Origin of the sequence: Stenotrophomonas maltophilia, from assembly GCF_006974125.1 — a bacterium.
Classification (GTDB): Bacteria; Pseudomonadota; Gammaproteobacteria; order Xanthomonadales; family Xanthomonadaceae; genus Stenotrophomonas; species Stenotrophomonas maltophilia_O.
Map to the genome: position 1 here is coordinate 57,672 of NZ_CP037858.1, position 56,976 is coordinate 114,647.

53 protein-coding genes (2 of these 53 running past the window's edge) are annotated in these 56,976 nt (G+C 67.5%); 2 read left to right on the forward strand and 51 right to left on the reverse strand.

Going from position 1 to position 56,976, the window contains the following annotated elements; genetic code table 11:
* A protein-coding gene (gene acnB, locus EZ304_RS00230; RefSeq protein WP_142805901.1) for a bifunctional aconitate hydratase 2/2-methylisocitrate dehydratase crosses the window boundary here: on the forward strand, nt 1–45 show its end. 2,547 nt of this gene lie to the left of the window's left edge; 45 of the gene's 2,592 nt are visible here — the last part of the coding sequence; the start codon falls outside the window, past its left edge; its stop codon occupies nt 43–45.
* Nucleotides 46–217: 172 nt separating this feature from the next.
* On the opposite strand, the gene EZ304_RS00235 is transcribed toward acnB, so the two are convergent.
* The 27 genes from EZ304_RS00235 to flhB all read right to left on the reverse strand — a co-directional run bounded on the left by EZ304_RS00235 (nt 218) and on the right by flhB (nt 33,936).
* Nucleotides 218–1,675: a hypothetical protein gene (locus tag EZ304_RS00235; RefSeq protein ID WP_142805902.1), complete on the reverse strand. Its 1,458-nt coding sequence runs from the start codon at nt 1,673–1,675 to the stop codon at nt 218–220.
* A gap of 255 nt (nt 1,676–1,930) precedes the next feature.
* Nucleotides 1,931–2,875 (reverse strand): hypothetical protein, encoded by a 945-nt coding sequence (locus EZ304_RS00240; RefSeq protein ID WP_142805903.1) that lies wholly within the window; start codon nt 2,873–2,875, stop codon nt 1,931–1,933.
* 90 nt (nt 2,876–2,965) lie between these two features.
* A complete protein-coding gene (locus tag EZ304_RS00245; protein ID WP_142805904.1) occupies nt 2,966–4,552 on the reverse strand; it encodes a hypothetical protein in 1,587 nt (528 codons plus the stop codon).
* A gap of 93 nt (nt 4,553–4,645) precedes the next feature.
* Nucleotides 4,646–5,719, reverse strand: a complete 1,074-nt coding sequence (locus EZ304_RS00250; RefSeq protein WP_142805905.1) for a protein-glutamate methylesterase/protein-glutamine glutaminase — start codon at nt 5,717–5,719, stop codon at nt 4,646–4,648.
* Nucleotides 5,716–6,312, reverse strand: coding sequence for a chemoreceptor glutamine deamidase CheD (gene cheD / locus EZ304_RS00255; RefSeq protein WP_014037083.1), 597 nt, complete (start codon nt 6,310–6,312; stop codon nt 5,716–5,718). Before cheD ends, EZ304_RS00250 begins: the two co-directional genes overlap by 4 nt.
* Nucleotides 6,309–7,178, reverse strand: coding sequence for a CheR family methyltransferase (locus EZ304_RS00260; RefSeq protein WP_142805906.1), 870 nt, complete (start codon nt 7,176–7,178; stop codon nt 6,309–6,311). The genes cheD and EZ304_RS00260 overlap by 4 nt, the downstream gene beginning before the upstream one ends.
* 37 nt (nt 7,179–7,215) lie before the next feature.
* Nucleotides 7,216–9,486 carry a methyl-accepting chemotaxis protein gene (locus tag EZ304_RS00265; RefSeq protein WP_142805907.1) on the reverse strand — a complete coding sequence of 757 codons (2,271 nt, stop codon included), beginning with the start codon at nt 9,484–9,486 and terminating at the stop codon, nt 7,216–7,218.
* Nucleotides 9,487–10,271: 785 nt separating this feature from the next.
* Nucleotides 10,272–12,650 (reverse strand): methyl-accepting chemotaxis protein, encoded by a 2,379-nt coding sequence (locus EZ304_RS00275; RefSeq protein WP_099552081.1) that lies wholly within the window; start codon nt 12,648–12,650, stop codon nt 10,272–10,274.
* Nucleotides 12,651–12,751: 101 nt separating this feature from the next.
* Complete coding sequence (locus tag EZ304_RS00280) at nt 12,752–13,135, reverse strand: hypothetical protein (protein ID WP_005409515.1); 384 nt, start codon at nt 13,133–13,135, stop codon at nt 12,752–12,754.
* Nucleotides 13,136–13,271: 136 nt separating this feature from the next.
* Nucleotides 13,272–13,763 (reverse strand): chemotaxis protein CheW, encoded by a 492-nt coding sequence (locus EZ304_RS00285; RefSeq protein ID WP_142805909.1) that lies wholly within the window; start codon nt 13,761–13,763, stop codon nt 13,272–13,274.
* A gap of 231 nt (nt 13,764–13,994) precedes the next feature.
* Nucleotides 13,995–14,768, reverse strand: coding sequence for a flagellar brake protein (locus tag EZ304_RS00290; protein ID WP_099552078.1), 774 nt, complete (start codon nt 14,766–14,768; stop codon nt 13,995–13,997).
* Nucleotides 14,769–14,925: 157 nt separating this feature from the next.
* A complete protein-coding gene (locus EZ304_RS00295) occupies nt 14,926–17,175 on the reverse strand; it encodes a methyl-accepting chemotaxis protein (RefSeq protein ID WP_142805910.1) in 2,250 nt (749 codons plus the stop codon).
* A gap of 381 nt (nt 17,176–17,556) precedes the next feature.
* Nucleotides 17,557–19,548: a chemotaxis protein CheA gene (locus EZ304_RS00300; RefSeq protein WP_142805911.1), complete on the reverse strand. Its 1,992-nt coding sequence runs from the start codon at nt 19,546–19,548 to the stop codon at nt 17,557–17,559.
* Nucleotides 19,549–19,593: 45 nt separating this feature from the next.
* Nucleotides 19,594–19,959 (reverse strand): response regulator, encoded by a 366-nt coding sequence (locus tag EZ304_RS00305; protein WP_005409521.1) that lies wholly within the window; start codon nt 19,957–19,959, stop codon nt 19,594–19,596.
* The gene (locus tag EZ304_RS00310; RefSeq protein WP_005409522.1) at nt 19,956–20,264 is read right to left on the reverse strand and encodes an STAS domain-containing protein; all 309 of its coding nucleotides are present in this window, start codon (nt 20,262–20,264) and stop codon (nt 19,956–19,958) included. The genes EZ304_RS00305 and EZ304_RS00310 overlap by 4 nt, the downstream gene beginning before the upstream one ends.
* A gap of 287 nt (nt 20,265–20,551) precedes the next feature.
* Entirely contained in the window at nt 20,552–21,787 is a 1,236-nt protein-coding gene (locus EZ304_RS00315; protein WP_142805912.1) for a chemotaxis protein CheW, read from the reverse strand.
* Nucleotides 21,784–22,566, reverse strand: a complete 783-nt coding sequence (locus EZ304_RS00320; RefSeq protein ID WP_126930403.1) for a ParA family protein — start codon at nt 22,564–22,566, stop codon at nt 21,784–21,786. Before EZ304_RS00320 ends, EZ304_RS00315 begins: the two co-directional genes overlap by 4 nt.
* 4 nt (nt 22,567–22,570) lie before the next feature.
* Nucleotides 22,571–23,587: a flagellar motor protein MotD gene (gene motD, locus EZ304_RS00325; protein WP_099552072.1), complete on the reverse strand. Its 1,017-nt coding sequence runs from the start codon at nt 23,585–23,587 to the stop codon at nt 22,571–22,573.
* Nucleotide 23,588: 1 nt separating this feature from the next.
* Complete coding sequence (locus EZ304_RS00330; RefSeq protein ID WP_005409527.1) at nt 23,589–24,329, reverse strand: flagellar motor protein; 741 nt, start codon at nt 24,327–24,329, stop codon at nt 23,589–23,591.
* A 102-nt stretch (nt 24,330–24,431) separates the two neighbouring features.
* Nucleotides 24,432–26,261, reverse strand: coding sequence for a chemotaxis protein CheA (locus EZ304_RS00335; protein ID WP_142805913.1), 1,830 nt, complete (start codon nt 26,259–26,261; stop codon nt 24,432–24,434).
* 2 nt (nt 26,262–26,263) lie between these two features.
* On the reverse strand, nt 26,264–26,869 hold the full coding sequence (locus tag EZ304_RS00340; RefSeq protein WP_099552070.1) for a protein phosphatase CheZ: 606 nt from the start codon (nt 26,867–26,869) through the stop codon (nt 26,264–26,266).
* Nucleotides 26,869–27,261 (reverse strand): chemotaxis response regulator CheY, encoded by a 393-nt coding sequence (gene cheY, locus EZ304_RS00345; protein ID WP_005413247.1) that lies wholly within the window; start codon nt 27,259–27,261, stop codon nt 26,869–26,871. Before cheY ends, EZ304_RS00340 begins: the two co-directional genes overlap by 1 nt.
* Nucleotides 27,262–27,318: 57 nt before the next feature.
* Nucleotides 27,319–28,062: an RNA polymerase sigma factor FliA gene (locus tag EZ304_RS00350; RefSeq protein ID WP_005413248.1), complete on the reverse strand. Its 744-nt coding sequence runs from the start codon at nt 28,060–28,062 to the stop codon at nt 27,319–27,321.
* Nucleotides 28,059–28,946: a MinD/ParA family ATP-binding protein gene (locus EZ304_RS00355; protein ID WP_005409532.1), complete on the reverse strand. Its 888-nt coding sequence runs from the start codon at nt 28,944–28,946 to the stop codon at nt 28,059–28,061. The genes EZ304_RS00350 and EZ304_RS00355 overlap by 4 nt, the downstream gene beginning before the upstream one ends.
* Nucleotides 28,933–30,555, reverse strand: coding sequence for a flagellar biosynthesis protein FlhF (gene flhF / locus EZ304_RS00360; protein ID WP_142805914.1), 1,623 nt, complete (start codon nt 30,553–30,555; stop codon nt 28,933–28,935). Before flhF ends, EZ304_RS00355 begins: the two co-directional genes overlap by 14 nt.
* A 145-nt stretch (nt 30,556–30,700) precedes the next feature.
* Entirely contained in the window at nt 30,701–32,761 is a 2,061-nt protein-coding gene (gene flhA / locus EZ304_RS00365) for a flagellar biosynthesis protein FlhA (protein ID WP_180853118.1), read from the reverse strand.
* A gap of 44 nt (nt 32,762–32,805) precedes the next feature.
* Complete coding sequence (gene flhB / locus EZ304_RS00370; protein WP_142805915.1) at nt 32,806–33,936, reverse strand: flagellar biosynthesis protein FlhB; 1,131 nt, start codon at nt 33,934–33,936, stop codon at nt 32,806–32,808.
* A 208-nt stretch (nt 33,937–34,144) separates the two neighbouring features.
* Between flhB and EZ304_RS00375 the strand changes: the two genes are divergently transcribed.
* Entirely contained in the window at nt 34,145–34,570 is a 426-nt protein-coding gene (locus EZ304_RS00375; protein WP_260678166.1) for a hypothetical protein, read from the forward strand.
* A 182-nt stretch (nt 34,571–34,752) separates the two neighbouring features.
* Here EZ304_RS00375 and EZ304_RS00380 read toward each other — a convergent pair whose 3' ends face one another.
* From EZ304_RS00380 to fliS, 24 genes are all read right to left on the reverse strand, one after another.
* Nucleotides 34,753–36,999 (reverse strand): CocE/NonD family hydrolase, encoded by a 2,247-nt coding sequence (locus EZ304_RS00380; RefSeq protein ID WP_142805916.1) that lies wholly within the window; start codon nt 36,997–36,999, stop codon nt 34,753–34,755.
* 113 nt (nt 37,000–37,112) lie between these two features.
* Nucleotides 37,113–39,245 (reverse strand): putative bifunctional diguanylate cyclase/phosphodiesterase, encoded by a 2,133-nt coding sequence (locus tag EZ304_RS00385; RefSeq protein ID WP_099552065.1) that lies wholly within the window; start codon nt 39,243–39,245, stop codon nt 37,113–37,115.
* 164 nt (nt 39,246–39,409) lie between these two features.
* Entirely contained in the window at nt 39,410–40,201 is a 792-nt protein-coding gene (gene fliR, locus EZ304_RS00390) for a flagellar biosynthetic protein FliR (protein WP_142805917.1), read from the reverse strand.
* A gap of 13 nt (nt 40,202–40,214) precedes the next feature.
* Complete coding sequence (locus tag EZ304_RS00395; RefSeq protein ID WP_005413254.1) at nt 40,215–40,484, reverse strand: flagellar biosynthetic protein FliQ; 270 nt, start codon at nt 40,482–40,484, stop codon at nt 40,215–40,217.
* An 84-nt stretch (nt 40,485–40,568) separates the two neighbouring features.
* Entirely contained in the window at nt 40,569–41,348 is a 780-nt protein-coding gene (gene fliP / locus EZ304_RS00400; protein WP_099552063.1) for a flagellar type III secretion system pore protein FliP, read from the reverse strand.
* 1 nt (nt 41,349) lies between these two features.
* Nucleotides 41,350–41,748 carry a flagellar biosynthetic protein FliO gene (gene fliO, locus EZ304_RS00405; RefSeq protein ID WP_180848852.1) on the reverse strand — a complete coding sequence of 133 codons (399 nt, stop codon included), beginning with the start codon at nt 41,746–41,748 and terminating at the stop codon, nt 41,350–41,352.
* Between the two features lie 17 nt (nt 41,749–41,765).
* Nucleotides 41,766–42,101 (reverse strand): flagellar motor switch protein FliN, encoded by a 336-nt coding sequence (gene fliN, locus EZ304_RS00410; protein WP_005409543.1) that lies wholly within the window; start codon nt 42,099–42,101, stop codon nt 41,766–41,768.
* On the reverse strand, nt 42,098–43,102 hold the full coding sequence (gene fliM / locus EZ304_RS00415) for a flagellar motor switch protein FliM (RefSeq protein WP_099552062.1): 1,005 nt from the start codon (nt 43,100–43,102) through the stop codon (nt 42,098–42,100). Before fliM ends, fliN begins: the two co-directional genes overlap by 4 nt.
* 10 nt (nt 43,103–43,112) lie before the next feature.
* Complete coding sequence (locus EZ304_RS00420) at nt 43,113–43,628, reverse strand: flagellar basal body-associated FliL family protein (protein ID WP_142805918.1); 516 nt, start codon at nt 43,626–43,628, stop codon at nt 43,113–43,115.
* A 186-nt stretch (nt 43,629–43,814) separates the two neighbouring features.
* Complete coding sequence (locus tag EZ304_RS00425) at nt 43,815–44,978, reverse strand: flagellar hook-length control protein FliK (RefSeq protein WP_142805919.1); 1,164 nt, start codon at nt 44,976–44,978, stop codon at nt 43,815–43,817.
* Nucleotides 44,978–45,445 carry a flagellar export protein FliJ gene (gene fliJ, locus EZ304_RS00430; RefSeq protein WP_005413256.1) on the reverse strand — a complete coding sequence of 156 codons (468 nt, stop codon included), beginning with the start codon at nt 45,443–45,445 and terminating at the stop codon, nt 44,978–44,980. The genes EZ304_RS00425 and fliJ overlap by 1 nt, the downstream gene beginning before the upstream one ends.
* Nucleotides 45,446–45,448: 3 nt before the next feature.
* The gene (locus EZ304_RS00435; RefSeq protein ID WP_142805920.1) at nt 45,449–46,834 is read right to left on the reverse strand and encodes a FliI/YscN family ATPase; all 1,386 of its coding nucleotides are present in this window, start codon (nt 46,832–46,834) and stop codon (nt 45,449–45,451) included.
* Complete coding sequence (locus tag EZ304_RS00440) at nt 46,831–47,472, reverse strand: FliH/SctL family protein (protein ID WP_111202945.1); 642 nt, start codon at nt 47,470–47,472, stop codon at nt 46,831–46,833. Before EZ304_RS00440 ends, EZ304_RS00435 begins: the two co-directional genes overlap by 4 nt.
* Nucleotides 47,469–48,455, reverse strand: coding sequence for a flagellar motor switch protein FliG (fliG, locus tag EZ304_RS00445; protein ID WP_024958226.1), 987 nt, complete (start codon nt 48,453–48,455; stop codon nt 47,469–47,471). The genes EZ304_RS00440 and fliG overlap by 4 nt, the downstream gene beginning before the upstream one ends.
* A gap of 7 nt (nt 48,456–48,462) precedes the next feature.
* The gene (fliF, locus tag EZ304_RS00450; protein ID WP_099552057.1) at nt 48,463–50,109 is read right to left on the reverse strand and encodes a flagellar basal-body MS-ring/collar protein FliF; all 1,647 of its coding nucleotides are present in this window, start codon (nt 50,107–50,109) and stop codon (nt 48,463–48,465) included.
* A 13-nt stretch (nt 50,110–50,122) separates the two neighbouring features.
* Complete coding sequence (fliE, locus tag EZ304_RS00455) at nt 50,123–50,488, reverse strand: flagellar hook-basal body complex protein FliE (RefSeq protein WP_005409552.1); 366 nt, start codon at nt 50,486–50,488, stop codon at nt 50,123–50,125.
* A gap of 386 nt (nt 50,489–50,874) precedes the next feature.
* Nucleotides 50,875–51,291, reverse strand: coding sequence for a hypothetical protein (locus tag EZ304_RS00460; RefSeq protein WP_142805921.1), 417 nt, complete (start codon nt 51,289–51,291; stop codon nt 50,875–50,877).
* A 199-nt stretch (nt 51,292–51,490) separates the two neighbouring features.
* Entirely contained in the window at nt 51,491–52,996 is a 1,506-nt protein-coding gene (locus EZ304_RS00465; protein ID WP_142805922.1) for a sigma-54 dependent transcriptional regulator, read from the reverse strand.
* A complete protein-coding gene (locus EZ304_RS00470; RefSeq protein WP_005409556.1) occupies nt 52,993–53,370 on the reverse strand; it encodes a response regulator in 378 nt (125 codons plus the stop codon). The genes EZ304_RS00465 and EZ304_RS00470 overlap by 4 nt, the downstream gene beginning before the upstream one ends.
* Before the next feature lie 14 nt (nt 53,371–53,384).
* Nucleotides 53,385–54,794, reverse strand: coding sequence for an RNA polymerase factor sigma-54 (rpoN, locus tag EZ304_RS00475; RefSeq protein WP_099552282.1), 1,410 nt, complete (start codon nt 54,792–54,794; stop codon nt 53,385–53,387).
* A 285-nt stretch (nt 54,795–55,079) separates the two neighbouring features.
* Nucleotides 55,080–55,712 (reverse strand): response regulator, encoded by a 633-nt coding sequence (locus EZ304_RS00480; protein ID WP_005413261.1) that lies wholly within the window; start codon nt 55,710–55,712, stop codon nt 55,080–55,082.
* 92 nt (nt 55,713–55,804) lie between these two features.
* Nucleotides 55,805–56,383, reverse strand: a complete 579-nt coding sequence (locus tag EZ304_RS00485) for a PilZ domain-containing protein (protein ID WP_106549941.1) — start codon at nt 56,381–56,383, stop codon at nt 55,805–55,807.
* Nucleotides 56,380–56,673 (reverse strand): hypothetical protein, encoded by a 294-nt coding sequence (locus EZ304_RS00490; RefSeq protein WP_099552280.1) that lies wholly within the window; start codon nt 56,671–56,673, stop codon nt 56,380–56,382. The genes EZ304_RS00485 and EZ304_RS00490 overlap by 4 nt, the downstream gene beginning before the upstream one ends.
* On the reverse strand, nt 56,670–56,976 hold the 3' portion of the coding sequence (gene fliS / locus EZ304_RS00495) for a flagellar export chaperone FliS (protein WP_049448908.1). 110 nt of this gene lie beyond the right edge of the window; 307 of the gene's 417 nt are visible here — the last part of the coding sequence; the start codon falls outside the window, past its right edge — the gene reads right to left on this strand; the stop codon is at nt 56,670–56,672. Before fliS ends, EZ304_RS00490 begins: the two co-directional genes overlap by 4 nt.

Genomic DNA, 56,976 nt, shown 5'->3' on the forward strand with positions numbered 1-56,976 from the left:
CAGATCGAGGAATACCAGGACGTGGCCAAGACGGTCGCTGCCTGATGCGGTAGTGCCGGCCGCTGGCCGGCACTTCGATGAAGCCAAACGCCGCGATCCCGGGAGGGGTCGCGGCGTTTCTGCATGGGTGCCGGATTGCGCGGCGATACCGCGCTGTGCTCGCCGGGCATGGCCCGGCGCTACCGCACCTCGTGTTCCGGCATCGGCAGACGATGCGTCACTGCACTCGGAAGTTCAAGCGGCCCAGCGCTTGGCAGTGCTGTACGGCGGCCTGCAGATCGATCGGCGCTGCCGGGACCGCCCGGCGCGCCTGATTGACCGTCGCGGCGGTCTCCCACAGACCAGGCAATGCCGAACCGTGTTCCAGCACGTAGTCGCGCAGCAGCGTGTTCAATGGGCTGGCATGATCGTGTTCAGGCACGATCACGCAGGCGCGGGTTCCCGGCTCTGCCAGCATCTGTTGCAGCAGCATCTCCAGTCGCGCAGCGCCGGCAGGAGCGTCGGCCAGCTGCAGCGGTGCGCTGTCCCGGTCCGCGGGCTGTACCTGCAACCCACTGTCGGTGAACAGAAACACGCCCATGGCGTCCAGTGGTTCGCGTGGCGTCTTCGCTGTGAGCGTCGTGTAGTCCACGTCTGGACGCGTGCACGTCTCTGGCGCGCGCCTGGCCGGCACGGCGAGGCGGACACCTTCGCGATCGACACTATGGACGTTCAGTCTGCAGACCTGACCCACGGTATCAAACTTCACTTCGTAGTCCACACCAGTGACCGGAATGATCTGTACAGCCAGCGTGCCGCTGCAGAACGCGCCCCGGTAGCGGACGTCCGCGTCGAAGATCAACGGCTGCCCTGCCTGCACGGCATATTCGCGATACTTCGGCGACTTCAGGCTGCGCATGGTTTCCGTTTCGGCGATGCCGAGGCTGACGTTGCCCGCCTCGCTGTCCTGCGCGGCGACGTCTCTGGAGGCCGGCCAGCGCGGATCATCGAAGCGCCGGCTGCCGTCGGCCAGGCAGTAGGCATCGCTGAGCATGGTGACCCGTTCCGTTGCCGAGTTGAAGACCCGCACGCGCGCCGTACCGTCACCGCTGCCGGCTGTTGGCAGCGGCTCCGGGAAGAACTGTGGCAGCTTGCTGGTAAGGCGCTGCACACAGGAGGCGGCCAGTTCCCTGGCGCTGGCGCGAAGGCGCGCGTAGTCATTGGCCTGCCATTGCTCGAGCGTGGCGTCGCGCCCGGGATCATTGCAATACGCTGCATCCACCGTGCTGCCGTCGGGTTGTTGCAGGCGCAGGCGGGTAAAGTGATTGAGCTGATAGAGCTGTTGCCCCGCCTTGGGCTTCTGGTAGACCAGCGCCCACTGATTTGCCTCCACCCTCAACAGCGTTCGACCCTGGGGGATAGCGCTCGGGAACACGGTGAAGTACCGCTCCAACCAGTCATTGAGCAAGCCGGGCATGAGCTCCATGGCAGGGCTGGGTACTGCATGTACACTCGTTCCGCGCAGATACCTGGGGTCAAGGCGCGTTGTGGAGCTGGCACCGAAGACCTGGCGTACGAACTGCCCGGTCTTCGCTGCGCCAGTGATGCGCTCGCCATCTTCCGGGGTGACGATGCGCAGTACCACATCGGGATGGTGGTCATGGATGTGCTGGCCGGCGCCGGCGCTGATCGCCACGTGTTCGCTCCAGCGCGCAGGGGGGCGCCGTGGGTGCCGATGGAGCGCCATCGGTTCGACCGGCACCGCTGGCGAGCGTGGGCAACAGACAGGCCGCGGCAAGCATGCTGCGTGGTGAAATCAGGCGTAATGCCATGATGAAACTCCTTGAAAAGTGGAATAGCACGGGCGGCCCTGGGCGGGCCCCCTGCTGAAAGGCGGCAGCGGGCATTCCCCAGACCACGTTGTGCGCCAGCGGTCGGCACTACCGGGGCGTCAGGCCTGGGTAATGGCGGCCGCTTCCTCGGTTGCGGCCGGCGCTTCTGCCGGGAGCTCGGCTTCCACCGCAGGCTGTGGCAACACGCCATGGTCGGGGAACAGGCGGGGCAGCTCAGCCACGAAACGCGCGATGCAGGCCTCTGCAAAGTCACGCGAGGCGGCCTTGGCCTTCGCATAGTCGTCTGCCTGCCATTCCTGCAACGGGGCAACCCGTGCTTCGTCCCGGCAGTGCACGCCCTGGCCGCCACTGGCGCTGCGGAACAGCTTGCGCACCACCGGGAAACCGATGGTTACATCGTGGCGCAGCTCGTAGGGAGTCTCTGCGTCGCTGAGCTTCTGGTAAACCAGCGACCACTGACCGGCGCTGGCTTCCACGGTGCGCTCGTCGCTGGGAATGGCGCCGGGATGGGCCGCGAAATAGAGTGCCAGCTGCTCGCGGATCATGCCGGGCAATGCGCCGAAGGCCGGGCTGGGCACCGAGTGGATGTCCTCGCCACGAACGTTGTTCTTGCTGAAGCTGTTGCTGGTGCCGATGTCACCTACGCCGGTGACGAACGCCAGAGCAGACAGACCGACCTTGGCGGCGGTGACGGCAGCGGTGTCGGCGCGCATCACCAGGCGCAGCACCTGATCGCCCAGGCGATTGCCGTTGGGGCCGGCACCCAGCCCTGAGGTGACCTTGATGTGCTGCAGGCTGCTGTAGTCGAGATGGGGCGCCGCGGCGGCTGTGACATTCCCGATGGCCGGATCGGCCGGCGGGGTGGCGTGCGCCGCGTCTGGCGCGGTCGCCGCATCCGTTGCTGGATCGAGCGTTGACCCGCTGGTGACTGCGGAAGCCACGACAGGCGTGGCTGCGGGGACTTCGTCGTTGGCGTAGGCCGGCGGCGCCAGCAGCAGGATGGCCGCGATCGCGGCGGTGAGGCAGGTTGGGCGTAATGCCACGGTAGTACTCCTTGGGAAAACGAAAATGAGGCTCTGTGCGCGCTCTGGCGGTTGATGCCCGGAGAGGGCCGAAGGCAGGGGAGCAATTGCTCAGCGAGGCGCGAATTCCCTGATCGGGAACGCATTGCAATGGGCGATCGCAGCAGCGATGTCGACCGGAGCATCGGCGGCGGCACTGCGGCGCCTGTTCACCGTGGCCACCTCTTCCCACAGGCTGGGCAATACCTGCGGTGCGTCCAGTACGCGTTCGCGCACGGCATCGTGAAGGGCGCTGCTGTAATCGGTAGTCGGTACCACCACGCACAGGCGTGTGCCGGGATTGCTGCTGGCCTGCTGCAGCATCTTCCGCAGCGCCTCGGTGCTGCCCGCGTCGTCGGTCAACCGTTCCGGTGCGCTGCCTTGGGTGGCATCCTGGATCTGCAGCTGGCCTGGGCTGAACAGCAGGACCTGCATGTCCTGCCGCGGTTCAACGCGGACCGGCGCACGCGTGCCCTCACAGATGCTGGGGGTCTTGCGTGCGACCTGTGGCGTCGTGGTGCCATCGGCGTGTACCTGGCGCAGATGCAGGCGGCACATCTTGTCGGCCACTTCCATTTCCACTTCGTAGTCCTGTCCGGGCCTGGCCACGAACTGACCCGACAACTGGCCCTCGCAGTACATGCGGCTTGATGCGTCGAAGCGCGCTTCGACGATTAGCGGCTTGCCGCCGGCGACTTCGTACTCCTGGTAGCTGAGCATGGAGAACCGCTCGTTCGCCTTGCTGCGCAGGGTTTCCGTGGCGGGGATGCCGAGCACGCCCTTGTCACCGGCGTTGTTGTACTTGACGTCGATCTTGTCGCGGTAGTCCTCGCGGCAGGCGGCGTCGGTGTACAGGGTGGTGGTCCGCCCCAGGCTGGCATAGATGCGCACCCGTGCCGGCGGCACGGCACCGCCTGCGTAGGCCGTGAGATCTTCAGCAGCAAGCGGGCGAGGGTACATCGCCGGTATTCGCTTGATGAGCTGCTCGGTGCACTTCATCGTGATCACCTGGGCGGCAATCTTGAGCCTGGCGTAGTCATTGGCCTGCCACTCGCCCAGGGTCGCCCGGTCGTCGCTGTCACTGCATCTGATGATTTCAGCCAGGGTGCCATCGGCACGGCGTTGCTCGATGGTGCTGACGTGGTTGAGGCGGTAAAGGGGATCCTTCCGCGTGTTGCCCTGGTGCACCAGCGCCCAGGTGTCTGCACTGAAGCGCAGGGTGCTGCTCTGGTTGGGCAGCGCGTCGGGCGCATAGCTGAAGTAGCCACCCACCAGCGCCCTGGCTACGTTGGGCATCAGCGTGGTGGCGGGGCTGGCCTGGCTCTCGACGATGCTGCCGGGCAGGGCGTTGCGGCGGAAGTAGTCCGGCTCATTGCCGCTGAAGAGCAGTGCGAGCCCCTTTGGCGTGAGCGACTCGCTGTCATCGGGGGTGACGATGCGCAACGCCACGTCGGGTGCGTGGAGGCGCTTCGATGCGGTATCCGGACCACTCTGGATCTGGACGCGATCGGTCCATGCGGCGCCCTTCGTGACGGGGGCGGGGGGAGCGCCCGGAGCGGCCTGCGGCGGTGCTGGCACGCCGGCAGCGGTTGCCGCCAGCGGGGCCAGCAGAGCGGCCGCCAGCAGCGACGGTTGGTTACGGAAGAGACGCAGGGCCATGGTCAAACTCCTTGGAAAAACACGACAGCCGTGCCGGCCCTTCCGGGGCCGGCATTTGAAAGAGGGAATGAGACGGTGCGATGCCGCGGACGATCAGCCGCGGGCGAGCGCCAACAGTCGTTCGGCAATACGTTCCAGCGGAACCTGTTCGTCGGCCGCCCCAAGCTTGAACGCGGCACCGGGCATGCCCCAGACCACGCTGGTGGCTTCATCCTGGACCAGCGTCGGCGCGCCGGCCTGGCGCATTTCCAGCAGGCCGCGCGCGCCGTCGTCACCCATGCCGGTGAGGATGGCGCCGATGGCGTTGCCGCCCGCGCTCTGCGCGACCGAACGGAACAGCACGTCGACCGCGGGCTTGTGACGGTTCACCGCCGGGCCATCGTCGACGCGGCAGCGCCAGCGCGCACCGTCGCGGATGATGCGCAGGTGCTTGCCGCCAGGAGGCAGGTAGGCATGGCCGGGCAGTACCGCCTCGCCGTCGCTGGCCTCGCGCACGGCCATCGCCGAGTGCCGATCCAGTCGTTCGGCAAAGGCGCTGCTGAAGCTGGCGGGCAGGTGCTGGGTCATCACCACGGCGGGAGCATCCGCAGGCATGCCTTCCAGCACCACGCGCAGTGCTTCGGTGCCGCCGGCCGAAGAACCAATCGCGATCAGGCGGTCGGTGGTGCGGAACTGTGGTGAGGCAGGGCGCATCGAGGGGGCTGTGTCCAGCGTGAGCTTCGGGACTGCAGTCCGCACCAGCGGACGTACCCGTGAGCGCGCCGCCATCTTGACCTTGGCGATGATCTCATCGGCGTAGCCCTGCAGGCCGCGCGCGACGTCCAGCTTGGGCTTGGAGACGAAGTCCACTGCGCCCAATGCCAACGCCTGCAGCGTGGTGTCGGCGCCGCGTTCGGTCAGCGACGAGATCATCACCACTGGCAGCGGGTGCAGCCGCATCAGGTTTTCCAGGAAGGCCAGGCCGTCCATGCGTGGCATTTCCACGTCCAGCGTGATCACGTCCGGGGCCAGGCGCTTGATCTTCTCGCGCGCCAGCAGCGGGTCGGCGGCGGTGCCAACCACGTCGATGGTCGGGTCGCTGGACGGGATCTCGGTGAGCATCTGGCGCACGACGGCGGAGTCGTCGACGATCAGGACCCGGCAGGGGGCGTTGCCGGTCAGGGTCATTCGAACAGCTCCACGCCACCGGTGACCGGGGCCTTGGACAGGCGCGCACGCACCGCCGATTCGGTGGCAGCCACCTCGGCCTCGTGGGCGTGCGGCAGGCGCTGCACCACCACGCGGCCGGTATCGGCGAAGAACCAGATCTTGCGCGGATGGATGCCGCAGAGGTCCTCGGCGATGATCGGAATATGCTCGGCCTGCAGGTATTGGCGCACGAACTCGGCGTTGCGGGTGCCGACCGGATTGCTGGTGAAGCCCTTCAGTACGTTGGCGCCGCCGAACACCTTTGCCTCGATGCGCTTGCGGTGCGCGCCGCGCTTGAGCATGTCGTTGATCAGCAGCTCCATCGCATAGCTGCCGTAGCGTGCGGGCGCACCGTCGCCAGCGTTGCCTTCCGGCAGCAGGAAGTGGTTCATGCCGCCGATCTTCAGCACCGGGTCGCGCAGGCAGGCCGCCACGCACGAACCCAGGGTGGTGGTCAGCGCGGTGGTGTCATCGACCACCAGGTACTGGGTCGGCAGCAGCTTGGCGGCAATGGTCTGGAAGCGCGCATCCTGGTAGCGCATCACATCGTCAGTACGCAGCGAGGCGTTCATGCGCCGGCCTTTGCCGCGCGGCGGTACAGGGTGCGCCCGCAGGGCTGGATCAGGTCGGCGGCGTGCAGGTAGTTCTCCGAGTGTCCGGTGTAGAGCAGGCCATCGTCGGCAAGGTGCTGCACAAGGCGGCCGAGGATGGCGCGCTGGGTCGGCTTGTCGAAGTAGATCATCACATTGCGGCAGAACAGGGCATCGAACGGGCCGCCGACGTCGTAGCGTGGGGCGAGCAGGTTCAGCGGACGGAACTCGATCAGCTCGCGCAGCGCCGGCAGCACGCGGCACTGGCCCTCGTTGGGACCGCTGCCACGCTGGAAGTAGCGGCGGCGCAGGTCCGGGTCGAGATTGGCGACACGGTCGATGTTGTAGACGCCACGGCCGGCGGTGGCCAGTACCTGGGTATCGACGTCGGTAGCAACGATGCGCACCGGCGGCTTCAGCGTACCGAAGGCCTCGCAGGCGGTAATCGCCATCGAATAGGGCTCTTCACCGGTGGATGCCGCGCACGACCACAGCAGCAGCGGCGTGTGGCCGGAGCGCTGCTGCAGCTCTTCGCGCAGCTTGTCGAAGTGGTGTGGCTCGCGGAAGAACGAGGTCAGGTTGGTGGTCAGGGCGTTGGTGAACGCCTGCCATTCGTCACCATCTTCCTGCTCCAGATGGTCCAGGTACTGCTGGAAGCTGCGCATGCCCAGCGTGCGCAGGCGGCGCGACAGGCGGCCATAGACCATGTCGCGTTTTGCCGGGGCAAGGGCGATGCCCACGCGCTGGTAGATCAGGTCGCAGACGCGGCGGAAATCACGGTCGGCGAACTCGAATTCGCGCGGACCGGTGACGATGGGAGTAGGACTTTGCACGGGGGACGTGTCCATCGGCGAGGGCGGTGGCCGAAGCCACCGCAGGTGGGTCTCAGAATTCCTGCCAGTCGCTGTCGCTGGCGACGAAGGTGCTGGCGTTGCTGCTGCGGCGGACCGGCGCGGGCGCGCGGGTCGGCTGCGGACGTGCCATGGTGGTGATGCGTGCCGGTTCCACGCGTTCCGTCGCAGCCTTCACTGCAGCGGAGACCTGGTTGTCGAGGCGGAAGATCGCCACGGCGTCGGCGAGCTGCGCTGCCTGGTCTTCCATCGCGCGTGCGGCAGCAGTGGCTTCCTCCACCAGCGCAGCGTTCTGCTGGGTGGTCTCGTCCATCTGCACCACGGTCTGGTTGACCTGCTCGATGCCGGCCGACTGCTCCTGCGAAGCCGCAGAGATCTCGGCCATGATGTCGGTCACGCGCTGCACCGAGGCGACGATCTCGCCCATGGTGCTGCCGGCCTGGTGGACCAGGCTGGAGCCTTCGGCGACCTTGCCGACCGAATCGTCGATCAGGCCCTTGATCTCCTTGGCGGCGGCAGCCGAGCGCTGGGCCAGGGTGCGCACTTCACTGGCGACCACGGCAAAGCCACGGCCCTGTTCCCCGGCGCGCGCAGCTTCCACCGCAGCATTCAGCGCCAGGATGTTGGTCTGGAAGGCGATGCCGTCGATGACCGAGATGATCTCGGCGATCTTCTTCGAGGAGGCTTCGATGGCCGACATGGTGGTGACCACCTGGCCGACCACATCACCGCCCTGCGAGGCGACACCGTGCGCGCCGATGGCGAGCTGGTTGGCCTGGCGGGCGTGCTCGGCGTTCTGGCGCACGGTGGAGGTCAGTTCCTCCATCGAGGCGGCGGTTTCTTCCAGGTTGGCGGCCTGCTGCTCGGTACGGCGCGACAGATCACTGTTGCCCGAAGCAATCTCGCCGGCGGCCAGGGTGATGCTGCTGGCGCTGGCCTGGATCTGGCCGACGATCTGGGTCAGCTGCGCGACCGTGGTGTTGGCGTCGTCGCGCATGCGCGCGAACACGCCCTGGTAGTCGCCGTGCATGCGCGCGGTCAGGTCACCTTCGGCGATGGCCGACAGCAGCTGCGAGAGCTTGCCGAGGTTGTCATCGCTGACCGCCATCATCGCGTTGAGGTTTTCCAGCATCAGGCGGAAATCGTGATCGAAGCGCTGTGCATCGCCACGACGGCTGAAGTCGCCGGCAGCGGCGGCACTGGCCAGTTGCTTGATTTCGGCGTTGATGCGGCCGAGGTTGGCCTTGACGGTGTCGACAGTGGTGGTCATCGCTGCCTTTTCGCCAGGGTAGCGGGCGATGTCGCGGCTCAGATCGCCGACTGCATACTGCTGTACCACGTCCAGCACGTCATGCAGGGTCTGCACGTGGCTGCCGACCAGGGTATTGGTCTCCTGCACCATCAGCCCGTACTCGCCAGGGAAGGCGCTGGCGTCGATGCGGTAGCTCAGTTCGCCGGCATCGTGACGGCGGGCCATTTCGCGCTGGCCGCCGATCACCGCGTGCAGCTGCTGCTGCATGCCGGACATGGCCTCCAGCAGGCGGCCCGGTTCGTCATGCGCCTGCGGACCGATATGGCTGTCCAGCTTGCCATTGGCGATGCCTTCGGCGACGGCGGTGGCCTGCTTCAGCGGGCGCGCGATGCGATTGCCGATGACCCAGCTCAGGGCCAGGACGATCAGCACCAGCACGCCACCGGAGACCGCCATGATGGCGGTGAACACCAGCGCCTGCTGCTGGACGTCGTCCATGTAGACGCCGCTGCTGACCACCCAGTTCCAGGGCGCGAACAGGCCGGCGTAGGCGACCTTCTCGACCTCGCCCTTGCTGCCGGGCTTGGCCCAGCGGTAGTTGACGAAACCGCCGCCGGCCTTGGCCGCTTCGACCTGGTCGTAATAGATGCGCACGCCGTCGTCGGTACGGAAGTCCTTCATGTCCTTGCCGACCAGGTCCTTGCGGAACGGGTGCATCAGCAGGCGGTAGCCGGTGTCGTAGATGTTGAAGTAGTACGCATCGTTCTCGGCACGCATCACCTCCAGGGCCTGCAGCGCGGCGCTCTTCGCGGCGTCCTCGCTGAGCTCGCCGGTGCCGGCCAGGCGATGGTAGTGCTGGAGGATGCCGTAGCTGAGTTCGACCTGGGTCTTCAGCGCGGTCTTGCGGGTCTCGGTGAGGTCCAGGTACTGCATGCGGGCGGCGATCACCGAGAGCGCGATCACGCCGAGCGCGATGAGCAGCGTCAGCAGGTTGAGCTTGCGCCGGACGGAGAGATTGCTGAAGTAGTGTTGCCAGCGATGCAGGAGATTCATCGAGCAGGACCAGGTCGAAGCGGGCGGGCGGCGCCGAGCCGGTCAGCGGCGGGACAAGCCGTGACAACCCCGTTATCGGCCGCTGGGGCGGGGGATTGAGGTGTCGTGTCCGAACGTATTCAGGTTTCCTTGCAGCGGCGGCTGCGGCGCTGCCTGCGGCAGGCTTTTGAAGCAACGGCAACGGCAACGGCAACGGCAACGGCAACGGCAACGGCAACGGCAACGGCAACCGCAACGGCAGCAGCAACGGCGGTTGGTCGGCGGTCACGGGTTGCGAAAAGGGCCAGGCCAGGGTGGGTTGGCGGGGGACGCCGTAAACCCGTCCCTGGGGGCTTGGCCGCGGCATCCATGCCGCGGACACCCCCGCCAACCCACCCTGGCCCGGCCCATTCGATATCCCGGTGTCGGACGGCAAGAGTGTTGGGTTTCCAAGTGGAAAGAGGGGTCAGATCCGTTTTCCTGCGGAAAACGGATCTGACCCCGTGAGCAATGCAGGTGCTGCTTTTGCTTTTCTTTCTTCAATCCGGGGTGGACGCGCGGGAAACTGTCCGGGGCCGGGTGGGTGGGTTGCGCGGGGGCGCAGGCGCCATGGATGGCGCCTACGAGCTTACAGGGACGTACTTGCAGCGTCCCCCGCGCGGCCCACCCGCCCGGCCAACCTCAATAGCCCACGCCTTTCGCGACCACCCCGAGGGGCTCTGCCGTTGGCTGGAACCCGGAACCCCCGTAAACGAAAACGCCCCGGCACGGGGCCAGGGCGTCTTCAAAGCGTGCAGCCGCAGGACTCAGAACTCCTGCCAGTCTCCGTCGGCCAGCTCGGTGGCCATCGGGCGACCACCCGCAGTGCGGCGGGCGGGCGGGGCAGCCGGAGCCGGTGCTGCCGGTGCAGCAGTACGCGGGGCCGGGGCAGCGGCGCGCGGCGGGGCGACCACGGCTTCGGCTTCGTCGACCACGAAGATCGACACGGCCTCGCTGAGGTGGCCGGCCTGTTCTTCCATCGCACGTGCGGCGGCGGTGGCTTCTTCCACCAGCGCAGCGTTCTGCTGGGTGGTCTCGTCCATCTGCACCACGGTCTGGTTGACCTGCTCGATGCCGGCCGACTGTTCCTGCGAAGCGGCGGAGATCTCGGCCATGATGTCGGTCACGCGCTGCACCGAGGCGACGATCTCGCCCATGGTGGCGCCTGCCTTGTGCACCAGTGCCGAGCCGTCGTTGACCTTGCCGACCGAATCGTCGATCAGGCCCTTGATCTCCTTGGCGGCGGCAGCCGAGCGCTGGGCCAGGGTGCGCACTTCACTGGCGACCACGGCAAAGCCACGGCCCTGTTCACCGGCACGCGCGGCTTCCACCGCAGCATTCAGCGCCAGGATGTTGGTCTGGAAGGCGATGCCGTCGATGACCGAGATGATCTCGGCGATCTTCTTCGAGGAGGCTTCGATGGCCGACATGGTGGTGACAACCTGGCCGACCACATCACCGCCCTGCGAGGCGACACCATGCGCGCCGATGGCGAGCTGGTTGGCCTGGCGGGCGTGCTCGGCGTTCTGGCGCACGGTGGAGGTCAGTTCCTCCATCGAGGCAGCGGTCTCTTCCAGGTTGGCGGCCTGCTGCTCGGTACGGCGCGACAGGTCGCTGTTGCCGGAGGCGATTTCGCCGGCGGCCGAACTGATCGCGCGGCTGGACTGCTTGATGCGGGTGACGATCTCGCTCAGCTGCGCGGCAGTGGCGTTGGCGTCGTCGCGCATGCGGGCGAACACACCCTGGTAATCGCCGTGCATGCGCACGGTCAGGTCACCCTGCGACAGCGCGGCGAGCAGGCCGGAGATCTGTTCGATGCTGCCGGCGTTGGCGTCGAGCAGGCCGTTGATCTGCTGTGCCAGCTGCAGGAAGAAGCCTTCCTTGTCGCTGGCATCGATGCGGCCGGACAGGTCGCCGGCAGCCGCCTGGGCGATGACGCGCGCCACTTCGGCTTCGACCAGGGCTTCCTGGGTGCGGTCGCGCCATTCCACCACGTAGCCAACGGTGTCGCCGCCTTCATTGCGGATGGTCGACACCACCTGTGCGAACTGGGCATCGCCGTACTGCATCGGGCGACGGGCAACGCCGTGCGCCTTCAGGTTGCCCAGCAGGGTCTGGTCCATCTCGCCGCGGTGTTCCAGCACGGTGACCGGCTTGCCGATCAGCGAGGCCTGGGCGTCGAAGTCCGGCAGGTCGCGGCGCACTTCATCCTGGTACTGGCTCAGGGTCTGCTGCAGGGCGCGGTTGCTGTAGACGATGGTGTTGCTGGTATCGGTCAGGTAGACGCCGGTCGAACTGTAGTCCAGCGCGGTGCGGATGCGCAGGTTCTCGCGGGCAACGGCCTGGTCGGTTTCGATGCGCTCGCGCAGGTCGCGCTGCATGCGCTGCATGGCCTGCATCAGCTCGCCTACTTCGTCCTGGCGGCTGACGTCGATGTGGCCATCGAGCTTGCCGCCGGCGACGTCGTTGGCGACCGAAACGGCGCCACGTACGCTGCCGACCAGGGCGCGGGCGAACAGCCAGACCAGGACCAGGCCGAGTGCGGCGCCGCCCAGCAGGGCGATCACGGTCAGCACGGCGGAGGCGGAATAGGTGGACGCGGCCTCTTCGCGCGAGGCGCGGGCGAGGCGGTTGTCTTCGGCGATCAGCGCTTCCAGCGCCGAAGCAGCCTTGCGGTGCTTGGTGCGGGTCTCGCCCACGAAGGTATCGATGGCATCGTCCGGCAGGTCCAGCTCCAGCATCTCGGTGACGCTGTCGTAGGAGGCCAGGGCGTCCTTCCACTCCTTGGCGAAGGTATCGAACAGCTTCTTCTGCTGCGCGTTGTCGACCAGCTTCGGGTAGTCCTTGATCGACGTGTCCATGCTGGTGCGCAGGTCGACGGCCTGCTTGCGCGCGTCGGACTTGACGTCATCGCTGGCGCGGATCAGCTGCTGGTAGGCGGCATTGCGGTACTCGCCCAGCATGCCGCGCATCTCGCCGGCCATGCGGATGCTTTCCATGCGCGAACCGGCCAGCTCGGTGGTGACGTTGTTCAGCGAATGCAGTCCGCGATAGGCGACGATGCCCTGCAGCAGCATCACCAGCAGGAGGACACCGAAGGTCAACAGCAGCTTCGGCATCAGTTTCAGGTTGTTGATCCACGGCATGGGCGTTGCGATCTCCTAAGGCAGACGCGTCCGGGCATCGGGCCCGGTTGCAGCAGAAACCACGCCGGCACAAGCTCCGGCGTGGTTCGACGGACAGCGGATTACTTGATGTTGGCCAGCTTCAGGCCCGCCGGCGAGCTGACTTCGATTTCCGCGCGCGAGGCGTCGCGCTGGATCTTGCCGATCACGCACACGGTCTTGCCTTCCAGGGTTTCCAGCGGGAAGGAGAACTTGCCGCGGTTCTCGCCGGCGATGCGGGCCGAGAAGGTGTGGCGCGGGAAGGCGCCGCCCATGTACAGGAAGGTCGGCTGGCCTTCGGAACCTTCTGCGTAGCGGGCCTTTTCGACCTTGCCACAGACCATGCCGTCCTTGCCGACCGAACGCGGGGCCAGTTCCGGCGGGATCATGTCGGCCGCCTGGGCGAACGCGGAGGAAGCGGTGGTGGCCAGGACAGCGGCCGAAACGAACGCAAGCAGGGACTTCATCGAGGTGTATCTCCGGGGATGGTGATGGTCGTTCCGGTTCCGCGCGCTCCTGCGCGACCGGCTTCTGTCCCCCTATCGGCACTGCCGGGGGGAACTGAAGGGTTTTGTGACCAGAACGTGAAGCAGGTCCGCTGGGTCAGGCGGCAGCGTCTTCGGCGAGGGTGGTCTGGCCCATGTCGGCGCTGTCGAGCAGGGTCTCGATGTCCAGCAGGATCAGCATGCGGTCGTCGTGGGTGCTGATGCCGGAGATGAAGCGGGTATCGACCGCAGCGCCGAACTCCGGGGTCGGGCGGATCTGCTCGGCCGACAGCGGGATCACGTCCGACACGCTGTCGACCACGATGCCGACCACGCGGTCTTCGACGTTGAGCACGATCATCACGGTGAAGGCGTCGTAGCGGGCGTTGTCCAGGCGCAGCTTCAGGCGCAGGTCGATGACCGGGACGATGGTGCCGCGCAGGTTGATCACGCCCTTGATGTAGTCCGGGGCATCCGGCACGCGGGTGACCGCATCGTAGCCACGGATTTCCTGCACCTTGAGGATGTCCACGCCGTAGTGTTCGGCGCCGAGGGTGAAGCTGAGGAATTCGCCACCGGCGCTGGCGGCGGAGCTGGTCTTGTCGTTCATCGAGGGGTCCTGGTTCTGCCGGAAGTCCCGGTGTCAGGCTCGATATCGGCCCCGCGTGGGGGGACTTTAGGTGTGGCGCCTGGGGCATCCACGCAGGGCGTGGATCTGCCGGGGCGGGGTGGGCATCCGCAAATGGCGTGGATCCGCCGAAGATCGGTAGTGCCGGCCGCTGGCCGGCAACGGCAATGTGCAGGTTGCCGGCCAGCGGCCGGCACTGCCGGTCGGGCGGTCCTACAGTTCGCCGTTGCGGCGGGCCTTGCGCTGGCGGTCGATGCGGAAGATGTAGCGCTGGATGGCGCTGTCGCCACCGCGCGGCAGGCTGTCAAAGCGCATGCCCACGCGCTTGACCTCGATGCCGTTGGGCTGTCGCTGCGGCAGCAGGTTGCAGACCACCAGTTCGATGTCCAGGTCCGGGCCATCGGGCAGCGACAGCTGCGCCGTGTAGCGCTTCTGCAGGCCGAACACGGCGCAGTCGTTGGGCACCACCACGGCCAGGCCACCACCGCTGATGTCCACCACCCGCATTGAAAGTGCTTCGGCGCGGGCTTCGCCGGGTGGCAGCAGCAGCTGTGGCGAGTCGGTGACGGGGGTCTCCAGCCGGTACAGCTCGCGGCGCTGCAGGTGCACCAGTTCGTCCGGCAACGGGGCGCGGAAGGCGACGTGGCCATCGTTGTCCACGCGCTGCAGCGCGTGCAGGCGGAACCGCACAAGGACACGTTCAAGCTGGGCGAAGCAGAGCAGATGGTCGGCCTGCTCGGCGGCACGGTTCGATGCCTCCTGCGGGCTGCCGTCGAGCAGCAGGTAGTCTTCGTCCTCGTCGAGATCAAGCAGGGCGGTCGGGAACGAACGGTCCCGGCCGTCGATATGCGCATTGATCAGTGATCGCTGGTCGATCAGCGAGCGCAGCAGCTGCCGCAGCTGGCGGGGGTTGCGGACCAGGAAGCGTTCGTCCGCGGCGTCGGCCGCGTGGACATCGTGCAGTTCAGTGTCGTGGCCGTCGGACATGGAATCTGTGATCAGGGGCGGGCGCCAGCACGCGTTGGCGCGAGGCTCGATGGGGATATCGGCCTCTGCATTGGATTATGAAGTGAGATTTGCATCACTTTCCATGCGTAGGGGGTCAGATCCCTTCCCGTGGGAAGGGGATCTGACCCCGGGTACATCAGAACTCCTGCCAATCACCCTCGGCAGCCAGCGCCGGCTGGGCGGCCGATGCGCGCAACGGTCGTGTCGGTGCTGCCTTGGTGGCGGGCAGAGCGGCCGCGACCTGGCGTGGCTGCGGCGCATTTGCCAGCCGTGCCGGTGCAGCGGCGACGCCCTGCGATGCCAACCGGAAGCGCGCCACTGCCTCGCCCAGCTGCACGGCCTGGTCTTCCATCGCGCGTGCGGCCGCCGTGGCTTCCTCCACCAGCGCAGCGTTCTGCTGGGTGGTCTCGTCCATCTGCACCACGGTCTGGTTGACCTGCTCGATGCCGGCCGATTGTTCCTGCGAAGCCGCAGAGATCTCGGCCATGATGTCGGTCACGCGCTGCACCGAGGCGACGATCTCGCCCATGGTGCTGCCGGCCTGGTGCACCAGGCTGGAGCCTTCAGCGACCTTGCCGACCGAATCATCGATCAGGCCCTTGATCTCCTTGGCGGCAGCGGCCGAGCGCTGGGCCAGGGTACGCACTTCGCTGGCGACCACGGCGAAGCCGCGGCCCTGTTCACCGGCACGCGCGGCTTCCACTGCAGCATTCAGCGCCAGGATGTTGGTCTGGAAGGCGATGCCGTCGATGACCGAGATGATCTCGGCGATCTTCTTCGACGAGGCTTCGATGGCCGACATCGTGCTGACCACCTGGCCGACCACTTCACCGCCCTGCGAGGCGACGCCATGCGCGCCGATGGCGAGCTGGTTGGCCTGGCGGGCGTGCTCGGCGTTCTGGCGCACGGTGGAGGTCAGTTCCTCCATCGAGGCGGCGGTTTCTTCCAGATTGGCGGCCTGCTGCTCGGTACGGCGCGACAGATCACTGTTGCCCGAAGCAATCTCGCCGGCGGCCAGGGTGATGCTGCTGGCGCTGGCCTGGATCTGGCCGACGATCTGGGTCAGCTGTGCAACGGTGGTGTTGGCGTCGTCACGCATGCGTGCGAACACGCCGTTGAACTGGCCGTCCATGCGTGCGGTCAGGTCGCCGGCGGCGATCGACTGCAGCAGCTGCGAGAGCTGGCCGAGGTTGCCGTCGGCCACCTGCATCATGCTGTTGAGCTGCTCGATCATCACGCGGAAATCGTGATCGAAACGCTGCGCATCACCGCGCTGGCTGAAGTCGCCGGCGGCGGCGGCCGAGGCCAGCTGCTGGATCTGCGTGTTGATGGCCAGCAGGCTGGCCTTGGCCGCATCCATCGACTCGTGCAGGATCGCGCGGCTGCCCGGCAGGCGGCGTGCGTCCGGGGCAAGGTTGCCGGTGGCGTACTGGTTGAGCACGTCGATGGCATCGCGGATCGAGTCGAGATGCTCGAAGATGACCGTGTTGATGCCGCTGGCCAGCTGCCCGTAGACGCCCGGGAAGTCTTCCGGAATGCGGTGGCTGATGTCCGGGCCGGCGTGCATCTGCGCCATCAGCTGGGTCTGCTCGGAGAAGCGGCGCAGCATCGCGGTCATTTCGGTGGTGGCCGCCAGCATGCGGCCAGCCTCGTCCTTGCCGGTGCTCTGGGTGGTGACGCTGAGGTCGCCGCGTGCGACGGCCTGGATGGCGTTCACGGCCTTGCCGAGCGGGCCGACCACGGCGCGTGAGATGACCACCGCCAGGGTTGCGGCGACCACAACCAGCAATACGACGGCGGCAATGATAGCCAGCATGCTGTTGCGGTGGGTGGCATTGGCGTTGTCGATCTTGCCCTGCATCAGCGAGCTGCTGTACGCGCCCAGTGCCTTGAGGTCTTCAAAGGCTTTGCGGCGCAGTGGGCGCGACTGGTCGTCGGAGATCTGCCGTGCGACGACGCCATCGCCGGCGGTGGCCGCTTCGCGCAGCTTGGCATTGGCTGCGAAGTAGCCATCGACGTCGGCCTGCACGGCGCGGTAGAGCTCGCGCTCCTTGGCGCCGGCCGGCAGCTTGGCGTACGCGGCCAGCTGTTCGCGCACGACGGCGGCGGTGTCGTCCATGCGCTTGTTGTAGTCGGCCACCTTCTCGGGCTGGTCCAGCATGCTCAGCTGGGCCAGCTCATAGGTACGGAACTCACCCAGCTGCGAGCGCACTTCGCCGAGGTACTGCACGGACGGAATATCGTTGGAGGCCATGGCGCTCAGCTGCGCGTTGGCCTCGGACAGGCGGACCAGGGCGAAGGCACCCAGTACGACGGTCATCAGGGTGGTGAGGGTGAACCCCACGGCCAGCTTGCGGGCGATGGGCAGATCGTGGAACCACTTCATGCAGGATGCTCCAGGTGGGCAGGGCGCCGGCGCTGTTGCGTCGGCTGGGGGTGGTTGCAGAGCGAACGGTGGTGCCCGGTGGGGGTTCGGTGACGGCCGTCATTGCGGAATAACGGCGTGACCTGCGCGGACTTTATGGACGCAGGTCACATTCGGATGCGTAGGGATGAAGGCGCGAAAGTCGCGTAGTGACGGGGCTTTCGCTTGCGTGACGTGGTTGTATGCGCAAGCGCGGCACCGACAGAGTTCACAGAAGGGATGAGGTCAGATCCCTTTCCCTTGAAAAGGAATCTGACCCCGGGTGGGACCCCTTGCCATAGCGTGCACAAACAAAAACCGCCGCCCCGAGGGGCGGCGGTTCTGGACAGCCTGCAAGGGAAATCAGGCGGCCTGCGGCATCCGCAGCGAGCGTACCAGGCCGCCGATGTCGACGATCAGAGCCACGCGGCCATCGCCGAGGATGGTGGCGCCGGACACCCCGCCGATGCGGCGGTAGTTGTTCTCGATGTTCTTCACCACCACCTGCTGCTGGCCGACCAGCTCGTCCACTTCCAGTGCGATCTTCTGGCCATCGCCTTCGACCACAACCACCAGCGATTCGCTGCCCGGTGCACGGTTGCCGTAGCCGTAGTACTCGCTCAGCGAGAGGATGGGCAGGTACTCGCCACGTACGCGCAGCACGCGGCCTTCGCCGGCCATGCTGCGGATGTCCTCGGCCTGCGGCTGCAGGGCCTCCAGAACGTAGGCCAGTGGCAGGATCAGCGTCTCGCCCGCCACCGCTACGGTCATGCCATCGAGGATGGCCAGGGTGAGTGGCAGGCGGATCAGCGTGCGGGTGCCGGCGCCGAGGCTGCTTTCGATCTGCACCTCGCCACCCAGCGCCTGGATGTTGCGGCGGACCACGTCCATGCCGACGCCGCGCCCGGACAGATCGGTGACCGCATCGGCGGTGGAGAAGCCGGGTTGGAAGATCAGGTCCCAGACCTGCGAATCGGTCGGGTTGTCCGGCACCGCCAGGCCGCGTTCGTGGGCCTTGGCCAGGATCTTGGCCCGATCCAGGCCGCGGCCGTCGTCGCTCACTTCGATGACGATGTGCCCGCCCTGGTGCGATGCGGCCAGGGTGATCGTGCCGGTCTCGTCCTTGCCGGCGCCGCGACGCACGTCGGGCATTTCCAGGCCGTGGTCGATCGAATTGCGCACCAGGTGCACCAGCGGATCGGCGATCTTCTCGATCAGGCCCTTGTCCAGCTCGGTGCCTTCGCCGACGGTGCGCAGGCGCACCTGCTTGCCCAGGCGGCTGGACAGGTCGCGGACCAGGCGCGGGAAGCGGCGGAACACCGCATCGACCGGCAGCATGCGCACGCCGATCACCGCTTCCTGCAGGTCGCGGGTATTGCGTTCCAGCTGGTCCAGGCCGGCGAACAGGCTCTCGGCGTGGACCGGGTCCAGCGCGTGCGAGACCTGCTTGAGCATGGCCTGGGTGATGACCAGTTCGCCGACCAGGTTGATCAGCGCATCGACCTTGTCGACGCTGACGCGGATCGAGGTCTCGGCTTCCTGGCTGGCCGTGCCGCTGGCAGCGGGTGCAGCAGGCGCTGCCGGTGCGACGGCAGCAGGTGTGGAAGGGGCTGCTGCAACGGGTGCCTGGGTAGCCAGGCTCGGCGGCGCTGCCGGACGGATGTCCAGCTCGCAGTCGTCCAGTACCCAGGCGAAGGTGTCTTCGATTTTGCTGCGCGGCACCTTGCCGACCAGGCCGAGGTCCCATGCCAGGTGGGCCTCGAGCGGGTCGAGCTGGGCAAAGCCGGGCAGGCGCTCCATGCGCGCGGCCACCTGCAGCGAACCGAGGTGTTCCAGTTCGCGGATGATGCGCAACGGGTCGTTGCCGCTCATGAACAACGACGGTGCCGGGGTGAAGCCGATCTGCCAGGCTTCCGGCGTATCGTCCACTTTGGCTGCGACAGCGGCCGGCGCGCTCGCTGCGGCCTGGCCGGAGAGAACGGCTTCCAGGCGTGCCTTCACCGCGGCAACAGCGGCGGGGTCGGCGGCCTGTCCGTGTTCGGCTTCGCGCAGCAGGGCGCGCAGCACGTCCACCGATGACAGCATGGCATCGACGGCGTGGCCTTCCAGGGCCCGCTTGCCGGCACGCAGCTCATCGAGCAGCGTTTCCAGCACGTGGGTCAGGCCGGCGATGGCATCGAAGCCGAACGTGCCTGCGCCGCCCTTGATGGAGTGGGCGGCGCGGAACACCGAATTGATGATCTCCGCGTCCTGCTGCCCCGATTCCAGGGCCAGCAGGCCAGCCTCCATCGCGTCGAGGCCTTCGCGGCTCTCCTCGAAGAAGGTGGCGTGGAAGCGTTGCAGGTCCATGCTCATGGCAGTGGTGGTCCGGAAGCGAAGAGGGGGAGCGGTGCGGGGCGATCAGCCCAGCACTTTCTGCACGGTGGCGACCAGCTGTTCCGGATTGAACGGCTTGACCAGCCAGCCGGTGGCGCCGGCGGCCTTGCCTTCGGACTTCTTGTCGGCGGCCGATTCAGTGGTCAGCATCAGCAGCGGGGTGAACTTGTAGTCCGGCAACTGGCGCAGTTCGCGGATCAGCGCGATGCCGTCCATGTTCGGCATGTTGACGTCGGTGACCACCGCATTGAAGCGCTGGCCCTTGGCGCGACCGAGCGCGACCGCGCCGTCTTCGGCTTCTTCGACGGCAAAACCGGCCGAGGTGAGGGCGAAGGAAACCATCTGGCGCATCGACGCCGAATCGTCCACCACCAAGATACGTGCGCTCATGCAGCGTTCTCCACAGATTTCAGGTTGTCATGGGTTACGTCCAGGCCCAGGGCCTGGGTGACGCCCAGCAGGCGTGCGGCGTCACGGAAGGTTGCGGTGCAACCGTGGAAGCCGGTGCCCAGGCCTGCCTCGCGGCGGGCCTGCACGAATGCACACAGCACCTGCACGGCGGCCGTGTGGATGCGGGCGACCTGGCTTGCATCCAGGGTCAGCTCGCCTGCCTGCGCCACCAGCGGGGCGAGGCGGTTCTTGAGCTCGGTGCTGCTCTCGATGCCGAGATCCTCACCCAGTTCGACAGTGCTCATCGTTGCTCCGGACAAACGGTTCCGTGATCCATAACGGCACCCCGGCAGGGTTCTTTAGAAGAATCGACGCGGTGCGTCGTTGCGGTCGCTGCTGAAAAGGGGACGGAGGGGATTAAGTCGCAAATTCCCGCGTCCCTCTGCGACTGCCAGTAGCAACGGCGACCGCGCAGTGGGGACGTAAGGTGTTGATCCAACGGATCAACTCCTTGCGTCCCCGACAGACACCGCGTCGGCGCAAAGCGCCGAGCCAGTTGCGACTTAATCCCCTCCGTCCCCTTTTTTTCCGCTCAACTCAACAGCCGTGTGGCGTCCAGCAGGATCATCGGGCGCTGGCTGACCCGGGCGACGCCGCGGAACAGATCATTGGAGATCTGGCAGATGCGGGCGGTATCCGGGGGTTCGATCTGCGAATCGGTGAGGTTGGCGACATCTTCCACGGCCGACACACGCAGGCCGATGGTCTCGCCATCCTCTTCCAGCACCACGATGCGGGTCTGGGCATCGTCTTCCGCCGCCGCGGCGCCGAGGTGCAGGCCGAGGTCCATTACCGGTACCACCTGGCCACGCAGGTTCATGATCCCGAGCATCGCCGGTGCGGTGCCGCGCAGCGGCAGCAGCGGCACCGGCAGCACGACCTCCTGCACCTTCAGCAGTTCCAGTGCATAGGCCTGGGTGCCGCAGCGCAGGCGCAGCCAGCGCGAAGTACGCTCGCCGGCGCGACGGTTCTGCGGATGCGGACTGCTGGCGGGCTGGTGCGCCTGTGCCTGCAGCTCCTGCCAGGTGCCGGGACGGCTGGTGGCCGGAGCATCCACGGCAACGCGCGGGGGCGGCGCGGCGGCGGCGCGTGCTGCTGGGACAGCCGGAGCGGGTGCAGGGCGCGGTGCCGGGGGGGCGACCACGGCCGGTGGCGGCGTGGGGACATCCTCGCCACCGGCGGCGGCTTCGAATGCTGCCTGCAGGCCAGGGCTGTCAGTGTGGGCGAGGTGATGGCTGTCGGCCGCGTCGGTCTCGTAGATCACTTCGTCGGGCAGGTCGTCCCAGGTGGGCTCTGGGCCACTCGTTGCCGCCGGAGCTGCTACGGGCTCCGTTTCGTGGATTACCTCATCGGGCAGGTCGTCCCAGGTCGGTTCGCGCTCGGGAGCGGCGACCGGCATTGCGGCGGCCTCGAATGCGGCTTCCAGTGCTGCGTTGTCCTCTGCCGGGGCAGCGGCAACAGTCTCCGTTTCGTAGATCACCTCGTCCGGCAGATCGTCCCAGGTCGGCTCGCGTTCGGGTGCAACAGTGGCGGCCTCGAATGCGGCTTCCAGTGCTGCGTCGTCCTCTGCCGGGGCGGCAGCAACAGTCCCCGTCTCGTAGATCACTTCGGCCGGCAGATCTTCCCATGTCGGCTCGCGTTCGGCGTCCGCTGCAATCGCCGGGCACGCTTCGTCGCTGGCCGGCGGCGGTGCAGCCGGTGGCGCCACGGCAATCGCTTCGCCCAGCAGTTCGTCCAGGTAGTCGTCCAGTACACCGGTGCTATTCATGCGGCCTGCTCCAGCGCGCGGGCATCCTCGCCGAGGATCCAGTTCAGGGCGCGGCGGTAGGCGGCCAGGCCACGGCCCGGGTAATCTTCGCCGACGCTGGGCAGGGTGAGGCCTGCGGCATTGCTGATGCGGGTGTCGATCGGAATCGCGTCTTCCCACACCCGGGTGCCGTGACGATCCTGCATGGTGCGCAGCGATTCGTTGCCGGCGCGGGTGCGGCGGTCGAACAGGGTCGGCAGGATCGAGATCGGCAGGGGGCGGCGGCGCGAGCGCTCGACCATCTCGCCGGTGCGGACCATGCCGTCCAGGCCATGCAGGGCCAGCGGCTCGGCCTGGGTGGGGATGATCAGGCGGTCGGCGGCGGCCAGCGCGTTGATCATCAACAGGCCAAGGGTGGGGGCACAGTCCAGCAGGATGTAGTCGTGCTGGCCCTGGTGACGCGCCAGTGCGTTCTGCAGGGCCAGGCCGAGGCCGGGTTGGTTGGCGCTGCGGCGCTCCAGCGTGGCCAGCGCCGACTGCGCGCAGACATAGTCCAGGCCGTGGATGTTGCTGGCATGGCACAGGCTGGAAAGATCCGCCGGCGGGGCGCCGAACAGTTCCAGTACGCCGGCCGGCGGCGGATCCACCGGCACGCCGAAAGCGCGGCTGAGCGAGGCATGCGGATCAAGGTCGATCAGCAGCACGCGATGGCCAAGCGCGGCCAGGCCACGGCCGAGGGCGAGGGTGGTGGTGGTCTTGCCGACTCCGCCCTTCTGGTTGGCGACTGCCCAGATGCGCATCGGTTTACTCCTTCATTGCCGGGGGAACGGCGGCGCCGACACGGCTGCCAGCCGGCACCGGCGGCAACTTCACCGGTGCGATGGGGGAGGTGGGGGCGGCAGCCGGAGTTGCGGCGGCTTGTTCGGTGGCGCTGTTGTCGGCGGCGCCGGTGGCCGCATTGAGGCGCTGGCCAAGTGGATCCACCGAATGCGAGGTGTCGGCCAGGATGATGACCATCACCCGGCGGTTGCGGTTGCGCCCCTGCGCGCTGTCGTTCTCTTCGCGCGGACGGAACTGGCCATAGCCGACCATTGCCAGTCGCGACGGCTGCACGCCCTGGTCGGCGAACAGGTGCACCACGCTGGCTGCGCGTCCAGCCGACAGCTCCCAGTTCGACGGGAAGGTGGCGGTGGCGATCGGCACGTTGTCGGTATGGCCTTCCACGCGCACGCTGTTGGGCACGTCACGCAGCACCTCGGCCAGGCTGGCCAGCGTCTGCCGTGCATGCACGTCCAGCGCGGCCGAGCCGGTGGGGAACAGGATGTCGCTGTTGATCTCCACTTCGATCCACAGTTCGGTGCGGCGCACGCTGATCATGCCGCGGTCGATCAGTGGCGCCAGCGCGGCGGTGAGGCGGTCGGCGATGCTGTTGAGCTGGCGCTCGGCACGGGCGATCTGTTCCTGGTTGTGCACCGAAACAGGCATGCGCATCTGCGAGGCCATCGACGGCAGCAGGGTCGGGTCGTGCGAGGGTGCCGGCGCGGACGGGCCGACCTTGGTGCCGGACTTGATCACCGACGGGCTGTCCCAGCCGCCGCCCTGCACCTGCTTGTTGCCGACCTGCACCGGGTTGATCGTGCGCGGCGCACCACCAAAGGCATCGGTGAGCGCGTCGGCCATGATCCGGTACTTGCCCTCGTTGACCGAGGAGATCGCGTACATGACCACGAAGAAGGCGAGCAGCAGCGTCATCAGGTCGGCATAGGGGATCGCCCATGCTTCATGGTTGGCGTGCTCTTCGTGGTGCTTGCGGCGGGCCATGTCAGTGCAGGAAGCCGGAGAGGTTGGTTTCGATGTTGCGCGGGTTCTCGCCCTGGGCGATCGAGATCAGGCCTTCGATGACCATCTCGCGATCGCGGGTGTTGTGCGAGATCACACTCTTGAGCTTGGCCGCGATCGGCAGGAACAACAGGTTGGCCGAGGCGATGCCGTAGATGGTGGCGGTGAACGCAGCGGCGATGCCGTGGCCCAGCTTGCTCGGGTCGGCCAGGTTCTTCATCACGGCAATGAGGCCGAGGACCGCACCGATGATGCCCAGCGTGGGTGCGTAGATGCCCATCGCTTCGAAGACCTTGGCGCCGGCCTGGTCCTGGTGTTCCTGGCTGCCCAGTTCGATCTCCAGCATGTGACGCATCGATTCGGGTTCAACGCCGTCCACCAGCAGCTGCAGGCCCTTGCGCAGGAACGGGTCCTGCTGCGCTTCCACCTGCGATTCCAGGCCCAGCAGGCCCTGGCGACGGGCGATGTTGCTCCACTCGACGATCTGCTGGATCAGTTCGCGGCGATCACTGTGTGGCGGGCGCACGACCCAGCGCACGATCTTGAAGGCATGCTTGAACACCGCCGGCGAGGTATGCAGCAGGATCGCGGCGACGGTGCCGACGATGACGATCACGAACGCCGCAGGCGACCACAACGACGCCAGGCCGGCGCCCTTGAGGATGCTGCCACCGACCAGCGAGGCCAGGGCGAGAAAGAGTCCAATGAGGCTGAGTCTATCCATGGTTCCGGTATCGGCTTGTATGAATGGGACTTGAGACACCGGGAGAGCGCGTACAGACGGTAGTCACAGTTTTCGGGTCGCCGGGCCATGCCCGGCGGGGTTTCAGCGTATGCCGTCCACGTCCAGGATCAGTGCCATGCGACCATCGCCGATCAAGGTTGCACCGGCATAACCGCGCAGGCCGCGCAGGGCTTTGGGCAGTGGCTTGATGACCACTTCCTCGCGCCCGCGCACCTGGTCCACGACCAGTCCGAAGCGCGCTTCACCGGCCTGCAGCACCACGATGGTCAGCAGGGTCGACGCGGCGGGCGTCACATCCAGCCACTGGCGCAGGTCGACCAGCGGCAGGGTGTGCGAGCGGCGATCGAGCACGGCGCGGCCATCGAACCAGCCCAGCGAGGTGCGCGGCGCGTGAAGCACTTCCATCACGCGTGCCAGCGGTAGCGCGTAGACGTCCTCGCCGGCCTGCACCAGCAGGGTCGGCAGGATCGCGAGGGTGAGCGGCACGCGGATCAGGAAGCGGCTGCCACGGCCCAGCTCCGACTGGATCTGGATCTGGCCGCTCAGTTCGCGGATGCGTGACTGCACCACGTCCATGCCCACGCCGCGGCCGGAGATGTCGGTGACCTGCTGCTTGGTCGAGAAGCCGGGCAGGAACACGAGATGCAGGCATTCCTCGCTGCTCAGGCGGGCAGCGGCCTCCGGGTCGATCAGGCCCTTCTCGCGCGCCTTGGCACGCAGCTTCTCGGGGTCGATGCCGGCGCCATCGTCCTGCACCTCGATGCTGACGTAGTCACCTTCCTGCTGGGCGGACAGGCGCACATGGCCCATCCGCGGCTTGCCCTGTGCTTCACGCAGGTCGGGCATTTCCACGCCGTGGTCGATGGCGTTGCGGACCAGGTGCACCAGCGGGTCGGCCAGCGCTTCGACCAGGTTGCGGTCGAGCTCGGTCTCGGCACCGACCAGCTCAAGGTCCACTTCCTTCTTCAGCGAGCGGGCGACGTCGCGGGCGACCTTGGGGAAGCGCGAGAACACTTTGCCCACCGGCTGCATGCGGGTACGCATCACCGCCGACTGCAGGCGCGCAGTGGCGATGTCCAGCGTCGATACGGCGCGATCCAGCTCCTCGTCGCGCAGGCGTGCACGGAGGGTCTTCAGGCGGTTGCGGGAAAGCACCAGTTCGCCGATCAGGTTGACGATCGCATCCAGGCGCTTGGTGTCCACGCGCACGGTGTGCTCGGCCTCGGCCATCGGCTTGGCCGCTGGCTTGGCTGCGGGCGCCGGGACAGGTGCCGGGCGCGGTGCGGCGGCGGGTGCCGCCGCGATGGCGGCAGCAGGCTTCGCGCCTGGCGCAGCACCGCCGTGCAGCTGGTCCAGCAGGGCTTCGAACTCGTCTTCGCTGATCAGGCCGTCGTCGGCCTTCTTCGCTGGCGCGACCGCGGTCGGCGCGTTGCCGCCGTGCAGCTGATCGAGCAGGGCCTCGAATTCGTCGTCGGTGATCAGGTCGCTGCCGCCTGCCGCAGGCGCGGCCGCAGCGACCGGCGCGGCAGTGCCACCGTGCATGTCGAACTGCGCGATCAGGTCCGGCGGCGCATAGCCCGGCTCGGTACCGGAGGACACGGCGTCCAGCATCGACTGCAGGTAGTCCAGCGACTGCTGGGCGGCGTCGAAGTGGTGGGCCTGCAGTACCGCCTGCCCGGCACGCGCGATGCCCAGGGCTTCTTCAGCGGCGTGGCACAGCTCGACCATGGCGGTGACGCCAAGGAAGCCGGCGCCGCCCTTGAGCGTGTGGTAGCCGCGGAACACCGCGTTGAGTTGCTCGGTGTCCTGCGGTGCCTGCTCCAGCGACACCAGCTGTTCGCCCAGGCGATCCAGGATTTCCTGGGCCTCGATGATGAAATCGGCAGTGATGTCGTCGGATACCGCGCTCATGCTTACAGCCCCAGATCCGACAACAGGTCGTCGGCGTCGTTCTGCGAGACCGCGTGGCGGTCCAGTCCCTTCAGTGCCGGCCCGGCCAGTTCCGGATCGGTGCGATGCTGTTCCGGCGGCAGGCCGAGTGCGCCAAAGCCCTCGTGCACGCGGCGGACGATGCCGACCACGCGACGGATGATCTGCCCGGTCAGGTCCTGGTAGCTCTGGGTCAGGGCGATCTCGGTCAGGTTGTGGCGGATGCGCTCGAGCTGCGTGTCCTGGCCCGGCTGCAGGCCTTCGGCGCGCAGTTGTTCGGTCAGGCTGCGGCATTCCTCGGCCAGGTCCAGGGTGCGGTGCGTGGCCTGTTCGGTCATCGCCACCACGTGGTCAAGGCGTGCGCAGGCGTCGTCCAGTTCACCGGCCTCGCTGGGTACGGTCGGCAGTTCACCCAGTGCCTGTCCCAGCTCGCGGGCCAGCCGCGAGAGGCCGCTCATCATCGGCTGCGTACGCAGCGCGACCAGTCCGTCGATGCGTTGCCGCCAGGCGGCTTCGTCACCGGACTCCAGGGCGTCCAGGGCTTCCTGCAGGCGCAGGGCGAGGGCGTTCTTGTCGACCGTGGTATCCATCAGGCGCTGGCCGCCAGGCGTTCGAAGATCTTGCCGAGCTTCTCTTCCAGCGTCTGCGCGGTGAACGGCTTGATGATGTAGCCGTTCACGCCGTTCTGGGCGGCTTCGATGATCTGCTCGCGCTTGGCTTCGGCGGTGACCATCAGTACCGGCAGGGTCTTCAGCTTGGCATCGGCGCGGATCGCCTTCAGCAGTTCGATGCCGGTCATCACCGGCATGTTCCAGTCGGTGACCACGAAATCGAACGGCTGGCTCTGCAGCAGCGACAGCGCGGCATGCCCGTCCTCGGCTTCGGCGGTGTTGGTGAAGCCCAGATCGCCCAGCAGGTTCTTGACGATTCGACGCATGGTCGAGAAGTCGTCGACGATCAGGATGCGCATGTTCTTGTTCAAAGCAGAGTTCCTTTGTTGTTCATTCCGGGCGGCCGGGGGCAGCCGCCTCGGGCATGTTCATTCTTCCAGGCCGGCGTCGGCGGCCTCGAAGATTTTCAATCGGCCACGCAGGCGCAGTACCGCCTGGCCATGGATCTGGCAGACCCGCGACTCGCTCACGCCGAGCACCGCGCCGATCTCCTTCAGGTTCAGTTCCTGCTCGTAATAGAGCGAGAGCACCAGCTGTTCGCGCTCGGGCAGGTGGCCGATGGCCTTGCCCAGCTCGCGGCCGAACTCGCCGCGCTCCAGCACCTGCTGCGGGGTCGGGCCGCCCTGGGCGACGGTGTCCAGCTCGCCCTGGTCCTCGATGCGCGACTCCAGGCTCAGCACCTGGCCGCGTGCGGCGTCTTCCATCAACCGCAGGTATTCGGGCAGCGGCATCTCCATCGCGGCGGCCACTTCGGTGGCGCTGGCGGCGCGGCCACTGCTCTGTTCCAGGCGGCGGATGGTGGCGGCGGCATCGCGGGCACGCCGGTGCACCGAGCGCGGCACCCAGTCGCCACGGCGGATCTCGTCGATCATCGAACCGCGGATGCGGATCGAGGCATAGGTTTCGAACGAGGCGCCCTGGTCGGCGTCGTAGCTGCGCGAGGCTTCGATCAGGCCCATCATGCCGGCCTGGATCAGGTCGTCCACTTCAACGCTGGCCGGCAACCGCGCAGCCAGGTGGTGGGCGATGCGCCGCACCAGGTCCGAGTGCTGGGCGATGACCTCGTTGGCCGCCGAGCGCTGGACCTCCCGGTACTGGGCTGCGCCTTTCATGCGGCCACCCCGCGCTGCTTGAGGATGCGCTCGAGGAAGAACTCGACGCCGCCACGCGGTTCGGTCGGCGCCTGCCAGCGTGCGGTGCGGCGCGCGATCTCGGTGATCGCCAGCGCGGCCGGGCTGGACGGATAGGCCTTCACCACCGGCTGCTGGCGCTGCACCGACAGGCGCAGCCAGTCATCCTGCGGCACGCAGCCCAGGTAGTTCAGCGAGACATCGGCGAGGAACTTCTCGCAGACGCGGGTCAGCTTTTCGTACAGCACGCGGCCCTCGTTCGGGTCGCGCACCATGTTGGCCACCACCTGGATGCGGTCCACGCCGCGCTCGCGCGAGAGCACCTTGATCAGCGCATAGGCGTCGGTGATCGAAGCCGGTTCGTCACAGACCACCACCACGGTGTCCTGCGCGGCCTGGCAGAAGGTCAGTACGCCGTCGGTGATGCCCGCGGCGGTGTCGACCACCATGATGTCCAGTTCACGTTCCAGCTCAGAGAACACGTTGACCAGGCCGACGTGCTCGGCCGGGGCCAGCTCGGCCATGTGCCGGCGGCCGGATGCGGCCGGCACCACCAGCACGCCGTTCGGGCCTTCGACGATGACGTCGTCCAGCGAGCAGCGACCGGCGACCAGGTCGGCCAGCGTAAAGGTGGGGTTCAGCCCCAGGATCACGTCGATGTTGGCCAGGCCAAGGTCGGCGTCCAGCAGCAGCGTGCGCTTGCCCATGCCGGCCAGTGCCACGGCCAGGTTCGCGGACACATTCGTCTTGCCCACGCCGCCCTTGCCGCCGGTCACGGCAATGGTGCGCACAGGGCCGAGCGGCTCGCTGCGGGTCGCCGACAGCGGGAAGGTCTTGGTCAGCTTGGCGTACTCACGCGACGGCATGGTTCAACTCCGGGTTGCAGGGCATATCGGCCGCTCGGCGCAAATCTTCAAGGCGAAGTACAAGATTGGCTGCACTGGCCCGGTGCAGGTCGTCCGGAACGTCCTGGCCATCGGTCACCCAGGTGATCGGCAGGGCGTGGTCCACGGCCACCGACAGGGCGTTGCCGAAGCGGCCGGTCTCGTCCAGCTTGCTCAGCACCAGGCCCTGCAGGTTGGCGGCGCCGAAGCGGCGGACCACCTCGTCCATGTCGCCGAAGCTGGTGTTGGCCGGCAGCACCAGCAGGGTGCGCACCTGGCGGGCGGCGCGCAGCCACTGCAGCTGGGCGGCCAGTGCGCGGTCGCGCGGGCCCAGCCCGGCGGTGTCGATCAGCACCAGCTTGTAGTCCTTCAGGCGTTCCAGCAGCTGGTCCAGGTCGGTGCCGCTGTTGGCTTCGTGCACGGCGATGCCGAGCTGGCGGCCGTAGCCGTACAGCTGCTCGCGGGCGCCGATGCGGGTGGTGTCGGTGGTCACCAGGGCGACGTCACGCGGCGCGTGTTTCTCGGCGAAGCGCGAGGCCAGCTTGGCGATGGTGGTGGTCTTGCCGGCGCCAGTCGGGCCGACCAGGGCGATCACGCCGCCTTCTTCCAGCGGGTCGACCGGGGCGATCGGCAGCTTGCGCGAGATCAGCCCCAGCATCAGGCCGCGACCACGGTGGGCTTCGGTCTCCAGCGGAATCTGCATGGCCACGTCGCGGGCCAGGCCGGCATCAAAGCCGTACTCGTCCATCAGGTCCAGCGCGGTGGCGCGTACCGGGCAGCCTCGCAGGCGCTCGTCGGTGAAGCGGTTCATCTCGCGCTCGATCACCTGGCGCATGCCGGCCACTTCCTGGCGCAGCTGGCGGATCTCGGCGTCGTCCTGGGCGACCACGGTCAGCGTCGGTGCCGGGGCCAGCACGGGGGCCGGACTGGCTTCGGCGACGGCTTCGAGCGCTGCCGGTTCGCTGGCGGCGATGTCAGGCTGGACATCGGCCATGGCAGCGCCCGGCAGCGGCGGCGGCTGCACGGCGGGGGGCACGCTTTCGTGATGCGTGTCGTGCGGCGGGTCGATCTGGAAGCGGGCGCGGTTGGCCGGCGCGGTGACGGCCGGGCCCGGTGCGACGATGGCCTCGGCGAACGGGGCGAAGATCTGTTCGGGCAGCGCCGGTTCGTTGACGGCGGCGCGCGCCAGGGTGGCTGCGAAGCCGGTGCTGCCGCGGGTCGGCACGATCTCGTCGGCGCTGTCCAGGGTGCGGCCGGTGGCACCCACGGCCGCACGGGCGAGGGCGGCCACGGCCGAGGTGGTGGCGGCCACCGGCTCCGGCGCCGGGGCAGCGCTGCGGCGGCGGGTCACCGCAGCGATCACAGCATCGGCGGCGGTACGCGGCTTGGGTGCCGGCGGAGGAGCGACGTCACGACGCGAGGCTTCCAGTGCGCGCTGCACGGCGCTCTCGTCGTAGTTGGCGGCGGCGACGATCTCGATGCCTTCCTCGATCCGGCGGTTGGACAGGATCACGGCGTCAGGACCATGTTCCTTGCGCACCAGGTTCATGGCCGAGCGCATGTCGGCGGCGACGAATCGTTTGATTTTCATGCTGTGGTCACGGGACGAAGACGGCGGGGTGGCGGTCGGAGAACTCGGGTGGTCGGTGGTCTGCACGGTGCGGGTTCCCCTTGGTATCTGTCTGTTGCGTTGGTTCGAAAGTGGTGTCTGTTTTCTGGCGCATCGGCGGGCGGCGTCAGCTGATCGTTCCGACCAGCTTCAGGCGCTTGTCCTCCGGCACCTCGCTGTAGGCCAGGACCGACAGCGACGGAACGCTGTGGCGGACCAGACGCGCCAGCGCGGCGCGCACCGGGCCCGGTACCAGCACGACCGCCGGCTCGTTTCGCGCTTCCTGCTTGCTGACACATTCGGCCAGGCTCTGGTGCAGTCGCTCCGCGAGTCCGGGTTCCAGCGCGGCGCCGTTGCCCTGCGTGGACTCCTGCAAGACACGTTCCAATTGCGGGTTGAGGGTGAACACCGGCAGCTCCGCCGACATTCCGGCGATCTCCTGCACGATGAAGCGGCCCAGTGCGGTGCGCACGGCAGCGGTCAGCACTGCCGGGTCCTGGCTGCTGGGCGCGTGTTCGACCAGTGCCTCGGCGATCTTGCGCAGCTGGCGGATCGGAATGCGCTCCACCAGCAGGTTCTGCAGCACGCGCACCACCGCCGACAGCGGCAGCGCCTTCGGTGTCAGATCTTCGACGAGCTTGGGCGCGCTCTTGGCCAGGTTGGCCAGCAGGTGCTGCACTTCCTCGTGGCCGAGCAGTTCCGGCGCGTGTTCGCGGATCAGGTGCGAGAGGTGGGTAGCGACCACCGTGGCCGGGTCGACCACGGTGTAGCCCAGCGTCTCGGCCTGGGCACGCTGGTGCGGCTGGATCCAGGTGGCATCCAGGCCGAACGCGGGGTCCTTGCCGGCGATGCCTTCCAGCGCGCCGAGGGCACTGCCGGGGTCCAGCGCCAGTTCGCGGTCCGGGTGGATCTCGGCGGTGGCCACTGGCACGCCATGCACCAGCACGCGGTAGCCGTTGGCCGGCAGTTCCAGGTTGTCGCGGATGTGCACCGAGGGAATCAGGAAGCCAACGTCCTGGGTCAGCTTGCGGCGCACGCCCTTGATGCGCGCCATCAGTTCGCCCCCCTGGTTGCTGTCCACCAGCGGGATCAGCCGGTAGCCGACCTCCAGGCCCAGCGGATCGACCGGGCGCAGCTCGTCCCAGCTCAGTTCGGCGGTCGGTGCCGGCGCGGCCGGGCGGCCCAGCGCATTGAGTGCGGCGGCATCGGTGCCGCCGGCCGCGGCGTCGGCAGCCGGAGCCTTGCCCTTGCGATAGACCTTCCAGGCGATGAAGCCGAGGATCGCGGACAGCGTCAGGAAAGCGACGTTGGGCATGCCCGGCACCAGGCCGACCACGCCGATGATGCCGGCGGTGATCGCCAGCGCCCGGTACTGGCCGAACACCTGGCCGGTCATGGCCTGGGCCATGTCCTGCGAACGCGAGGCGCGGGTGACCAGCATGGCCACGGCGCTGGAGACCAGCAGGGCCGGCAGCTGCGCCACCAGGCCGTCACCGATCGACAGCAGGGTGTAGGTGGCAGCGGCCTCGCCGAACGGCATGCCATGCTGCAGCACGCCCACCGCCAGGCCGCCGAGCATGTTGATGAACAGGATCAGGATGCCGGCGATGGCGTCGCCGCGGATGAATTTGCTGGCACCGTCCATCGCGCCGTAGAAGTCGGCTTCCTCGCGGACTTCCTCGCGGCGCAGCTTGGCTTCTTCACGCGTCAGCAAACCGGCGTTGAGGTCGGCGTCGATCGCCATCTGCTTGCCGGGCATGGCGTCCAGGATGAAGCGCGCGGTCACTTCAGAGACGCGGCCGGCGCCCTTGGTGATCACCACGAAGTTGATGATGGTCAGGATCGCGAACACCACGATGCCGACCGCGTAGTTGCCGCCGATCACGAATTCGCCGAAGGCGGCGATGACCTTGCCCGCGGCGTCGTGGCCGTTCTGGCCGTTGAGCAGGATCACGCGGGTGGAGGCGACGTTCAGCGCCAGCCGCAGCATGGTGGTGATCAGCAGCACGATCGGGAAGATGGTGAAATCCAGCGGGCGCTTCACGTAGACCACCGCCAGCAGCACCATCAGCGAGATGGCGATGTTGAAGGTGAACAGCGCGTCGAGCACCGGCGCGGCCAGCGGCACCACGACCATGGCCAGCAGGGCCAGCACGATCAGCGGCGCGCCAAGGCCCTGGCGGATCATTTCCAGGGCGCGGCGGGTGTTGAATCCGGTGGAGGGCTGGGCGCTCACGGGCGGCCTCCCTTGCCGAATTCATCCACCTGGATGTGCGGGGCGTCCGGCATCGGGCCAGTGCGCCAGGCGCGCAGCTGGTAGACGTAGGACAGGACCTGGGCGACGGCCGAATACAGTCTCACGGGGATTTCCTTTCCGAGTTGGCCTTCCCGATACAAGGCGCGTGCCAAAGGCGGGGCAGAGACAATCGCGACCTTGTTGCCGTCGGCCACTTCACGGATGCGCAGGGCGGTCTCGTCCACGCCCAGGGCGACCACGGTCGGGGCGTTCATGGCCCCGCCTTCGTACTTCAGGGCCACCGCGTAGTGGGTGGGGTTGACCACCACCACGTCGGCGGTGGGCACTGCTTCCATCATCCGGCGGTTGGCCAACTGCTGCTGCAGCTGGCGGATGCGGCCCTTCACCTCCGGGCTGCCTTCGCTTTCCTTCATTTCCCGGCGCAGCTCTTCACGGGTCATCTTCAGCTTGCGCATCCAGTTCCAGCGCTGGTAGGGCGCGTCGATGGCGGCCAGTACCAGCATGGCGCCGGCAGTGGCCAGCAGCAGCCGCAGGGTGAAGCCGAGGCCGTCGGTGATGGCCGTTTCCAGCGGGTGGTGGATCAGCCCGCGCAGGGTGTCGAAGCCGGTCCAGACCACCAGCCCGGCGGCGACGCCGACGAAGGCTACGCGCAGCAGCGACTTGGTGAACTCGGCGATGGCCTCCGGGCCGTACAGGCGCTTGAGCCCGCTCATCGGGTTCATGCGGTTGAAGTCCGGCAGCATCGCTTTCTGCGACCAGCGCAGGCCACCCATCACCAGCGGTGCGACGAAGCTGGCCAGCAGGCAGACCAGCACCAGCGGCGCGATCACCAGCATGAACTGCAGCAGCAGGTCGCCGAAGTGGCCGAACAGTTCCTTCGGGTTCTGCCGCAGGCTCTGTTCCGGGCTCAGCGCCTGCTTCATCCAGGTCGCGGCACCACGGCCGATCGAGCCGCTCATCGCCATCACCGCCAGCACGCCGGCGCCGAACACGGCGGCCGTGCCGAGCTCGCGCGAGCGCGGCAGGTTGCCCTGTTCACGGGCGTCGCGCAGGCGTTTTTCGGTAGGTTGTTCGGTCTTTTCGCCGGCGGATTCGTTCTCGGACATCACGGGGCACTACGGCAGGGGATGCCGGGGTGCCTGCAAGAACCGTTCCGCTAGCCGTCAGTCGCGAACGGCAGCACTGTGTGTCTGCTCCTGCTCACTCTGGCGTTCGCAGTGCCCTATGCGCTGCCGCGCTATCGCATTTAGCGGGCGGGGAAGATCGTTCAACTGCTGCTGTAGAAGGGGGCAGCTAGCAGCTACATGAGGCATGATGGCAAGACACGCAGAAGAGAAGGGCGATGCTGAATGGATTGCAGGATGGGATATCGCAGCAATGAGCTTTGACATAGTCGTTTTGAAGCTGGAAGACCTCGGTGAAAAAGACCTGTCCAATGTTGAGGCTGTGCAGGATATCGGGTGTCCCCAGGCCGTAATCGCATCATTGGAGTTGGTGTTCCCCGGATGTGTCCAAGGTGCATTCTCGGATGGTGAGCGCTACTCGCTCGAGTCCGCTCTAAATGGAGACCCGGTGAGCTCCATACACCTTACTCTTGGATTCGGTCGAGCATGGTCTGAGGCAGCCAATGCTGAGTTCATGGCCCTGCTTTCAACACTTTGCCAGAGGTTGCAGTCAGTCGCTTTTGCGGTCTCCGACAACTCGAGGCTCGCTCCTCCCTACCCGGTCACGCTGGATTGATTTGCTCACGCCGGGCTGGCCCAGGCGCGCGGCCGTGTGGGTTCATCACCCCCCACCTTCGGGCGCTTTGAAGCCAGTGGCCAGCTCCATCCACGGCCGCAGCAGGTCATGCGGCCGCGCCGGCAATACGGCTGGGGTTGCCGGGTGCACAAGAACTGTTCCGTGATGGCGGGGCGGCGGTGTCACCCGGTCGGCGTTACCGCCTGCAGCGGAATCGTCAGAACACTGTCGCTGTGCCAGTCCACCTGCAGCGGGGCGCCTGCATCGGCAGCCGATTCGTCGCTGACATCGCGCCCGGTGCCGTGGTTCACCTGGTGCATGGCGTCCTTCAGTACATCCACCTTCACCAGCAGGCGGCTGCCGGCGGCCAGTCGGCGCGCCACCATGCGCGTGCGGTCGAAGGGCAGGCGGGTCCATTGCCCGGGTTGCAGCAGCTGGCGCGTTGTCGGGTCGCGTACATGGCTGGCCCGGCCCATGTAGTAGGACAGCTGCATCCGACGTCCATCGGCGAGCAACTCGTACAGGGTGACGGTGAAATCGAAATCCCGCTTGTTGATCCGGACCGTCAGGTCGCCGGAGAAGCTGCCAACCATGTCCATGGGACGGGTGAACGGGTCGGAGACGAAGGACAGCGCGGTATCCACCTCGTCCCGCGCGGCGATGATCGGAAACGGGTAATAGCCATGCCGCATTTCATTGCGGTCGGCCAGGTCCACGGTCTGCCTCAGCTGGCCCGGTACGGGTGGCTGTTCCTGCAGCCGGTGGTAACCATCGGACGATGCCTGGTCGGCGGAGAGATGGTAGCGGCGGTGATCGCCGGCCGCGGCCTCCAGCGTTGCCGCATGACCCCACGTGTTGGCGCCCATCAGCTGATAGTTCACACGGTTGGGCACCAGCGCCGGTCGCGGGGCACCGCGCAGTACATGGTCCAGCCATTGGAAGGTCAGTGCGGGCGTGTCGAACTGCGCGACAGGGTCCAGCTCATATCCACGCAGCTGCATCGGCTTGAGCGCCGACTGCGCGCCGCCATGGTCGTAGGGGCCGATCAGCAGGGCATGGTCGGCGTCGGGACGGTGCTGCAGGTGGTCCTTGAAGTACTGCAGTGCCGAGATCTGGCCATCGTCGTAGTAGCCGGTGATGGTCAGCACCGGTATGCGGATGTCGTTGAACTGGTTGCCATGCGGGACCATCGCCTGCCAGTAGGCATCGTAGGACGGGTGGGCCAGCCAGCGCTGCAACCATGGGTTGGGTGTGCCATCGACCTGGTCGATCTGCCGGTAGGGGCGGCCGGAGGCATACCAGCGTCGGCCGAGTTGGGACCAGCGGCGGTTCTGCGCGTAGGTAGCCTTGTCCAGCATCGGGCCATTGGCCACGTAGAACGCCCAGCCATAGTTGGCGCTCAGGAAGACGTTGTTCTCCATCGGCAGGCCCTGGCCGGGGATGGCGGCAACGTAGGGCACGATGGTCTTCAACGCAGGATGGTGGTGGCGCGCCGCAGCCCAGGCGGTGAAGCCCTCGTAGCTACCGCCGTACATCGCCACGCGGCCATCGCTCCACGGCTGGCGGCTGATCCAGTCGATCGCCGCGGTGGCATCGTTGCCGTCGTGCTCGTAGGGGGCGATGGTGCCGATACCCTGGCCCTTGCCACGGGCGTCCACCACGATGCCCGCATAGCCATGCGCGGCAGCCAGCAGCATCTTCAGCCGGTTCTTCGGTGGATCGGTGTAGATGGTGAACAGCATGGCTGTCGGCAGAGCTGCCGATGCGGCGCGAGGACGGGCCAGCTGCGCCGACAGCACGACGCCATCGCCGGCGGGGATGCGCAACGCATCGTCGATGGCGAAGCGGCGCTGTTCTTCCGCCGCAACCAGCGGAGGGGCCAGTGTGGCGGCCAGCGTCTGTGCGCGCAGTACCGCCCGCAGGCGCAGCAGGTCCAGTGCGATGGCCTCGCCGATGGTCGCGGCACCCGCCTGCGCCGCGATGGCCTGCTCCAGCTGGGCGCGCACCGGGGCTGGCTCGACCGAGAGCGCGGCATCGGCCTGCACCGCGGCAACGTCGTCGAGTGCAGCGAAGGCGCCGTGGAAGGCACGCGCATAGGCGGCTGTGTCCCGCTCGCCGGCGGTGGCGAGCAGCAGCATCGGCACCCAGCGCTGCACCGCCGCGGTGTCACCGTCGCTTGCCAGCGATGCGCGTGCCTGCTGGATCGATTGCCGCGCTTCGGCCGTCTGGCCCACCGCCAGCAGCGCGTGGCCGCGCTGTGCATCGGTCAGGCTGGGGGACTTCAACACGCCCTTGCCGAGGGCCTGCAGGGCGGCGTCGACCTGGGCCGGGGAAGCATCGGCTGGCAATGACCAGGGCAGATCAGCGGCGGCGGCGTGGCCAACAGCAAGGGCCAGCAACAGGCCAGCAAGGGTGGTGCGTAGGGCCACGGACGCTTCCTTGGATGACGGAGGAACGGCTCATCCACGCATGGCGTGGATCTACCGGGGATCGACACTCAATGGTAGCGCCGGGCCATGCCCGGCGGGTGCGCGCCCCGATGTCAGCCGGGCGGGTGTTGCCGCGGCGGGCTCTGCGCCAGTTCCACACGCGGCCGCGGCAGGTCGTGCAACTGCATGAAGCGCGCCGCATCGACCGGGCGGCCGAGCAGGTAGCCCTGCAGGTAGTCGCAGCCCAGGCGCTCCAGGTAGGCGCGCTGGGCGGCGGTCTCCACGCCTTCGGCGACGATGTCCATGTCCAGCGCGTGGCCCAGCGCCACGATCGCCGAGACGATCACCACATCCTCGGCGCTGTGTTCCAGATCGCGCACGAAGGCGTGGTCGATCTTGATCTCGGTGGCCGGCAGCCGCTTCAGGTACAGCAGGCTGGAATAGCCGGTGCCGAAGTCGTCGATGGAAATGCCTACGCCCAGTGCCGACAGTGCCTGCAGCAGGCGCAGGCTGGTGTCGGTATCGCGCATCACCGTGCTTTCGGTGATCTCCAGCACCAGGTGCCGTGGCGCGATGTTGTGGCGCTCGATCACCGTGCGCACGTCCTGCAGCAGGTGTGGCGAGCTGAACTGCACCGGCGACAGGTTCACCGACATCGACCAGCCTTCATGCCCGGCGTCGTGCCAACGCCGCAGCTGCTGGCAGGCCTGGTCCAGCGCCCAGCGCCCGATCTCGTTGATCGCACCGCTGCGCTCGGCCAGGCGGATGAATCGATCGGGCGGAATCAGGCCATGTTCCGGATGCCGCCAGCGGATCAGCGCCTCGGCGCCGGCCACCTTCTGTGTCGCCACGCGGATCTTGGGCTGGAAGTTCAGGAACAACTGGTCGCTGCCGATCGCCCGGCGCAGGTCGGCCAGCAGCCGGAACTGCTGCTCGGCACTGTCGTTCATCCAGTCGGCGAACAGCACGAAGGCGTTGCGTCCGGATTCCTTGGCCTGGTACATCGCCGCGTCGGCAAACGCCATCAGCTGCCGCTCGCTGGCGGCGTGGTCGGGGCAGATCGCCACACCGATGCTGGCGGTGACCTGCAGTTCGTTGTCCGGCAGCAGCGGTCCACTGCCGACCGCCTGCAGGATGCGCCGGGCGAGGGTAGGCAGATCCTCGTCGTGCTCGATGCGTACCACCAGCACGAACTCATCGCCGCCCAGGCGGGCCAGCATGTCGTGGGGGCGCAGCAGCTGGCGGGTGCGCTCGGCCACCGCCACCAGCAGCGCGTCGCCGGCCTGGTGGCCATAGGCATCGTTGACCTGCTTGAAGCCGTCAAGATCCATGAACATCACTGCGAAACGGCTGCCGCCCTGTTCGGCCTCGGCCAGCGCCTGCACGATGCGCCGCTGCAGCAGCAGGCGGTTCGGCAGGCGGGTGAGCGGATCATGCAGTGCAGCCTGGGTCAGCTCCTGCTGCGCGTCGGTCAGCGACGTGCTCAACATCGAGTTGCGCAGGCGGAGCAGCTGGGCCTCGACCCGCTGGTCCAGCCACGACACCACCAGCACCACGGCCAGGATTGCGACGGTCAGCATCACCACCAGCATGGCCAGCCATTCGCTCTGCAGGCCATCGCCGACCGCCGCGCCACAGATGCTGCCTTCCGGAAAGCGTGCGGCGGCCATGCCGGTGTAGTGCATGCCGACGATGGCCAGCCCGAGCAGGCCGGCGGCCGCGAGCCGGTCGCCGACACGGGTGCGCTGCGCGCGCAGGCGGAATGCCACATACAGTGCAGTCCACGAGGCGGCGACCGCTACCATCAGCGAAAACAGCAGCCAGCCCGGGTCATAGTCGATGCCGGGTTGCATGCGCATCGCGGCCATGCCGACGTAATGCATGCCGGCGATGCCGGTACCCATCAGCAATGCCCCGCCGGCCAGGCGTGGATGCGGCAGGGTGCGCAGTGAAACCAGCCACAGCGCGAACACCGACGAGGCGATGGCCAGGGCCAGCGAGAGCAGGGTGATGGGCAGGTCGTAGCCCAGTGGAATGGGCAGGTCGAAGGCGAGCATGCCGATGAAGTGCATCGACCAGATGCCCAGGCCCATGGCGAAGCCACCCCCCAGGCGCCACCACCACGCCGCGCCCTTGCCTGGCGCGGTGACGGTGCGTCCGGCCATCGCCAGCGCGGTGTAGGAAGCCATCACGGCGACCAGCAACGAAATCGCCACCAGCCACGGATTGTACGTGCCTACCAGCATTCGTCAGTCTCCCGGACCTGCCTGTCGACGGAAACCACGGTGGGGCATGCATGAGGCAGGCCGACGCAGGGCGGCGGCCACGTGCGGCATCCCCCCGGTTGCCGCGCATTCACTCTAGCGCGCAGACCCGGGGGAAGGGCAAGCAGTAAAACGTGATGATCGGGTCAGTGTGTGACCGCGTCCGCAGCCTGGAAGGCGGCGTTGAACAGGTGCTGCACCGGCGGGCCCATTTCGCCGGCCAGCAGGGCCAGCAGGAACAGGCCCAGCAGCAACGAGACCGGCAGGCCCAGCTGGATCGGGTTCAGTGCCGGCGCGGCGCGGGCCAGTACGCCGAACGCCAGATTGACCGCCAGCATCGCCACCGTCAGCGGTATTGCCAGGGTCAGTGCGCCGCGCAGGACCGTCAGCAGGAAGGTCGGGGCAATGCTGAAGAACGCGTGCGGGTCGGGCAGCGGGGCGCCGATCGGCAGTGCCCGGTAGCTGTCCACCACCAGCGAGATCAGCGCGAGGTGGCCATTGGCGGTGAAGAACAGCAGGCCGAACATCAGGTAGAACCACTGCCCGATCACGCCGGAGGTGCCGCCGCGCAGTGGGTCGCTCATCTGCGCGAAGGCCAGGCCAGTGCCCTGGGCGATCAGTTCGCCGGCCAGCGCACCGGCTTCGAACACCAGGCGCAGCAGGAAGCCGATGGACACGCCGATGGCCAGTTCCCGCGCGATGGTCAGCACGGTGGCGGCATCGAAGCCGGTCCAGTCCGGTACCGGTGGCAACAGCGGTGCCAACGCGATGGCAAGGGTGCCGGCCAGGATCACGCGGATCCGTGCCGGCACCGCGCGGGTGCCGACCATGGGCATGGCCATGGCCACCGCACCGATGCGCAGCATGGTCCACAGTACGGTGCCGATCATGCCAAAGGCCTGCAGGCCGTCGGCAGCCATCTGGGTGGCAGCGTCCATCGAAGCGCGTGTCCTAGCCGATCAGGTGCGGGATGCGCTGGAACAGCAGCGTGGTGAATTCAACCAGGTGGCCGATCAGCAGGCTGCCGAGCGCGAACAGCACCGCGGTCAACGCCGCCGCCTTGGCAACGAAGGCGATGGTCGGTTCGTTGAGCTGGGTCGCGGCCTGCACGACGCCGACCACCACGCCCACCACCAGTACGGTGAGCAGCAGCGGGCCGGCCACCCACAACACGGTGATCAGGCCGCCACGCAGTTCGGTCAGGGCAAGTTCGGGAGACATCGTCTTTCCATCGGTAGCGCCGGGCCACGCCCGGCGACGCTTGTGTAGCGTCGAGCCAGGCTCGACGGCCGTTACGGGGTTGAATCAGGCCGGATTGAAGCTGGCCGCCAGCGTTCCCACGGTCAACACCCAGCCATCGACCAGCACGAACAGCAGGATCTTGAACGGCGCCGACACCAGCATCGGCGACAGCATCATCATGCCCATCGACATCAGCACGCTGGCCACCACCAGATCGATGATCACGAACGGGATGAAGATCAGGAAGCCGATCTCGAAGGCGGTCTTCAGCTCGCTGGTGACGAACGAGGCCACCAGCACCGGGAACGGGATCGCATCGGGGCTGGCGTAGGTGCCGTGCCCGGCGATGCCGGCGAAGGTCATCAGGTCGGTCTCGCGGATCTGCGCCAGCATGAAGGCGCGCAGCGGCGTGGTGGTCAGCGTCCAGGCGGTCTGGAAGTCGATGTCGCCGTTGAGGTAAGGCGCCATGCCGGTGCTCCAGGCTTTGTCCCAGGTCGGCAGCATGATCATCGCGGTGAGGAACAGGGCCAGGCCCAGCAGCACCTGGTTGGACGGCGTCTGGCCGGTGCCCAGCGCCTGGCGCAGCAGGCCCAGCACGATGATGATGCGGGTGAACGAGGTCAGCACCAGCAGCATCGACGGGATCAGGGTGATCGCCGTCATCAACAGCAGGGTCTGCAGTGGCAGGCTGACCGGTGCACCACCGATCTTGCCGACGTTGATGTCCGGCAGTGGCGTGGTCGGTGCGCCGGGCGCGGCGAGCGCCAGTGCCGGCAACAGGCACAGGGCAAGCAACAGCAGCCACGGCATCAGGGTGGCAAGACGGGTACGGGTGACACGCATGTCAGGGGTCCTTGCGCAGCCGCTGCTGCAGCAGCTGGGCGAAATTCGGCAGGTTCTTGAAGTCCGGCACGCGTACCGGCGCCGGTGGCGGCAACGGTTCGGGCAGGGTATGCAGGGTGTTGATGCCGCCGGCGGTGACGCCCAGCAGCAGTTGCTGGCCATTGACCTCGACCACCACCACGCGCTCCTTGGCGCCGACACTCAGGCTGGCCACCAGCTTCATGCCTTCTGCAGGACGGAAGCCGCTGCCGGGCATGCGCTTGAGCAGCCAGCCCAGGCCGATGACCAGGGCCAGCACTGCCAGCAGCGCCAGCACTGCACCGAACAGGCTGGGTGCGGCGGCCGCATGCTGGCCGACCTGCGGGCCAACCGGGGCGGCGGCCTTGCCGACCGCCAGCAGGGTGGAGGCCAGCAGGCTCAACGCAGTCTCCGGATCCGCTCGCTCGGGCTGACCACGTCGGTCAGGCGCACGCCGAAGCGGTCATTGATCACCACCACTTCGCCGTGGGCGATCAGGGTGCCGTTGACGAACACATCCAGCGACTCGCCGGCACCACGTTCCAGTTCCACCACCGAACCTTGGTTGAGCTGCAGCAGGTTGCGGATCGGCAGGCGGGCGCGACCGACTTCCAGCGACAGCGTCACCGGCACGTCGAGGATCACGTCCAGGTTCAGGTCCGGGCCGTTCGCCTCATCGGCCTGCAGGCTGCTGAACTGGGCCGGGGTCGGTTCGAGGGCGTCGATATCGTTCATTGCGGGTCTTCCTGGATGACGGGTACGCGCGGGCGGGTGCCCGGCGGATGGGTAGCGGTGATCTTCACGGCGTTCATGCCGTTGGCGATGCCGAACTCGCCGGTGAACACCGGAATGTTCTCCACGCACAGCGGCACCTGCGGGCTCAGGTCGATCGGCAGGATGTCGCCGACCTTCAGCTGGGTCAGGTCGCGCAAGGTCATGCGCTTGCTGGCCAGCACGCTGGACAGGGTGACTTCGGCGATGTTGAGCTGTTCACGCAGGGTCTGGCCCCAGCTCTCGTCGCGATCATTGCGGTCGCTCTGGATGCCGGCATCGAGCAGCTCGCGGATCGGCTCCAGCATCGAATACGGCAGGGTCACGTGGATGTCGCCGCCACCGCCGTCGAGCTCGACGTGCAGGCGGCACACCACCACGTACTCGCGCGGCGTCACGATATTGGCGAAGTGCGGGTTGATCTCCGAGTTGATGTACTCGAAGTCGACATCCATCACCGGTGCCCAGGCCTCGCGCAGGTCGGCGAAGGTCTGCTTCAGCAGCAGGTGGATCACGCGCATTTCGGTGGCGGTGAACTCGCGGCCCTCGATGCGGGTCGGGTAACGCCCGTCGCCACCGAAGAAGTTGTCGACAATGGCGAACACCAGGGTCGGCTCGAACACGATCAGGCCGGTACCGCGCAGTGGCTTGAAGCGGATCAGGTTCAGGTTGGTCGGCACATACAGCGAGTGCATGTAGTCGTTGAACTTGATCAGCTCGATGCCGCGCACCGACAGCTCCGCCGAGCGGCGGATCAGGTTGAACAGGCCGATCCGCCACAAGCGTGCGAAACGCTCGTGGACCATTTCCAGGGTCGGCATGCGACCACGGATGATGCGGTCCTGGCTGGCGAAGTCGTATGAGCGCGCTTCGCCTGACGGTGGTTCCGCATCGGTCTCGACCGCACCGCTGTCCACGCCGTGGAGCAGGGCATCGATCTCGTCCTGGGACAACAGATCATTCATCGGTGGGCCCTTACTGGGTCACGAAGCTGGTGAACAGCAGGTCGTCGGCACCATTGCTGCCGGTCTCGGCCTTGAGCACTTTCTGCACTTCGGCCAACGACGCAGCCTGCAGCTTCTGCTTGCCTGCGACATCGGCGATCTGGTCGGGGCTGACCTGCGAGAACAGCATCAGCAGGCGCGCGCGGATGGCAGGGGTGTGGGTCTTGATCGCTTCCAGTGCGGCCGGGTCACGCGTCATCAGCTGCACTTCCAGCTGCAGGTAACGCGGGCCATCGACCGGGCCGTTGAGATTGACCACGAAGGCCGGATCCAGCGCGAAGTACTGGGCCGGAGCCGGCGTCGCCGCCTTCTTCGGCGCCTGTGCGGCCTTTTCCTCGTGCTTGGACTGGGTGAAGAACCAGACGCCGCCACCGGCGGCTGCGGCGGCCAGCACGGCCACCAGGGCAGTGATCAGGATCGGACTGCGCGGCTTGGTGGCCTTGTCCTTCTCGGCGGTCTTCTTGGTTTTGTCAGCGGCTGCGGCCACGGGGTGAAGCTCCTGAGGGTTGCTTCACCGGGATATGCAAGGGGCGTGCCGAAGGTGGGGCCAAGGGGTGCGACGGAATTCCGTCGGGTTCCCGGCATTCCGCCGGGCATGGCCCGACGCTGCCTCTGCTCTGGTGGGTGCCGACCGCCCCCTTCTGGTGGGTGCCAACCTTGGTTGGCACGCCTGTCAGGCGTACGCGTCCAACAAACCGCGCTGGCGGATCAACTGCGTGGACGACACGCTGGCGTCGCCCGGCGACGGTTCTCCGTCACCGGCCATGCCGCCGGCGCCGGGCTGCCCCGACGCATTGCCGTCGCCGCCTGGCGACTGGTGGCCAACATCAGCGTGTGCCAGCTGGAAGCCCTGCTCGCCCAGCAGTTCGCGCAGGCGCGGCAGGCTGCTTTCCAGTGCCTGCCGCACGTCCACATGCGGGCTGCTGAAGCTGGCATGTACCTTGTCGCCGTTCAACTGCAGGCGAACGTCCACCGGGCCCATGTCGTCCGGACTCAGGCGGATATGGGCGTGGCCGATCTTCTGGTCCGCCAGCCAGCCCAGGCGTGCGCCGATGGCCTGGTCGAAGCCGTCGTCGCCGAACACCGGCTTCGGCGTCGGTTCGCCGTTGAAGACTGCATTGCCGGCGGTGAGCGCGGCCTTGAGATCCTGCAGGGCTGCCGGGGCAGGGGCGTGCAGGAGCGGGGCAGCGCCACGGTCGCCGATCGTGGCCGGGTCGCTGCCCTCGCCGCGGTCGCCGCGCTTGCCGCTGGGCAGGATCATCTCCGGCAGTGGCAAGGTCGTGGCATCGTCGGTGCTGGCGGCCGACGGTTTGTTGTCAGCCGCTGGTGTGGCGACGGTAGCCGGGGTGGTGGCGGGCAGTGCTGCCCCGGTCGTGGCGGGCAGCGCCGTACCGTCACTGGCGAGCGCCGGCGCACCCGCACCCGCAGCCGCGGGCAGAGCCGCCGCCGGGTCGGTGGGCGTAGGCATGGCCAACACCAGGCCCGCCAGGCCCAGGGGGGGCCATGGAGCGTCCTCTGCTGCGTTGGGCTTGTCCTTGTCGGTACCGGGGCCACCGGTCATCGATGGCAGCGGCGGCAGGGCGGTGGCGTCGCCTGGGGGAGTGTGTGCATCTGCGCTGCGCTCATCCGGCGCCTGGCCATTGCCGTCGCCGGTCGATGGTGGGCTCGGTGTGGACGTGGCTGGCGACGCTGGCGTGGCCGGTTCCGGTGAGGCAGGCGTGCCGCCCTGCAGCAGCTGGCTGAATTCCTTGCTGCCATCACTGCGCGGCGCACGCGTTGTACTGCCGCCGGCATTCTGGGTCTGCGCATTGGCGCTGCTGGCGAGCGGGGCGGGCATCACGAGCGGCCTCCCTGCTCGGTGCCGTCCTGGTCTTCAGCCTGCACCAGGCGCGCGCGGCGCGCACCAATGTCGTCCATCTCGCGCTGGTCGCGGCGGTCGGTCACCACCTTTTCCTGCGCGCGGTAGCTCGCGGCCAGCTGCTCCAGCACCGCCTTGTCACGGCTGGCCAGGATCAGGCGGGCACGCTCGGCCTCCACTTTCTCGCGGTTGCCGTTGACCGTGGCCTGCTGCTGCTCGACGGCACTGTCCAGGCGGTCCAGGAAAGCGCGTCGGTTCAGCAGCTGCGCCGGGCTGGTCGCTGCCATCTGCGCATTTGCATACTCCTCGGCATAACGTCGCAGTTCGTCCAGTCGCGATAGATGTGTATCGAGCACGCGCTGGCGTTCGGCGAGGTCTCGGGCGACTGCGTCCTCGTGTTCCTGGGCCCGCTTGAGCAGGGGATCGATGCGCTTGGACTGGTTCATGGCTTAACTCTCTTGTTCCACCAGGCGCTGCAGTGCCGCCTGGCTGTGCGGGAGATCTGCGGCCCTGGCAACGTCCTGGCCGAGGAACTCCATGATTTCCGGCCAGCGTTCCAGGGCTTCGTCGGTGGCCGCGTCGTTGCCGCGCTGGTAAGCACCGATCGCGATCAGGTCACGGTTGGCCGAGTAGGCCGAGACCAGTCGCTTCAACTTGCGGATGCGCAGGCGCCACGGTTCGTCAGCGATTTCCGTGACCACGCGGCTGACCGACGATTCGACGTCGATGGCCGGGTACAGACCGCTGTCGGCGACGCGTCGAGAGAGCAGGATGTGACCATCGAGGATCGCGCGTGCCGCATCGGCGATCGGATCCTGCGGATCGTCGCCCTCGGTCAGCACGGTGTAGAACGCCGTGATCGAACCACGCCCCTTGGCGCCGTTGCCGGCGCGTTCGACCAACGCCGGCAGCTTGGCGAACACCGACGGCGGGTAGCCGCGGGTTGTCGGCGGCTCGCCGACCGACAGGCCGATTTCGCGCTGTGCCTGGGCAAAGCGGGTCAGCGAGTCCATCAGCAGCAGGACGTTCAGTCCCTGGTCGCGGAACCACTCGGCGATGGCGGTGGCACGGTAGGCGCCGTGCAGGCGCGCCAGTGGCGGTCGGTCGGCGGGGCTGGCCACGACCACAGCGCGGCGCAGGCCTTCTTCGCCCAGCGTGGTCTCGACGAAGTCGCGCACTTCGCGGCCTCGCTCACCGATCAGGCCGACCACGATCACGTCGGCGGCCGTGTAGCGGGTCATCATGCCGAGCAGCGTGGACTTGCCGACGCCGGAACCGGCGAACAGGCCCACGCGCTGGCCACGGCCGATCGGCAGCAGCGCGTTGATCGCGCGCACGCCCACGTCCAGCGGCTGGGTGATCGGTTCACGTGCCAGCGGATTGATCGAGACGCCGGCCATGCCGACGTGGCCTTCGGCGCGGATCGGACCCTTGCCGTCCAGTGGCACGCCATCGCTGTCGATGACCCGGCCAAGCAGGGCTTCGCCCACTTCCACGCCGCCGCGGCGTGCCGACGGCACCACGCGGGCGTTGGGCAACAGGCCGTGCAGCTCGGCACTGGGCATCAGGTACGTGCGCTCGCCGGCGAAGCCCACCACTTCGGCATCGACCCAGCCGCCGTCGACCACTTCCACTTTGCAGCTGGCGCCCAGCGGCGCCTCGCAGCCAACCGCTTCCAGGGTCAGCCCGACCGCGCGGCGCAGCACGCCCTCGCGGATCAGGCCACGACCATGCGCGGTATCCACGCGCAGGCCGTCGAGGCGACGGGCCAGGCGCAGGTTGCGGGCCACGGCCCAGTCGGCCGGCGGTGGTGCTGGCTGCGATTCGGGCGTCATGCGCCTGCTCCGGTCTGGCGGATCACTGCATCCAGCGCGCCACGCAGGCGGGCTTCCAGGGTGCCGTCGATGCGCACGGCTTCGGCGTGCACGCGCAGGTCGCCGCGGCTGAGGCTGGTGTCGGGCACCAGTCGTTGCTGCGGCGAGAGGTTCAGCAAGGGGGCGAGGGCAGCGATGTCGTCCGGGTGCAGGCGCACTTCGACTTCGCGGGTGCTGCCGCCGACTGCGTCGATCGCCTCACCGACCAGCTGCGCCAACAGCGCAGGGTCGGCCTCGTAGGCACGCCCGACCAGCGCACCGGCAATGCGCACGGCCAACTCGCCGAGCGCACCCACCACTTCATTTTCCAGCCGCACCAGGGGCCGGCTGAAGTTGTCGAGGATGCCCTCGATCTGCGCAGCGAGGCGACGTACCTCGGCCTGGCCCTGGCCATAACCGTCGGCATGGCCGTGCTGGAAGCCTTCCTTCTCCGCGCTGTCCTGGATCGCCTGGATCTCCTCCAGGGTCGGCAGCTGAAGCGGTGGCTCCGGCTCGTGTTCCGGGTCCGGCTCGGTGAGTTCGAACGCATCCTCCTGATCCAGCACCGGTTCGGGCTGGGCCAGCAGGTCCGGGGCAAGCCAGCGCACGACGTTGCTCACAGCATGGCCTCCGCGCTGCCACCGATGGTGACGGTGCCTTCATCGGCCATGCGCTTGACGATGGCCAGGATCTCGCGCTGCGCGCCCTCCACGTCGGACAGGCGCACCGGGCCACGGGCCTCCATGTCTTCCAGCAGGATCTCGGCCGCGCGCTGCGACATGTTGCGGGTGATCTTGTCGCGCACCTTGATGTCGGCGCCGCGCAGGGCCAGGCCCAGGCGCTCGCCGCTCACTTCGCGCAGTACCAGCTGCATTTCGCGATCGTCCAGATCGACCAGATCGTCGAACACGAACATCAGGTCCTGGATGCGGTTGCTCAATGGCGCGTCGATGCGCGCGATCTCGCCCAGGATCGCCTGGTCCTGGCCGCTGTCCATGAAGTTCAGGATGTTGGCCGCGCACTGCACGCCGCCGATGTTGGACGACTTCAGGTTCTGGTTGCCGGCAAACTGGCGCTCCATGATCTCGTTGAGTTCATTGAGTGCGTTCGGCGGAATGCCGTCGAGGGTGGCGATGCGCAGCAGCACGTCGACGCGGGTGCGGTCGGGCAGCAGCTTCAGCGCGTCGGCAGCCTGGTCGGTTTCCAGGTGCGCCATCACGATGGCGATGATCTGCGGGTGTTCGTTGCGCACCAGGTCGGCCACCGCGCGCGGGTCCATCCACTTCAGTGCGTCCAGGCCGGTGGTATTGCGGCCAAGCAGGATGCGATCGATCAGGTTGCCGGCCTTCTCGCTGCCCAGTGCCTGCACCAGCATGTTGCGGATGTAGTCGTCCGAGCCCACGCCCAGCGAGGTCTTCGAACCCAACTCCTGGCCGAACTGGTCCATCACCCGTTCCACCTGCTCGCGGGTGATGTCGGTCATGGTGGCCATGGCGATGCCGATCTTCTGCACTTCCTTGGGTTCCATGTGGCGCAGCACCTCGGCCGCGTCCAACTCACCCAGGGACAGCAGCAGTACGGCCGCGCGCTGCACGCCGGTCAATTGCGGCTCAGTCATTGGCCACCCAGCCCTTGACCACCTGGGCCACGCGCTTGGAGTCGGTCTTCACGGCTTCACGCGCCATCCGCAGTCGTTCCTCATATGAATCCACCGGCAGGGCCAGTGCGTCTGGTCCGGCCAGGCTGGCCCGGTCGGCGCCCAGCGCCGGCAGCGGGGTGCCATCGTCATCCACCAGCTGCACGTCCGCGGTATGCGGTTCCAGTGCATGCTCGTCGTTCTTCTTGTTCTGGCCGGTGATGGCACGCAGCGCCGGGCGCAGCACGCCGAACAGCAGCGCCAGCACCACTACCGCGCCGAGCAGCATGCGGCCGGCATCGTGCACCCACGGCAGTTCCCACCAGGCCGGGCCTTCGACCGGCGTGGTATCCCGCACGAACGGGGCATTCATCACCGACACGGTATCGCCGCGCTCGGCGTTGAAGCCGACGGCCTGCTTCACCAGCGCCTCGACGCGGGTCAGTTCGGCGGCCGACAGCGGCTGCGGGGCAACCTTGCCGTTGGCACCGGCGCGCGGCACGTTGTCGACCAGCACCGCCACCGAGACGCGCTTGATGCGGCCGGCCGGTTGGCGGGTGTGCTGCAGGGTGCGGTCCAGCTCGTAGTTGCGGGTGGCGTTCTTGCTGCTTTCGGTCGGGGTCTGTGCGGTGGCCGGTGCGGCCTGCTGGCCCGGCGGGCTGTTGCTGGTCGCGCCCGGCACGCCCTGCGGGCCCGGGGTGCTGGTGGTGTTCTCGCTCATCTGCTCGCTGCGCAGCTTCTGCGGCTCGCCGTTATAGAGCTCGCGGGCTTCCTCGGTCACCGAGAAATCCATGTCCACGCTCACTTCCGGGTTGACCCGGCCAGGGCCGGTCATCGGTTCCAGCAGCTCGCGGATGCGCTGGTTGAACGAGGTTTCCTGGCGGCGCACCTGTTCGAACTGTGCAGCGTTGACCGCCGCCTCGCTGTTGGGGTCGGTGATGCTGAGCATGCGCCCGCTCTGGTCGACCACGGTGACCCGTTCCGGGGCGAGATCCGGGATGCTGGCCGCAACCATGTGCACGATGGCGTCCACCTGGCTGCGTTCCAGCTGCTGGCCGCCGCGCAGTTCCAGGGTCACCGAAGCACTGGCGACATCGCGCTGGCGGGTGAAGGCGCTGGGCTTGGGAATGGCCAGGTGCACGCGCGAATCCCGCACCGGGCGCAGCGTGTTGATGGTGCGCGACAGCTCGGTTTCCAGCGCGTGCTGGTAGCGCGCGCTTTCCACGAACTGGCTGACGCCGAAGCCGGGGTCGCGCTCCATCAGCTCGAAGCCGAGCTTGCCGCTGTCGGTCAGGCCGGAGCCGGCCAGCTTCAGGCGGGCGTCGTGCAGGTTCTTTTCCGGCACGGTGATGCCGCCGGTGGCGGGATCGAGCGCGAACGGAATCTGTGCGGCGCGCAGCAGGTCGGTCGCTTCAGCGGTCGCCTTCTGGTCCAGGCCGGTATACAGCGGGACCATGCCCGGCTTCTGCGACCAGAAGAACACGGACAGGCCTGCCGCCACCGCCACCGCGATCATCGCCATCAGGCCCAGCCGACGGGTGATCTGCAGACTCTGCAGGCGGTCGAACCATTGCCCGGCCTTCTCGGCGTTCAGGCTGTCCTTGGAGAGCGTCAGTGCCATGCGTCAATGTTCCTTACAGCGGCATGTTCATCACGTCCTGATAAGCCTGGACGAGACGGTTGCGGACTTCCACGGTGGCGCGGAAGGCGATCTGGGACTGCTGCGAGGCGACCATCACCTTGGCCAGGTCGGCGCTGGGGTCGCCCATTTCGAAGGCCTTGGCGAGGGCGCCGGACTTCTGTTGTGCATCGTTGACGCCGGCAATCGCACCACGCAGGGTTTCGGTGAAGCTGGCCGGCTGGGCCTGCGGCGCGTCCAGCACCGTGCCCGGCAGGGCGTTGCTGCGCGGCGTTTCGCCCAGCGGGTTGAGCGCCGGCTGTCCCATCTGGGTCTGATAGGAGCGGATCTGCGAAAGGATCGAAGTGACGGAGTGGGACATCTGCAACGGTTCCAGAAACAGGGATGGGGTTGTCTGCTGGAGCCAGTGCAAGTGCCGTGCCGAAACCGGTTTTCGATTCAGTGAAGTGAGGGTGTGGGGTGTGCTGGCAGGGCTGCGCCCTGCACCCGCCGAATCAACGTCAACGTCAACGGCGTGGTATCCGTGGGGTGGCGGGGTGGGTCCGGTTACGGGGGACGCCGTAAACCCGTCCCTGGGGGCTTGGCCGCGGCATCCATGCCGCGGACACCCCCGCAACCGGACCCACCCCGCCTTCGACAGACCTCCGCGATCTGTCAGGACGGCATCCTGCTCTGGTGGGTGTCGACCTTGGTCGACACGCTCTGACCCCATTGGAGGCGCCATTTAACCGGCGTCGGTTTTCTGTCCTACGGCTGCAGGGCCCAGTGGCCGGAATTCTGGCGTTGGCGCGGTGCGATGGGGCCGTCGTGCTGGGTGTAGATGAAGCGGCCCTGGCGGTCGGTCTGGCAGGTCAGCAGCAGGGTGTAGCGGGCGGGGCCGGCGGGGTGGCTTTCGACCATCTCGATTTCCGCGATGTGCGGGGCCAGACGCTGGTAGCGGTATTCGCCGCCGATGCGGGTGTCGGTGCCGAGGATGTCCAGCACGTACTGGCTACCGGCGAAGCTGACCTGGACCATGCGCCCGGCGTTGGGGTTGTCGGGGGCGTACAGCGGGTCGCTGAGGTTGGTGAACTGGCGCTGGTCGAGCGTGGCGGGCAGGGTGCAGTGGGCGGCGGTGGCGAGTGCCGGGAACAGCAGGGCGGCGAGCAGGGTGATGCGTTGCATGGTGGAGCCTCGTTAGGAGGTCCACTTCATCCTCCGGAACGCGGCAACGTTGTCTGTAGGAATTTGTGCAAATGCGCGGCGTTGTCAGCGCGCGGCCACGGTCTCTATCCACGCATGGCGTGGATCTACTATGGCCCCACAAACACCAACGCCCGGGCAAGCCCAGGCGTTCGTGCCCCCTTCATGCTGGTGACGCGCGTCAGCCGGCCAGTTCTGCCTGCTCGCGCTCGATGCCGTACTTGCGCAGCTTTTCCACCGGGGTGGTGCGGCGCAGGCCGAGCAGCTGGGCGGCGTGGGCGACCACGCCCTGGGTGCGTTCCAGTGCTTCGTTTATCAGGCCCAGTTCGATGCTGGCCATGTGGTTGCGCAGGTCCATGCCCTCGTCGGGCAGTGCGGCCGGTGCCGCCGGGCGATTGACGGCGATGCCGTGCTCCAGCGCCGGCTGGTTACCGCTGCCGGGCGTGTGGAACGAGAAGCTGCGCAGGTCCAGTCGCTCTTCGCTGGCGGCGGGCTGTGCCGGTGCCGGCGCAGCGACGGCGGCCAGTGCCGCATCGCCACGGTAGCGGGCCGGCAGGTCCTGCACGCGTACCGAGCCACCCGGGTGCAGCACCGCCAGGCGCTCGACCAGGTTGGTCAGCTCGCGCACGTTGCCCGGCCATTCGTAGCCGGCCAGTGCCTGCAAGGCTTCCGGGGTGAAGCGCACTTCGCCACGGCCGGTGCGGGCCAGCTGCGCGGCGATGGTCTCCACCAGTGCCGGCAGGTCCTCGCGACGCTCGCGCAACGCGGGCACTTCAATCGGGAACACGTTCAGGCGGTAGAACAGATCCTCGCGGAACTTGCCTTCGGCGATGCGCGTTTCCAGATCGCGGTGGGTCGCGGCCACCACGCGCACGTTGCAGCGGATGGTCTGGTTGCCACCCACGCGCTCGAAACTGCGCTCCTGCAGCACGCGCAGCAGCTTCACCTGCATCGGCAGGCTCATGTCGCCGATTTCGTCGAGCAGCAGGGTGCCGCCCTCGGCCATTTCGAAACGTCCCTTGCGGGCGGTCAGTGCGCCGGTGAAGGCACCCTTTTCGTGGCCGAACAGTTCGCTTTCCAGCAGGTCGGCCGGAATGGCGCCGCAGTTGATCGCCACGAACGGGCCGTCACGACGCGGCGAGCGCTGATGGATTGCACGCGATACCACTTCCTTGCCGGTACCGGATTCACCCAGCACCAGCACGGTGGTATCGAATGCGGCCACCTGCTCGATCATGGTGCGCAACGCAGTCACCGCCGCGCCGTTGCCGGTCGGGCCTTGATCCTGCGCGGCGCCGGCCTGGTGCTCGGCGTCCAGGCGCTTGAGGCTGGCGCGGCGCAGAAGGGCTTCCATCTGCGCGTGGCGCAGTGGTGTTTCAAGCGGCCAGATATTGGCTTCGTGCAGGCCGTGCTGCTGCGCGAATGCAGAGGCATCACCATCGGCCAGCAGCACCGGCGGTGGCAAGCTGCTGCCGCCCAGCCAGTTGTAGAGTGCAGTGCTGGCCGCGTTGTCGTCCAAGCAGCCGACGATCACCGCCATCCAATCGTTCTGGCGCTGCCGGCCCAGATCGAAGTCGGCCGCGTCGGAGACCCAGCGCGGGTTGAAGTCCATGAATTCCAGCAGGGCAACGGTGTGCTCTGCACGCACGGCGTCGTTGTCCAGCACCAGGATGCGCGATTCGCTCACGACTGTTCCTCCCTGAGGCCTTCCAGGATCGGCATGACTTCCTGGATGTAGGACAGCTTGCTGACGAAATTGTCGGCACCGGCACGCAGTGCATGCTCGCGGTGCTCGGCATCGTCGAAGTGGCTGGCGATCACGATGTACGGTGCATCGTCCTGCGACTTGATCAGGCGGGTGGCCTGCAGGCCACCCATCTCCGGCATTGCCAGATCCATCAATACGACCTGCGGGCGCAGCGTTTCCGAACGCTCGATCGCTTCCAGGCCGTTGCCGGCGCTGCCGACGATCTGCAGCCAGTCGATCTTGCGGAAGTGGCGCATCGCCGCATTGATGAAGCCCTCGTGGTCATCGACCAGCAGGACCGTGAGCTTGTTCATGTCCAACATCCTTTTCAGCCCACCCGGGCCAACAGCGGTTGCCTGGCGCCGAGCCGGCGCCGTTCACGGGCCGGGGCGATGTCCAGTTGTTCTCGGTATTTTGCGACGGTTCGGCGGGCAATGTTCACCCCCTGGCGCGACAGCAGGCCGGCGATGGCCTCGTCGGCCAGCGGCCGACCGGCCGGTTCGGCGTCGATCAGGCGACGGACCATGGCCTTCACGGCCTGGCCGGAGACGCTGGCGCCCTCCAGGCGCACGGCGAAGAAGTGCTTCAGTTCGAAGGTGCCGCGCGGGGTCTGCAGGAACTTGCCGGTGGTGATGCGCGAAACGGTGGATTCGTGCATGCCGATTTCTTCGGCCACTTCCTTCAGGGTCAACGGCGCCATGGCTTCCTCGCCACGCACCAGGAACGCGGCCTGGCGCTCGACGATCACCCGCGCGGTGCGCAGCAGGGTGTCGTAGCGCATCGACAGGCCGCGGCTGAACCAGCGCGCTTCCTGCAGCATTTCGCGCAGTGCCGGGGCGGCCTCGCTGGTCTCTGCCAGGGCCTGTTCGTACTGGCTGTTGATGGAGACGCGGCGGCTGGTCGTCGGGTTCAATGCCACCTTCCACTGGCCATCGGCGTGCCAGGCGACCACGTCCGGAACCACAACGGCATTGCGTTCCGGCAGCAGGCTGTCGCCCGGGCGTGGCTGCAGCGACAGGATCAGGCGTACCGCTTCGCGCACGTCGTCGATTTCGGCGTCGTGCTGGCGGGCGAGGGCGGGGTAATCATGTGCGGCAAGCGCATCGAGCGCGCCGTCCAGGATGCGCGTGGCCAGGTGGCGGGCAGGTACCACGCCGTGCAGGCTGCGCAGCTGCGCCTGCAGGCCCTCGCGCAGGTCCTGCGCGGCCATGCCGGCCGGTTCACCGTGCAGCAGCTGCTGGCGGATGGCTTCGACGCCGTCGGCAGCGATGTCGAACTGGGCGCTGGCCAGCAACTGCAGCTGGTCCAGCGGTGCCTGCAGGTAGCCGGCCTCGTCGCAGTGATCGAGCCAGAATGCTGCGACAGCTAGCTGGCGATCGTCCATGTCCAGCGACAGGCGCTGCAGCACGCGCAGCTGCGGGTCGGTCGATTCGCCGGCGGCGATGCGCGCCATGCGATCATCGTCGCCGTCCTGCCAGCTGGTACCGGCCACGTCCCACATCGAGGACTCCGGGAGCTCATCGAACGCAGCCGTCTCCAGCGTGGTGGCGGCGACCTCGGTGGCATCGGCGGCCGGCGCTTCGGCCTCTTCGATCTCCAGCAGCGGGTTGGAGTCCAGCAGTCGCTGGATTTCCTGTTCCAGGTGCAGGCCATCGAGCTGCAGCAGCCGGATCGACTGCAGCAGCTGCGGGGTGAGGTGAAGTTGTTGGCCCAGCTGGGTCGAGAGTGCAGCCTTCATCGTGGTTCCCCGGCACCGCTCCCCGGCGCCTTGTGGAACGCATCTTGCTTTTGATCCGGCGAGGGCGGAATCAGGGGGTTCCTGAGGGGCTTCGTGAATGTCCTGACAGGGTGTGGGGGAATTCCCTACATTGACGCGGAATGTTGACGATGATCGCCGCTAAGTTGCTGATTTCCGGTACGAGTGCAGGGTTGATCAGGCTGCGCCGTGTACGGATTCCTGTCGGGGCGTGTCAGGGTGACGGGAATTCGTCGCCGGTGCAGCGCTGACCTCATTCGCAGGCAATCACTCCAGCTCGTGCTGGTGGCGCGCAGCCAGCAGCAGCAGATCGTTGGCGCGACGGCAGCCCAGTGATTCCATCATGCGTGCGCGGTGGGTTTCCACCGTCTTGACGCTGATGCCGAGGTCGGCGGCAATTTCCTTGTTGCTCTCGCCCTTGCCGATGCGGCGCAGGATCTCGCGTTGGCGTGGCGACAGTGCGGCGATGCCGGTGGGTTTCTCGCGGCCGAGCATCGGTGCCAGCATCTTGGCGGAGATCTGCGGGCTCAGGAACACCTGGCCAGCATGCGCCGCACGCAGCGCCAGTTCCAGTTCCTGCGGCGCCGCGTCCTTGACCACGAACCCGACCGCGCCGCGGTCAAGTGCATCGCGCACGTGCGCGGCATCGTCATGCATGGTCATCATCACAACCCGGGTACCGGGCGCGCGCAGCCGGATATCGCTGAGCGCTTCCAGGCCCGTACGGCCCGGCAGTGACAGGTCCATCAGCACCACGTCCGGTGCGTGCTGCAGGGCCAGCTGCAGCGCCTGCTCGGCGTTGCTGGCCTCCGCCACCAGCTGCACGTCGGCAAACCCCTGCAGAAGCCGCGCCAGGCCGGCGCGGACCAGGGTGTGATCGTCGACGATGAGAACTCGCACAGGCACGCAGCAGGTCCGTGTAGGGGAGTCCACCTTAACTTAGCTGAACGGGCGCGCCAAGGCTTGCCCGCCAAGCGTGATGGTGGCAGGTTTCAGCGCGCCCGGCGTGCCTCGGCCACCTGGCGTCGGTGGAGGCGGAACAGGTGGCGTTCCATGGCCATTTCCAGGCCGTCGCCAAGGCGCTGGAAGCGCAGCCACAGGTAGTGGCCGCCGCCGCCATCGGCCGCTTCGGCAATCACTTCCACCGGCAGGTCGATATGGTCGGGCAGCCAGTCGCTGGGCTGCAGGCGCACCAGGCCTGCCTGGCCGGGGCTGGCGCCACTGCGCGGGCCCAGTTGCAGGCGTATCCCACGACGCGACCAGCGCACCGGGCGCAGGGTCAGTTCCTGGCCCTGCTGGCGGACCAGTCGGCCAAGCAACACCATCGCCAGATCCAGCTTCGCCTCCAGCCGCTGCAATTGCAGGCTGGCTTCATTGCGGTCGTCATGCTCGTCAACGCGGCTGTCTTCAACCAGGGCCAGGCTGCGCAGCAGGCCCTCGGCACTGCCGGTACGGCCGGCGCCACTGCCTGCCTGGAATTCGGCGGGTAGTGCAAGCTCGCAGCTGAGCGTTTCGTCGAACAGCTCGCTTTCGGCGGGATGGTGCAGCGACGTTGTCGGCAGTTGGGTCATGCCAGCGATTCTGCCTGCAGGTAGGCATGCGCCGCGCGAAGAGAGCGTTGGCCGTCATTCATCAGTGCAGCCACTGCATCGCGGCGCTGGCGCAGCAGGCCCAGCAGGTTCTGCTGGCGCTCGAACAGCGCACTGAGGGGGGCGTGGTCGTCCACGGTCAGCGGCTGGCTGAGCAGGGCATGCAGCGTGCTGTCGTGGCCATCGAGCAGGCTGTCGGCCTGGTCGAGCGCATCTTCGCCCAGGGCCTTTTCGAAGGCGTCCAGCTGGGCGTGCAGTTCGTGCAGGCTCATGGTGCCACCGCGGCCGGGCGGCGCTGTTCCATCGGGATTGCATTCCAGGCGCTGTCGATCTCGCCCAGCAGCTGCAGGGATTCGTCGAGGGCGGCACGGTCGTTGTGCAGGTTGGCCTCGGTCAGGCGCTGCAGCACGTAGTCGTAGAGCGCCGACAGATTTCCGGCGATTTCACCGCCGGCCTCATGATCCAGCGAGCCATTGAGGTGGCCGACGATCGCGCAGACCTCACCGATCGCCTTGCCCTTGCCGGCCTGGTCGCCACGCTCGAGGCTGGCCAGGGCGCGCCGCACGCGCTCCAGC

What these genes read in the sequence shown, in the direction of transcription:
- EZ304_RS00245 (WP_142805904.1), bottom strand. Translation starts at nt 4,552, where the DNA reads ATGGCCCTGCGTCTCTTCCGTAACCAACCGTCGCTGCTGGCGGCCGCT.
- EZ304_RS00250 (WP_142805905.1), bottom strand. Translation starts at nt 5,719, where the DNA reads ATGACCCTGACCGGCAACGCCCCCTGCCGGGTCCTGATCGTCGACGAC.
- cheD (WP_014037083.1), bottom strand. Translation starts at nt 6,312, where the DNA reads ATGAACGCCTCGCTGCGTACTGACGATGTGATGCGCTACCAGGATGCG.
- EZ304_RS00260 (WP_142805906.1), bottom strand. Translation starts at nt 7,178, where the DNA reads ATGGACACGTCCCCCGTGCAAAGTCCTACTCCCATCGTCACCGGTCCG.
- EZ304_RS00265 (WP_142805907.1), bottom strand. Translation starts at nt 9,486, where the DNA reads ATGAATCTCCTGCATCGCTGGCAACACTACTTCAGCAATCTCTCCGTC.
- EZ304_RS00275 (WP_099552081.1), bottom strand. Translation starts at nt 12,650, where the DNA reads ATGCCGTGGATCAACAACCTGAAACTGATGCCGAAGCTGCTGTTGACC.
- EZ304_RS00280 (WP_005409515.1), bottom strand. Translation starts at nt 13,135, where the DNA reads ATGAAGTCCCTGCTTGCGTTCGTTTCGGCCGCTGTCCTGGCCACCACC.
- EZ304_RS00285 (WP_142805909.1), bottom strand. Translation starts at nt 13,763, where the DNA reads ATGAACGACAAGACCAGCTCCGCCGCCAGCGCCGGTGGCGAATTCCTC.
- EZ304_RS00290 (WP_099552078.1), bottom strand. Translation starts at nt 14,768, where the DNA reads ATGTCCGACGGCCACGACACTGAACTGCACGATGTCCACGCGGCCGAC.
- EZ304_RS00295 (WP_142805910.1), bottom strand. Translation starts at nt 17,175, where the DNA reads ATGAAGTGGTTCCACGATCTGCCCATCGCCCGCAAGCTGGCCGTGGGG.
- EZ304_RS00300 (WP_142805911.1), bottom strand. Translation starts at nt 19,548, where the DNA reads ATGAGCATGGACCTGCAACGCTTCCACGCCACCTTCTTCGAGGAGAGC.
- EZ304_RS00305 (WP_005409521.1), bottom strand. Translation starts at nt 19,959, where the DNA reads ATGAGCGCACGTATCTTGGTGGTGGACGATTCGGCGTCGATGCGCCAG.
- EZ304_RS00310 (WP_005409522.1), bottom strand. Translation starts at nt 20,264, where the DNA reads ATGAGCACTGTCGAACTGGGTGAGGATCTCGGCATCGAGAGCAGCACC.
- EZ304_RS00315 (WP_142805912.1), bottom strand. Translation starts at nt 21,787, where the DNA reads ATGAATAGCACCGGTGTACTGGACGACTACCTGGACGAACTGCTGGGC.
- EZ304_RS00320 (WP_126930403.1), bottom strand. Translation starts at nt 22,566, where the DNA reads ATGCGCATCTGGGCAGTCGCCAACCAGAAGGGCGGAGTCGGCAAGACC.
- motD (WP_099552072.1), bottom strand. Translation starts at nt 23,587, where the DNA reads ATGGCCCGCCGCAAGCACCACGAAGAGCACGCCAACCATGAAGCATGG.
- EZ304_RS00330 (WP_005409527.1), bottom strand. Translation starts at nt 24,329, where the DNA reads ATGGATAGACTCAGCCTCATTGGACTCTTTCTCGCCCTGGCCTCGCTG.
- EZ304_RS00335 (WP_142805913.1), bottom strand. Translation starts at nt 26,261, where the DNA reads ATGAGCGCGGTATCCGACGACATCACTGCCGATTTCATCATCGAGGCC.
- EZ304_RS00340 (WP_099552070.1), bottom strand. Translation starts at nt 26,869, where the DNA reads ATGGATACCACGGTCGACAAGAACGCCCTCGCCCTGCGCCTGCAGGAA.
- EZ304_RS00350 (WP_005413248.1), bottom strand. Translation starts at nt 28,062, where the DNA reads ATGAAAGGCGCAGCCCAGTACCGGGAGGTCCAGCGCTCGGCGGCCAAC.
- EZ304_RS00355 (WP_005409532.1), bottom strand. Translation starts at nt 28,946, where the DNA reads ATGCCGTCGCGTGAGTACGCCAAGCTGACCAAGACCTTCCCGCTGTCG.
- flhF (WP_142805914.1), bottom strand. Translation starts at nt 30,555, where the DNA reads ATGAAAATCAAACGATTCGTCGCCGCCGACATGCGCTCGGCCATGAAC.
- flhA (WP_180853118.1), bottom strand. Translation starts at nt 32,761, where the DNA reads ATGATCCGCCAGGGCCTTGGCGCGCCGCTGATCGTGCTGGCCCTGCTG.
- flhB (WP_142805915.1), bottom strand. Translation starts at nt 33,936, where the DNA reads ATGTCCGAGAACGAATCCGCCGGCGAAAAGACCGAACAACCTACCGAA.
- EZ304_RS00375 (WP_260678166.1), top strand. Translation starts at nt 34,145, where the DNA reads ATGGCAAGACACGCAGAAGAGAAGGGCGATGCTGAATGGATTGCAGGA.
- EZ304_RS00385 (WP_099552065.1), bottom strand. Translation starts at nt 39,245, where the DNA reads ATGCTGGTAGGCACGTACAATCCGTGGCTGGTGGCGATTTCGTTGCTG.
- fliR (WP_142805917.1), bottom strand. Translation starts at nt 40,201, where the DNA reads ATGGACGCTGCCACCCAGATGGCTGCCGACGGCCTGCAGGCCTTTGGC.
- EZ304_RS00395 (WP_005413254.1), bottom strand. Translation starts at nt 40,484, where the DNA reads ATGTCTCCCGAACTTGCCCTGACCGAACTGCGTGGCGGCCTGATCACC.
- fliP (WP_099552063.1), bottom strand. Translation starts at nt 41,348, where the DNA reads ATGCGTGTCACCCGTACCCGTCTTGCCACCCTGATGCCGTGGCTGCTG.
- fliN (WP_005409543.1), bottom strand. Translation starts at nt 42,101, where the DNA reads ATGAACGATATCGACGCCCTCGAACCGACCCCGGCCCAGTTCAGCAGC.
- fliM (WP_099552062.1), bottom strand. Translation starts at nt 43,102, where the DNA reads ATGAATGATCTGTTGTCCCAGGACGAGATCGATGCCCTGCTCCACGGC.
- EZ304_RS00425 (WP_142805919.1), bottom strand. Translation starts at nt 44,978, where the DNA reads ATGCCCGCCCCGCTCGCCAGCAGCGCCAATGCGCAGACCCAGAATGCC.
- fliJ (WP_005413256.1), bottom strand. Translation starts at nt 45,445, where the DNA reads ATGAACCAGTCCAAGCGCATCGATCCCCTGCTCAAGCGGGCCCAGGAA.
- EZ304_RS00435 (WP_142805920.1), bottom strand. Translation starts at nt 46,834, where the DNA reads ATGACGCCCGAATCGCAGCCAGCACCACCGCCGGCCGACTGGGCCGTG.
- fliF (WP_099552057.1), bottom strand. Translation starts at nt 50,109, where the DNA reads ATGGCACTGACGCTCTCCAAGGACAGCCTGAACGCCGAGAAGGCCGGG.
- fliE (WP_005409552.1), bottom strand. Translation starts at nt 50,488, where the DNA reads ATGTCCCACTCCGTCACTTCGATCCTTTCGCAGATCCGCTCCTATCAG.
- EZ304_RS00460 (WP_142805921.1), bottom strand. Translation starts at nt 51,291, where the DNA reads ATGCAACGCATCACCCTGCTCGCCGCCCTGCTGTTCCCGGCACTCGCC.
- EZ304_RS00470 (WP_005409556.1), bottom strand. Translation starts at nt 53,370, where the DNA reads ATGAACAAGCTCACGGTCCTGCTGGTCGATGACCACGAGGGCTTCATC.
- rpoN (WP_099552282.1), bottom strand. Translation starts at nt 54,794, where the DNA reads ATGAAGGCTGCACTCTCGACCCAGCTGGGCCAACAACTTCACCTCACC.
- EZ304_RS00485 (WP_106549941.1), bottom strand. Translation starts at nt 56,383, where the DNA reads ATGACCCAACTGCCGACAACGTCGCTGCACCATCCCGCCGAAAGCGAG.
- EZ304_RS00490 (WP_099552280.1), bottom strand. Translation starts at nt 56,673, where the DNA reads ATGAGCCTGCACGAACTGCACGCCCAGCTGGACGCCTTCGAAAAGGCC.